52 protein-coding genes and 1 riboswitch (1 of these 53 cut by a window edge) are annotated in these 57,375 nt (G+C 68.9%); of the genes, 30 read left to right on the top strand and 22 right to left on the bottom strand.

The genetic code is table 11. The features are described from left to right. Positions 1-282, top strand: partial view of a nitrite reductase small subunit NirD gene (gene nirD / locus G3I71_RS32390; RefSeq protein ID WP_164320202.1) — the 3' portion only. 93 nt of this gene lie to the left of the window's left edge; 282 of the gene's 375 nt are visible here — the last part of the coding sequence; the start codon falls outside the window, past its left edge; it ends in the stop codon at positions 280-282. 74 nt (positions 283-356) lie between these two features. Here the strand turns inward: nirD and G3I71_RS32385 are convergent, their stop codons facing one another. The 3 genes from G3I71_RS32385 to G3I71_RS32375 form a co-directional block, all read right to left on the bottom strand. Then, entirely contained in the window at positions 357-1,283 is a 927-nt protein-coding gene (locus G3I71_RS32385) for an oxidoreductase (protein ID WP_164320201.1), read from the bottom strand. A 143-nt stretch (positions 1,284-1,426) separates the two neighbouring features. Next, positions 1,427-2,281 (bottom strand): SAM-dependent methyltransferase, encoded by an 855-nt coding sequence (locus G3I71_RS32380; RefSeq protein WP_343243135.1) that lies wholly within the window; start codon positions 2,279-2,281, stop codon positions 1,427-1,429. Positions 2,282-2,430: 149 nt separating this feature from the next. Next, entirely contained in the window at positions 2,431-2,937 is a 507-nt protein-coding gene (locus tag G3I71_RS32375) for a MarR family winged helix-turn-helix transcriptional regulator (protein ID WP_164320199.1), read from the bottom strand. Between the two features lie 85 nt (positions 2,938-3,022). On the opposite strand from G3I71_RS32375, the gene G3I71_RS32370 reads away from it, so the two are divergent. From G3I71_RS32370 to G3I71_RS32360, 3 genes are all read left to right on the top strand, one after another. Beyond that, positions 3,023-3,997 (top strand): DMT family transporter, encoded by a 975-nt coding sequence (locus G3I71_RS32370; RefSeq protein WP_164320198.1) that lies wholly within the window; start codon positions 3,023-3,025, stop codon positions 3,995-3,997. A 79-nt stretch (positions 3,998-4,076) separates the two neighbouring features. Beyond that, entirely contained in the window at positions 4,077-5,237 is a 1,161-nt protein-coding gene (locus G3I71_RS32365; protein WP_164320238.1) for an alkaline phosphatase PhoX, read from the top strand. 222 nt (positions 5,238-5,459) lie between these two features. Continuing rightward, positions 5,460-6,665, top strand: a complete 1,206-nt coding sequence (locus G3I71_RS32360; RefSeq protein ID WP_343243134.1) for an RNA-guided endonuclease TnpB family protein — start codon at positions 5,460-5,462, stop codon at positions 6,663-6,665. A gap of 231 nt (positions 6,666-6,896) precedes the next feature. Here the strand turns inward: G3I71_RS32360 and G3I71_RS51505 are convergent, their stop codons facing one another. The 6 genes from G3I71_RS51505 to G3I71_RS32335 all read right to left on the bottom strand — a co-directional run bounded on the left by G3I71_RS51505 (position 6,897) and on the right by G3I71_RS32335 (position 10,125). Beyond that, positions 6,897-7,148: a hypothetical protein gene (locus G3I71_RS51505; protein WP_239149469.1), complete on the bottom strand. Its 252-nt coding sequence runs from the start codon at positions 7,146-7,148 to the stop codon at positions 6,897-6,899. Between the two features lie 69 nt (positions 7,149-7,217). Further along, complete coding sequence (locus G3I71_RS51500; protein ID WP_239149468.1) at positions 7,218-7,535, bottom strand: TMEM175 family protein; 318 nt, start codon at positions 7,533-7,535, stop codon at positions 7,218-7,220. Positions 7,536-7,641: 106 nt separating this feature from the next. After that, positions 7,642-8,472 carry a phosphotransferase family protein gene (locus G3I71_RS32350; RefSeq protein WP_164320195.1) on the bottom strand — a complete coding sequence of 277 codons (831 nt, stop codon included), beginning with the start codon at positions 8,470-8,472 and terminating at the stop codon, positions 7,642-7,644. An 89-nt stretch (positions 8,473-8,561) separates the two neighbouring features. Then, positions 8,562-9,023 (bottom strand): hypothetical protein, encoded by a 462-nt coding sequence (locus G3I71_RS32345; RefSeq protein WP_164320193.1) that lies wholly within the window; start codon positions 9,021-9,023, stop codon positions 8,562-8,564. 179 nt (positions 9,024-9,202) lie between these two features. Further along, on the bottom strand, positions 9,203-9,685 hold the full coding sequence (locus G3I71_RS32340; protein WP_164320192.1) for a hypothetical protein: 483 nt from the start codon (positions 9,683-9,685) through the stop codon (positions 9,203-9,205). Further along, positions 9,682-10,125, bottom strand: coding sequence for an ATP-binding protein (locus G3I71_RS32335; RefSeq protein ID WP_164320191.1), 444 nt, complete (start codon positions 10,123-10,125; stop codon positions 9,682-9,684). The genes G3I71_RS32340 and G3I71_RS32335 overlap by 4 nt, the downstream gene beginning before the upstream one ends. A 171-nt stretch (positions 10,126-10,296) precedes the next feature. Here G3I71_RS32335 and G3I71_RS32330 point away from each other — a divergent pair, with 171 nt between their 5' ends. The 4 genes from G3I71_RS32330 to G3I71_RS32315 all read left to right on the top strand — a co-directional run bounded on the left by G3I71_RS32330 (position 10,297) and on the right by G3I71_RS32315 (position 14,319). Beyond that, entirely contained in the window at positions 10,297-11,655 is a 1,359-nt protein-coding gene (locus tag G3I71_RS32330; protein ID WP_164320190.1) for a transcriptional regulator, read from the top strand. Positions 11,656-12,911: 1,256 nt separating this feature from the next. Then, on the top strand, positions 12,912-13,328 hold the full coding sequence (locus G3I71_RS32325; RefSeq protein WP_164320189.1) for a prevent-host-death protein: 417 nt from the start codon (positions 12,912-12,914) through the stop codon (positions 13,326-13,328). Then, positions 13,325-13,750 carry a cytotoxic translational repressor of toxin-antitoxin stability system gene (locus G3I71_RS32320; RefSeq protein ID WP_164320188.1) on the top strand — a complete coding sequence of 142 codons (426 nt, stop codon included), beginning with the start codon at positions 13,325-13,327 and terminating at the stop codon, positions 13,748-13,750. Before G3I71_RS32325 ends, G3I71_RS32320 begins: the two co-directional genes overlap by 4 nt. A gap of 41 nt (positions 13,751-13,791) precedes the next feature. After that, on the top strand, positions 13,792-14,319 hold the full coding sequence (locus G3I71_RS32315; protein WP_164320187.1) for a hypothetical protein: 528 nt from the start codon (positions 13,792-13,794) through the stop codon (positions 14,317-14,319). Positions 14,320-14,525: 206 nt separating this feature from the next. On the opposite strand, the gene ppdK is transcribed toward G3I71_RS32315, so the two are convergent. After that, positions 14,526-17,273: a pyruvate, phosphate dikinase gene (gene ppdK, locus G3I71_RS32310; RefSeq protein WP_164320186.1), complete on the bottom strand. Its 2,748-nt coding sequence runs from the start codon at positions 17,271-17,273 to the stop codon at positions 14,526-14,528. Positions 17,274-17,685: 412 nt separating this feature from the next. Further along, a complete protein-coding gene (locus G3I71_RS32305) occupies positions 17,686-18,897 on the bottom strand; it encodes an ROK family protein (RefSeq protein ID WP_164320184.1) in 1,212 nt (403 codons plus the stop codon). Positions 18,898-19,016: 119 nt separating this feature from the next. Here G3I71_RS32305 and G3I71_RS32300 point away from each other — a divergent pair, with 119 nt between their 5' ends. From G3I71_RS32300 to G3I71_RS32290, 3 genes are all read left to right on the top strand, one after another. Beyond that, positions 19,017-20,501: a trehalase family glycosidase gene (locus G3I71_RS32300; protein ID WP_164320183.1), complete on the top strand. Its 1,485-nt coding sequence runs from the start codon at positions 19,017-19,019 to the stop codon at positions 20,499-20,501. Next, complete coding sequence (locus tag G3I71_RS32295; RefSeq protein WP_164320181.1) at positions 20,498-22,435, top strand: glycogen debranching N-terminal domain-containing protein; 1,938 nt, start codon at positions 20,498-20,500, stop codon at positions 22,433-22,435. Before G3I71_RS32300 ends, G3I71_RS32295 begins: the two co-directional genes overlap by 4 nt. Positions 22,436-22,618: 183 nt before the next feature. Then, positions 22,619-24,610, top strand: a complete 1,992-nt coding sequence (locus G3I71_RS32290) for a CDP-alcohol phosphatidyltransferase (protein ID WP_164320180.1) — start codon at positions 22,619-22,621, stop codon at positions 24,608-24,610. Between the two features lie 75 nt (positions 24,611-24,685). Here G3I71_RS32290 and dusB read toward each other — a convergent pair whose 3' ends face one another. After that, entirely contained in the window at positions 24,686-25,840 is a 1,155-nt protein-coding gene (gene dusB / locus G3I71_RS32285; protein ID WP_164320179.1) for a tRNA dihydrouridine synthase DusB, read from the bottom strand. A gap of 65 nt (positions 25,841-25,905) precedes the next feature. Here dusB and G3I71_RS32280 point away from each other — a divergent pair, with 65 nt between their 5' ends. Continuing rightward, positions 25,906-27,387, top strand: coding sequence for an MFS transporter (locus G3I71_RS32280; protein ID WP_239149467.1), 1,482 nt, complete (start codon positions 25,906-25,908; stop codon positions 27,385-27,387). A 235-nt stretch (positions 27,388-27,622) separates the two neighbouring features. Here the strand turns inward: G3I71_RS32280 and G3I71_RS32275 are convergent, their stop codons facing one another. Both G3I71_RS32275 and G3I71_RS32270 read right to left on the bottom strand, forming a co-directional pair. After that, positions 27,623-30,001, bottom strand: coding sequence for an FtsX-like permease family protein (locus tag G3I71_RS32275; RefSeq protein ID WP_164320176.1), 2,379 nt, complete (start codon positions 29,999-30,001; stop codon positions 27,623-27,625). 23 nt (positions 30,002-30,024) lie between these two features. Beyond that, positions 30,025-30,717 (bottom strand): ABC transporter ATP-binding protein, encoded by a 693-nt coding sequence (locus G3I71_RS32270; RefSeq protein WP_164320174.1) that lies wholly within the window; start codon positions 30,715-30,717, stop codon positions 30,025-30,027. Between the two features lie 224 nt (positions 30,718-30,941). Here G3I71_RS32270 and G3I71_RS32265 point away from each other — a divergent pair, with 224 nt between their 5' ends. From G3I71_RS32265 to G3I71_RS32255, 3 genes are all read left to right on the top strand, one after another. Further along, complete coding sequence (locus G3I71_RS32265; protein ID WP_239149466.1) at positions 30,942-32,387, top strand: sensor histidine kinase; 1,446 nt, start codon at positions 30,942-30,944, stop codon at positions 32,385-32,387. Next, positions 32,384-33,106 carry a response regulator transcription factor gene (locus G3I71_RS32260; RefSeq protein WP_164320172.1) on the top strand — a complete coding sequence of 241 codons (723 nt, stop codon included), beginning with the start codon at positions 32,384-32,386 and terminating at the stop codon, positions 33,104-33,106. The genes G3I71_RS32265 and G3I71_RS32260 overlap by 4 nt, the downstream gene beginning before the upstream one ends. A gap of 116 nt (positions 33,107-33,222) precedes the next feature. Beyond that, positions 33,223-33,429 carry a hypothetical protein gene (locus tag G3I71_RS32255; protein ID WP_164320171.1) on the top strand — a complete coding sequence of 69 codons (207 nt, stop codon included), beginning with the start codon at positions 33,223-33,225 and terminating at the stop codon, positions 33,427-33,429. Between the two features lie 136 nt (positions 33,430-33,565). On the opposite strand, the gene G3I71_RS32250 is transcribed toward G3I71_RS32255, so the two are convergent. Beyond that, positions 33,566-34,948 (bottom strand): glycine--tRNA ligase, encoded by a 1,383-nt coding sequence (locus G3I71_RS32250; protein ID WP_164320170.1) that lies wholly within the window; start codon positions 34,946-34,948, stop codon positions 33,566-33,568. A gap of 241 nt (positions 34,949-35,189) precedes the next feature. On the opposite strand from G3I71_RS32250, the gene G3I71_RS32245 reads away from it, so the two are divergent. From G3I71_RS32245 to G3I71_RS32210, 8 genes are all read left to right on the top strand, one after another. After that, the gene (locus G3I71_RS32245) at positions 35,190-36,149 is read left to right on the top strand and encodes a metal ABC transporter substrate-binding protein (RefSeq protein ID WP_164320168.1); all 960 of its coding nucleotides are present in this window, start codon (positions 35,190-35,192) and stop codon (positions 36,147-36,149) included. A 56-nt stretch (positions 36,150-36,205) separates the two neighbouring features. After that, on the top strand, positions 36,206-36,973 hold the full coding sequence (locus G3I71_RS32240; RefSeq protein WP_164320167.1) for a metal ABC transporter ATP-binding protein: 768 nt from the start codon (positions 36,206-36,208) through the stop codon (positions 36,971-36,973). Then, entirely contained in the window at positions 36,973-37,875 is a 903-nt protein-coding gene (locus tag G3I71_RS32235; RefSeq protein ID WP_164320166.1) for a metal ABC transporter permease, read from the top strand. The genes G3I71_RS32240 and G3I71_RS32235 overlap by 1 nt, the downstream gene beginning before the upstream one ends. Positions 37,876-37,934: 59 nt before the next feature. Continuing rightward, complete coding sequence (locus G3I71_RS32230; protein ID WP_164320164.1) at positions 37,935-38,351, top strand: transcriptional repressor; 417 nt, start codon at positions 37,935-37,937, stop codon at positions 38,349-38,351. 104 nt (positions 38,352-38,455) lie between these two features. Beyond that, positions 38,456-39,691 carry an MFS transporter gene (locus tag G3I71_RS32225; RefSeq protein ID WP_164320163.1) on the top strand — a complete coding sequence of 412 codons (1,236 nt, stop codon included), beginning with the start codon at positions 38,456-38,458 and terminating at the stop codon, positions 39,689-39,691. A gap of 281 nt (positions 39,692-39,972) precedes the next feature. Then, positions 39,973-42,399 (top strand): M4 family metallopeptidase, encoded by a 2,427-nt coding sequence (locus G3I71_RS32220; RefSeq protein ID WP_343243133.1) that lies wholly within the window; start codon positions 39,973-39,975, stop codon positions 42,397-42,399. Between the two features lie 312 nt (positions 42,400-42,711). Next, on the top strand, positions 42,712-43,110 hold the full coding sequence (locus tag G3I71_RS32215) for a nuclear transport factor 2 family protein (RefSeq protein ID WP_164320162.1): 399 nt from the start codon (positions 42,712-42,714) through the stop codon (positions 43,108-43,110). Between the two features lie 206 nt (positions 43,111-43,316). Continuing rightward, a complete protein-coding gene (locus G3I71_RS32210; protein ID WP_164320160.1) occupies positions 43,317-43,703 on the top strand; it encodes a hypothetical protein in 387 nt (128 codons plus the stop codon). Positions 43,704-43,737: 34 nt separating this feature from the next. Here the strand turns inward: G3I71_RS32210 and G3I71_RS32205 are convergent, their stop codons facing one another. The 4 genes from G3I71_RS32205 to G3I71_RS32190 all read right to left on the bottom strand — a co-directional run bounded on the left by G3I71_RS32205 (position 43,738) and on the right by G3I71_RS32190 (position 45,992). Further along, positions 43,738-44,586, bottom strand: coding sequence for an isoprenyl transferase (locus G3I71_RS32205; RefSeq protein ID WP_164320159.1), 849 nt, complete (start codon positions 44,584-44,586; stop codon positions 43,738-43,740). A 130-nt stretch (positions 44,587-44,716) separates the two neighbouring features. Further along, positions 44,717-45,466, bottom strand: coding sequence for a DNA repair protein RecO (gene recO / locus G3I71_RS32200; RefSeq protein ID WP_164320157.1), 750 nt, complete (start codon positions 45,464-45,466; stop codon positions 44,717-44,719). Positions 45,467-45,528: 62 nt separating this feature from the next. Continuing rightward, positions 45,529-45,780, bottom strand: coding sequence for a hypothetical protein (locus G3I71_RS32195; RefSeq protein ID WP_164320155.1), 252 nt, complete (start codon positions 45,778-45,780; stop codon positions 45,529-45,531). Continuing rightward, a complete protein-coding gene (locus tag G3I71_RS32190) occupies positions 45,777-45,992 on the bottom strand; it encodes a hypothetical protein (protein WP_164320152.1) in 216 nt (71 codons plus the stop codon). The genes G3I71_RS32195 and G3I71_RS32190 overlap by 4 nt, the downstream gene beginning before the upstream one ends. A 120-nt stretch (positions 45,993-46,112) precedes the next feature. Between G3I71_RS32190 and G3I71_RS32185 the strand changes: the two genes are divergently transcribed. Continuing rightward, positions 46,113-46,958, top strand: coding sequence for a helix-turn-helix transcriptional regulator (locus tag G3I71_RS32185; protein WP_164320149.1), 846 nt, complete (start codon positions 46,113-46,115; stop codon positions 46,956-46,958). Further along, positions 46,940-47,209, top strand: coding sequence for a DUF397 domain-containing protein (locus tag G3I71_RS32180; RefSeq protein WP_164320147.1), 270 nt, complete (start codon positions 46,940-46,942; stop codon positions 47,207-47,209). The genes G3I71_RS32185 and G3I71_RS32180 overlap by 19 nt, the downstream gene beginning before the upstream one ends. Positions 47,210-47,271: 62 nt before the next feature. Here the strand turns inward: G3I71_RS32180 and G3I71_RS32175 are convergent, their stop codons facing one another. Continuing rightward, positions 47,272-49,545, bottom strand: a complete 2,274-nt coding sequence (locus G3I71_RS32175) for a M4 family metallopeptidase (protein ID WP_164320145.1) — start codon at positions 49,543-49,545, stop codon at positions 47,272-47,274. Positions 49,546-50,268: 723 nt separating this feature from the next. Between G3I71_RS32175 and G3I71_RS32170 the strand changes: the two genes are divergently transcribed. Continuing rightward, positions 50,269-50,922: a DUF6215 domain-containing protein gene (locus tag G3I71_RS32170; protein WP_164320142.1), complete on the top strand. Its 654-nt coding sequence runs from the start codon at positions 50,269-50,271 to the stop codon at positions 50,920-50,922. 2 nt (positions 50,923-50,924) lie between these two features. Here G3I71_RS32170 and G3I71_RS32165 read toward each other — a convergent pair whose 3' ends face one another. Then, positions 50,925-51,860 carry a LysR family transcriptional regulator gene (locus G3I71_RS32165; protein WP_164320140.1) on the bottom strand — a complete coding sequence of 312 codons (936 nt, stop codon included), beginning with the start codon at positions 51,858-51,860 and terminating at the stop codon, positions 50,925-50,927. A gap of 178 nt (positions 51,861-52,038) precedes the next feature. Between G3I71_RS32165 and G3I71_RS32160 the strand changes: the two genes are divergently transcribed. The 4 genes from G3I71_RS32160 to G3I71_RS32145 all read left to right on the top strand — a co-directional run bounded on the left by G3I71_RS32160 (position 52,039) and on the right by G3I71_RS32145 (position 56,220). Then, a complete protein-coding gene (locus tag G3I71_RS32160; RefSeq protein WP_164320138.1) occupies positions 52,039-52,962 on the top strand; it encodes an SDR family oxidoreductase in 924 nt (307 codons plus the stop codon). Between the two features lie 219 nt (positions 52,963-53,181). Further along, positions 53,182-53,296, top strand: a riboswitch (cobalamin riboswitch). A gap of 64 nt (positions 53,297-53,360) precedes the next feature. Further along, entirely contained in the window at positions 53,361-54,401 is a 1,041-nt protein-coding gene (locus tag G3I71_RS32155) for an iron ABC transporter permease (protein ID WP_164320136.1), read from the top strand. A 4-nt stretch (positions 54,402-54,405) separates the two neighbouring features. After that, positions 54,406-55,179 (top strand): ABC transporter ATP-binding protein, encoded by a 774-nt coding sequence (locus G3I71_RS32150; protein ID WP_164320135.1) that lies wholly within the window; start codon positions 54,406-54,408, stop codon positions 55,177-55,179. Between the two features lie 12 nt (positions 55,180-55,191). Continuing rightward, positions 55,192-56,220 (top strand): ABC transporter substrate-binding protein, encoded by a 1,029-nt coding sequence (locus G3I71_RS32145; RefSeq protein WP_164320133.1) that lies wholly within the window; start codon positions 55,192-55,194, stop codon positions 56,218-56,220. A gap of 122 nt (positions 56,221-56,342) precedes the next feature. Here G3I71_RS32145 and G3I71_RS32140 read toward each other — a convergent pair whose 3' ends face one another. Continuing rightward, positions 56,343-57,350, bottom strand: a complete 1,008-nt coding sequence (locus G3I71_RS32140) for a hypothetical protein (protein ID WP_164320131.1) — start codon at positions 57,348-57,350, stop codon at positions 56,343-56,345. Positions 57,351-57,375 lie beyond the last annotated feature (25 nt).

Below are 57,375 nucleotides of genomic sequence, written 5' to 3'. Positions count from 1 at the left end.
GACCTGAGCCTCCTGCTGCCGGGCCGCGGCGTGGCGGCCCTGCTGCCGGACGGCCGGCAGGCGGCCGTCTTCCGCGACCGCGCGGGCACCCTGTACGCCATCGACAACCGCGACCCGTTCGGCGGCGCGGCGGTCCTCTCCCGCGGCCTGACCGGCACCCACCAGGGCCGCCCGTACGTCGCCTCCCCGCTCCTGAAGCAGCGCTTCGACCTGGAGTCGGGCCGCTGCCTGGACGACGACACGGTGGCGGTGACGGCGTACGAGGTACGCACCGCCGCCTGACGCGTCTGAGCAATGATCGTGAGTGGCACCCCGGCCTCCGCCTTGCGTTCTGGCGGCCGGGGTGCCACTCACGTTCACGACTTGAGGCCCTCGTACGTCACCCCGGTGAGCTGCTCGGAGGCGGCCCAAAGCCGTTCCCCCGCATGGTCGTTGAGCGTCCAGGAAGCCCGCCATGACTTGGTGGGCGAGCCACGCCAGCCCAGGAAGGACGGCCCGACGAACGCGTCGGGCCGTACGTCCGGTGCGGTGGCCGCGTACAGCGTGGGCAGGGCGCCCGCCTCGGCGGACTGGGCGAAGACCCGGTTGCCGAACTCCATGAACCGCTCGGCGCCCTTGCGGCCCTGCATCTTGGGCGCGGCCGTCTGGAGGTTGGTGGCGGCGTACCCGGGGTGCGCGGCGGCGACCACGACACCGGAGCCGATCGCGGCCAGCCTGCGCGCCAGCTCGTGCGTGAAGAGCAGGTTGGCCGTCTTGGAACGCCCGTACGCGGTCCAACGCCGGTATTTGCGCTCGCTGTTGAGGTCGTCGATGTCGATGTTGCCGAGCGCGTGGGCACCGCTGGAGAGGTTCACGATCCGGGCGCCGGGCGAGCCGAGCAAGGTCGGGAACAGCAGGCCGGTGAGCGCGAAGTGCCCGAGGTGGTTGACCCCGAACTGCGTCTCGAACCCGTCCGTCGTCGTCCCGTACGGCAGCGCCATCACGCCCGCGTTGTTGACGAGGAGGTCGAGCCTCTCGTACGGAAGCTCGTCCGCGAACTCCCTTACGGAGCCAAGGTCTCCGAGGTCGAGCGGCCAGAACTCGGCGATGGCGTCCGGCACTTCGGCCAGCAGCCGCCCCACCGCCTCGTTCCCGCGCGCCTCGCTCCGGCACGCGAGCACCACCCGCGCCCCCTTGTGCGCCAACTCCCGCGCGGTGACGTACCCGAGACCACTGTTGGCACCGGTGACGACGACGATGCGACCGCTCTGGTCGGGGATGTCCTGCGTGTTCCAGCCCGGCATGTTCGGGTGACCTCCATGAGCGACGAGTCCGGCGGTTCCGGCGGACACAGATACGTGTCCGGATACGTGTCCGGATACGGATACGTGTCCCAGACTGCGCCGGATCGACCCCCATGGCCAGTTCCAGGCTCCGCATCTGCCCGTCAGGGCTTGCGGCCCACCCCGCAGTAGGCGTCGACGGCTGCCGCGGGAGCGGCCGGGCCCCGGAGGTCGGGGCGCCACTCGGGTACCTGGACCACGCCCGGCTCCACCAGGTCGAGGCCGTCGAAGAACCCGGCGATCTCCGCGACGCTCCGCACGTAGTACGGCACGGCGCCGCTCGCGTTGTAGGCCTCCGACGCGGCGATCATGCCCTCGCTGGTGGCGGTGCTGTCGCTGACCACCAGATGGCTGCCCGACGGCAGGCCCGCCATCAGCCGGTTCACCAGGTCGCGCGCCTGGTCGTGGTCGGCGACGTGGCCGAGCGTGTTGAGGATCATCAGGGCGACCGGCCGGGAGAGGTCGAGGGTGTCGGCCGCCGCTTCGAGGATGGTCTCGGGGGCGTACAGGTCGGCGTTCAGATAGACGGTCCGGCCCTCGGGGGTGCTGCCGAGCAGGGCGTCCGCGTGGGCCAGCACGACGGGGTCGTTGTCGACGTACACGATCCGGGCGTCCGGGGCGGCGCGCTGCGCGACCTCGTGGGTGTTGTCGGCGGTCGGCAGCCCGGTGCCGACGTCCAGGAACTGACGTACGCCCTGCTCGTCGGCCAGGTAGCGGACGGCGCGTCCCAGGAAGTGCCGACTGGTGACGGCGACATCGACGAGACCGGGGAAGATCCCTTTGATCTGGTCCCCGATCTCACGGTCGACCTCGTAGTTGTCCTTGCCGCCGACGAAGTAGTTCCAGAACCGGGCCGAGTGCGGCTTGGAGGTGTCGATGTGCGCCCGTGCCCGTGCGCCGGTGCCGGTGTTGACCGAGGGGGTGGAGTCGACCGAGGGGGTGGGGTCGTCGTCTAACACGGCAGAGCCTCCTGTGTCGTGATGGTGATCATCAGACACCAACGTAGGTGAACTCGCCTTCCCCGCAACGGAGTTGTGAAGATCCGCGCCCACGCACCGTAGGGTTCCGGCCATCCGGCGCCGACTGCTCGCAGGCATGCGCATCGGGGTCAGTCGCCACCGGTCGGGCCCGGATACTCCATGCGGGAGAGCCATGTCGTCAGCAGTGTTTCGAGCGCCGAAGCCTCGGTGGGCGGCAGGAGATCCAGCAGCCGCCGCTCGTTGCGCATGTGGTCGGTGAACGCCCGGTCGATGAGTTCCCGTCCGGGTTCGGTGAGGGCGACGATCCGGCCCCGCTGGTCGTCGTCGGCCCGGCGGCGGGTGACGAGTCCGGCCTGCTCCAGGCGGTCGATTCGCTTCGTCATCGCGCCGGTGGTGACCATCGTGTGCGCGGCGAGCTCACCGGGCGCCCGTTCGTACGGCTCGCCCGCGCGTCGCAGGGCGCACAGGACGTCGAACTCCCCCTCGCTCAGGCCGTAGCGGCCGTAGACGAGGCGGAGTTCCTCGCCGAGACGGTCCGCCAGCCGGTGCAGCCGGCCGATCACTCCTTGCGGCGTGATGTCGAGCTCGGGCCGCTCGCGGCGCCATTCGTCCTGGATGCGGGCTACGCGATCCATCCCCTGCCGGTCTCCCTCGTCCCCCATGACTTCCCTGACTCCCATGACTCCCATATTAGCTTCCCGAGAAGCTATAGTATCTTCCATGGAAGCTAATGCACGCTGGGTGGCGCTGCCCGCGGTCGCTCCCGTGGCCTGGGGGGCCAACTACTACGTCACCCGCGAGTTCCTCCCGGCGGATCGCCCGCTGTACGGGGCCGCCCTGCGAGCACTGCCCGCCGGACTCGCCCTGCTGGCTCTGCGCAGGCGCCGGCCCCGGGGTGCCTGGTGGTGGCGATCCGCCGTGCTCGGCCTGGTCAACGTGAGCGTGTTCTTCGTCCTCGTCTACGTCTCCTCCAAGCTGCTGCCGACGAGCGTCGCCTCGACCGTCATGGCGGTGTCCCCGCTGACGATGATGTTCATCGCCTGGCCCCTGGTGTCCGAGCGGCCCCGGCCCGCGCACCTGGCCGGGGCCGTGGTCGGCCTCGCGGGCGTAAGCCTCATGCTGCTCACCGGGGCGGGCGCGACAAGCATGCCGGGAATCCTCGCCGCGGCGGCGGCCGTACTCGTGTCGTCCTTCGGTCACATCCTGACCAAGCGGTGGAGCGGCGACACCGACATGATCGCCACGACCGCCTGGCAGCTCACCGCCGGAGGCCTGCTCCTGCTGCCGGTCGCCGTAGTCGTGGAGGGCAGCCCGCCCGCGCTCCCCCCGCCCACACTCCTGGCCTTCTGCTACGTCGCCCTGGTGGCCACCGCGCTGGCCTTCACCGTCTGGTTCACCGGACTGCGACACCTGCCCGCGGGCACCGTGGGACTGATCGGACTTCTCAACCCGGTCACGGGCGTGCTGCTCGGCACAGCGCTCGCCGGAGAGGTACTGACGATCCAGCAACTGTGCGGACTGGCCCTGGTATTGGCGGGCGTCACCCTCGGGCGCCCCAGGCGCACCGGCCGGCGTGTCGGCCGGCACATCAACCACCACGTCAACGACCAGGCGCCCGACCGTCTCGCGGTACAGCAGCGAACGACCGCCAAGGCGACATCGCGCGTACATGACAATTCCACCCCACCGCCCTAGGGTCCCTGACGTCACCGCACGTCACGCCACCCCCCTTTGGACTCTTGGAGCGAGAGTGGACGCACGAGTGAACGCACACATAGAACGCCGTACCCTCCTGCGCGCCGCCGTCATCGGCGGCTCGGCTGCCGTCTTCGGCGGCACCCTGTGGCGCGGCGCCGCCCACGCGGCCCCCGCCCAGCCGGGCACCGGCCCGTACGGAGCCCTCGCCGCGCCCGACGCCAACGGCATCAGGCTCCCCGCCGGCTTCACCAGCCGGGTCGTCGCCCGCTCGGGCCAGACGGTCACCGGAACGTCGTACACCTGGCACAACGCCCCTGACGGCGGCGCCTGTTACGCCGACGGAACGGGCTGGATCTACGTCTCCAACTCGGAGATCAACCCGTCGGGCGGTACGAGCGCGGTGAGGTTCTCGTCAACGGGCGCCATCACCTCCGCGTACCGCATCCTGTCGGGCACGCGCCAGAACTGCGCGGGCGGACGGACGCCTTGGAACACGTGGCTGTCCTGCGAGGAGGTGTCGCTGGGGTACGTCTACGAGACCGACCCGTGGGGCACGAACGCGGCGACGCAGCGCCCCGCGATGGGCCGCTTCAAGCACGAGGCGGCGGCAGCGGACCCGATCCGCAAGGTCGTCTACCTGACGGAGGACGAGACGAACGGCCGCCTCTACCGCTTCGTTCCCACCACTTGGGGCGACCTGTCGGCCGGCACCCTCCAGGTCCTGGTGGCCGGCACGGCGACCTCGGGCTCCTACACCTGGACGACGATCCCCGACCCGGACGGCTCCCCGACCACCACACGCACCCAGGTCTCCGGCTCCAAGTCCTTCAACGGCGGCGAGGGTTGCTACTACGCCGACGACAAGGTCTGGTTCACGACCAAGGGCGACAACAGGGTCTGGCAGCTCAACCTGCTGACGAACACATATGAGTTGGCGTACGACGACTCCCTGGTCACGTCAGGCACCGCTCCCTTGACCGGCGTCGACAACATCACCGGCACCTCCTCCGGCGACCTGTTCGTGGCGGAGGACGGCGGCAACATGGAGATCTGCCTGATCACTCCGGACGACGTGATCGCCCCGTTCCTGCGCATCGACGGCCAGTCGGGCTCGGAGATCACGGGCCCGGCATTCTCCCCCAACGGCAGCCGCCTGTACTTCTCCAGCCAGCGCGGCACCAGCGGCAGTTCCTCGGGCGGAATCACGTACGAGGTGACAGGCCCGTTCCGCTCGTAGGCACCGCCCCTGTACACCCCGCCCGTACTGCGCACCGGCGTCGATGTCAGTGGTGCGCAGTACGTTGCGGTCATCAGATCTCCTTCGTGGATACCCCCGGCTTCAGCCGGGGGAGGAAACGAAGCTCCTGCGGAGCAAGGCAGCGGGCTGGGATTCACCGCCAGGGCGGATCGCGGTGCTCCGACCCGCAGATTTGATCTTAAGTCGCATGGCCGCTAGTTTGTGAGCGTGACCGTGAAGCATGTGAAGCGGGCGTTCAAGTACCGCTTCTATCCGACCGATGCGCAGGCAGCCGAGCTGTCGCGCACGTTCGGCTGTGTGCGGAAGGTCTACAACCTGGCGCTCGCAGCCCGTAGTGAGGCGTGGGCGCAGCGTCAGGAGCGGGTCAACTACAACGCCACGTCGGTGTTGCTGACCGCGTGGAAGAAGACCGAGGAGCTGGCCTACCTCTCCGAGGTGTCGTCGGTTCCGTTGCAGCAGACGCTCCGGCACTTGCAGGGGGCGTTCACCAACTTTTTCGGCAAGCGGGCGAAGTACCCGACGTTCAAGAGCCGGAAGAAGTCGCGGAAGTCCGCCGAGTACACCACCAGCGGCTTCCGTTTCCGTGACGGCAGGCTGACTCTCGCGAAGATGGCCGATCCGCTGGACATCGTGTGGTCCCGGCCCCTTCCCGAGGGTGCGGCACCGTCCACCGTGACCGTGTCCCAGGACGCGGCCGGACGCTGGTTCGTCTCGATGCTGTGCGACGACAGGCCAACCATGCCCGCGCCGGTCAACACGGCCGTTGGCATCGACGCCGGAATCACCAGCCTGGTGACACTCTCCACCGGGGAGAAGATCACCAACCCGAAGTTCGAGCGCAAGGACCGCGCCCGGCTCGCCAAGGCTCAGCGCGAGCTTGCCCGTAAGGCCAAGGGTGACGGGACCAACCGGGCGAAGGCCCGGCGCAAGGCCGCCAAGGTCCATGCCCGGATCTCCGACCGGCGCCGGGACTTCCTGCACAAGCTGACCACCCGACTCGTTCGTGAGAACCAAACGATCGTGATCGAGGACCTGACCGTACGCAACATGGTCAAGAACCACTCGCTCGCCCGAGCCGTCTCGGACGCGAGCTGGACCGAGATGCGGTCCATGCTGGAGTACAAGGCAGGCTGGTACGGGCGTGAGGTGATCGCCGTGGACCGGTGGTTCCCCTCGTCCAAGCTGTGCTCCCACTGCGGCACCTTGCAGGGCAGGATGCCGTTGAACGTCCGTACCTGGACGTGCGACAACTGCGGGACGACCCACGACCGGGACGTGAACGCGGCGAAGAACATTCTGGCCGAGGGGCTCTCGGTGTCTGTCTGTGGAGCCGGTGTAAGACCTCAACGGAGCACTCCGGGCGGGCAGTCGGCGACGAAGCAGAAAACCCCACGGCGCGAGCCGTAGGAATCCCCCTCCTTCAGGAGGGGGAGGATGTCAAGGGCGTATACCTGGTCGATATGTCGGTGCGGAGGAGTGGTTCGGCGAGGACGAGGGTGGGCGTGCGCAGATCGCCGCAGGCCTGAACACCTGGTGCGACGGGGCCTGCCCCGGCGTAGCCGTACGCACGGGCGCGGCAGCGCGATCCACCGCCTCGCGAGATCAGCGGGACCGTCGGCGATGCCCGGACCAGGCGATTCACTGTTGCGGAAGCCGGCAGAGGTGGTGGCCGAGGATGAGGTGGGCGGGGATGAGCGTGAGCCAGAACCACATGGCCGCATCCGTGCTGACGAAGGCCAGGGGAATGGACAGGCCGAAGATCAGAACGCTGGAACCGAGTTGGGCGGTGAAGCGGCGGCGGGCCGCCGCGCCGGAGGACGCGGGCGAGGGGTGTACTTCGCGTTGCGTGAGCAGCAGCAGGGTCGCGTGCACCGCGTGGATCGCGGCCATGGCACCCGCGTAGAGGGCGACGGCTTCGGGCTGGGAGGCGTACTCGGCCAGGAGCGCGGTGGGGAAGGGCTACAGGGCGACCAGGCCCAGGCCGAGGAGGATCAGGCGGGTGACCAGGGCCGTCTCGATGGGCAGTGCGGTGAGAATGCGGCGGTGATCACGCCAGAACCCGGCGATGAGGGTGAAGCTGAGAGCGAAGGCACCGAGGTTGGGAAGCGCATCGCCCAGGGCACGATGGAACGCGGCGTCTTCCAGATGCGCGGGAACGGCCACGTTGATGACCAGCAGTGTCATCGCGATGGCGTAGACGCCGTCGGACAGAACGATCAGGCGTGCCGTGCCCGGGTCGTTCTCGTGCGAGTGCGTCTCTGCCACTGGCTTCGTCATGTCGACGACAGTAGGGCGCTCACTGGACGGTCGGTGCGAGTCACGCCCCACCTCTGCGGTAACGGGGGGCAGGAACAGCGCGGCCTGATTGGTCTGATTGGTCTGATCAAGGGGAAAGCTCGCGAGCACCTGCTTGCCGTCCTGTGTCGCGGTGAGCGGCCCAGGTCCGGGCGGCGGCGGTAAGGGCAGCCCGGTGAGGCAGCGGGCGGGTCCGCTCCCAGTCTTCCCAGGCTGCGTAAAGGGTGCGCGCGAAGGTGGTGACGGCGGTCTGGCCGGCCGTGCTGTACGCGGGAACCTGCTGTGCGATCGCCTCAGCCTGCTCGGGTGTGTGGCCGGCGGAGATGAGCCGGGGGATCGTCAGCGCGGTGTCTGCCCATGCGGGGGCGGGACAGGAAAGGGCCCAGTCCAGCAGCAGCAGTTCACCGGCGGGGGTCACCAGCATGTTGTGCGGGGACATGTCGGTGTGGGCGAGCGCGCGGCCCTGCAGCCCGGGCGGCACGTCCTCGGGCAGGAATTCGGCCCACCGTGAGTACAGAGGCTTCTTGCGCAGGTCCTCGGGCCATGCCACCTCGGACAGGACTGTGAGAGTTCGCATGAGGGGGCCGAGATCGTCGGACCCCGGAGTCAGGTCAGGATGCCGACCATCGACGTACTCGTACCCGTACAGCTGCCACTCACCGGCGTCGACCTCCCACAGCACGTGGGGCGCGAGTGGCGCGTTTCCGGTGACCTGTGCCTCATGGCGATACACCCACGCCTGCGGGTCGTCGTGCCGGGTGCCTTTGACGAAGACTCGGCCGAACCGGGTGCGGATAGTGCAGGCGAGCCGGGACATGACACCGTGCGGCGCAGTCTCGGCTGCCTCCACGGGGCCGGTGTGCCTCTCGACGGCGGCCCGCGTCGCCGCCGGTAGGTCGTGCCAGTCGATACGGTCCACCCTCGTACTCCAGAGTCGGTCGCCCAGAAGAGGGCCGGCCCCCGGCCCGGCCACAGCGTGGCACAGGCCGAGCGCCGACAGGGGAACGGTCAGAGGTGGTTGGGGCTGTCCGAGCAGTTCGCGTGGCACTGCGAGCAGTCGGCGAGGTCCAGCTCGGGCCAGAACTCCATGTCGATCTCGTACCCGGCGAGGGTGATCGCGTCGACGGTCCGGGCGCGCAACGCCTTGCCCCCGCCGTGCTCCTCCCTGTCGAGGAATCCGGGTTGGTGGTGCAGGTACCTGCCGAACCGCTGCTCGCAGAACTCCTGATACGCCTGGGTGTGGAGCAGGAAGGCGTGCCAGAAGTCGTCGACGAGCGGCGAGGGGCTGAGCGGCCTTCCGGCGTGGTCGCACGCGGCGAGGAAGGCGAGCATCTGACCGACGCCTCGGTCTGTCTTCTCCTCGGTGAGCTGCGGGAACTTGGCGCGCATGTTGGACATGAGGGTTGCCCGCATGTCTGCGTCGAGCAGGGTGCGCGCGTCGGTTACGGGGCGTTCCTGAGTTGTGGTCACGTGCTTGCCTCCATGAATTGGGCGACGGTTGCCTGCACTTGCTGACCGCGCCGTCCGCTTTCGGCCTTGCGCCTACTACACGAGCGGGACGGGTTCGTTAGCCGGTTACGCTCGACCTTTGGCGGGTCGGCCCGGGGTCTATCCCACCTCGGGGCGGCCCGTTCTTCGTGTGGTGAGGCTCAGAGCCGGCGGCGGACGTACGTGGTACCCCACACAACCGAGCCGCGCTCGAAGCTGTCGCGCAGGTGTGCGTCGGTCTCGGCCTGGTCGGCGGTGAGAGCGAGTGGCGCGAACACGAGGCAGACGCGGCACGCGGCGCCTCTCTCGACCAGTGCCAGCCAGTCCTGTGACGGCGAGGGGATCGTCATCATGTACTCGGCATGGCCGTAGTCCAACGCGGCGAATCCTTGACAGACCAGAAGGCGCCCGCCGATCACCGGGGGTTGCCGGTCGCCTGGACCGAGGTTCAGCGCATCGGCGAGCCGTCGCATTCCGTCCTCGACACCCTCGACCGTCTCGCTGTCCCGGCGGGGGCCGGGGTGCGTGAGTAGCAGTTGGGCGGTCGCGTACGCAGGGGTGCGGCGAATGCCGGTTGCGGCGGCGACGCCGATGACGAACCCGGGACCGGGCGGAATGCTGGTACTCGGCGAGGACAAGGTCATGATGCCGTCACCTCCCCGAACACGACCTTGCCGAATACGACGTCGATCACACCCCAGCGCTCAGGGCACAGCGCATCCAGGATGACCAGGCCACGCCCTCGGTCGCGCTCGTGGGATTCCGGCCGAACACGAGGATGGCGTCTCACAGGATCGTGCACCTCTACTCGTGTACAGGCGTCGTTGGCGTCGAGCACGAGCCGGATCTGGTCTCCGGGCTCTGTGCCGTACCGGATCGAGTTGGTCACCAGCTCACACGCCACAAGCACGACGTTCTCGACGTAGTCCTCGGACGCGTCCGGCGCGTGGTGGCCCATGTGCTCGCGCACGAACTCGCGTGCTGCTCTTGCTGATTCAGCCTTGCCTGGCAGTAACAGGATCGGTGCGGGGCTGGTGGGCAGGGCGCAACGCACAGGCACCGCACCCCTTCGTCGTTCGATCATGCGTGTCCCCCTACGTGCGAGTCGCAGCAGTTGGTCGCTCTGCTGCGCTTCGCGTCGCGGACGGTTTGGTTCTGACGTCCAGACAACACGCGTGACGGAATCCGGGGTACCGGCAGAAGGGGTGTCGAAGGGTGTCGCTTCCACTACCCCCCGTCACAGAAGGTTGTGAGGATGAAGACTCCGAACGACAAGCTCGCCCACTGGCTGGACCGGTCGAGGATGAGCCGCGGGGAACTGGCGCGACGCGTGAAATCCAAGGCGCTGCAGTGGAGCCAGCCCCATATTTCGCCGGGCACGACCCGTATCCGCTTCTGGCTACAGGGCGAGACGCCACGGGCGCCCATCCCCGACGTACTCGCTGCCGTCTTCTCCGACCACTTCGGTTTCCGGGTCACTACATACGATCTCGGGCTCGGCGAGAGCGGTTCACCCGACGCCGCACTCGTGTACAACTCCTCCTACGCGGCTACGGTGGAAGTCGTCGCAGACCTGGGGAGAGCTGACGTGGACCGACGTAAGTTCCTTGCCGCCGCACCATTCGCGGCCGTGGCCGGGGTGGCTCCCTCGCGGGACTGGCTGCTCAACACGCTTGATCAGGAAGCGAATTCAGCACCAGGGCCGCGCGTGCGCCTTGAAGACGTGACCGCAGTGAAGAACATGTTCACGACGTTCCAGCGCATGGACATCTTCCAAGGCGGAGGCTCGGGCCGCCTGGTCCTGGCCGACTACATGAACGAGCATGTCTACCCCCTGCTCCGTCGTGCCCACAGCGAGGACGTACGGCGGGCGTTGTGCGAGGCCGCTGCCGAACAGACGTACCTGCTCGGCTGGATGGCCTACGACAACGGCGAACACAGCATCGCGCAGCGGTACTTGATCCAGTCCCTGCGCCTCGCCCAGGAATCACAGAACTCGCCGCTCGGCGCACATGTCCTCGCGGGCATGGCGGACCAGGCGACGCTGCTCGGCGACCCCACCGAGGGACGACGCCTCACCCAGGCAGGCCGCCAAGGCCTGTCGAAAGTGACCTCGCCAGCTTGCCTGGCGGACCTGTGGTGCCTGGAGGCACGGGCACTCGCGCTGCTCGGTGAGAAGTCGGCGGCAGCGCACGCGGTGACCCAATCCGAGAAGGCGTACGAGCAAGTCCGCCCGGCCAGCGAACCAGACTGGGCGGAGTTCATCGACCCCGCCTACCTGCACGGCGAACACGCGAACACCTTCCGGGACCTGGGCGACGCGGACATGGCCGAGGAACACGCGCGCCTGTCCATCGGCCATGCCACGAAGCAGAAGCGAGCCCGCCGAGGGGCGATGTCCCAGGCTGCGCTCGCTGCCGCCCACCTCCAGCGCAACGACCTTGAGGCGGCGTACTCGGCCGGCGTCCGGACGATCAAGTTGTCGCAGCGGGTGAAGTCGTCGCGGTGTGTGGAGGCGGTGCAGGATCTGCAGACACGGATGCAGCCGTTCGGTCGGCATCGACTCGTGGCGGACTTCAACGAACGGGCACGCGAGTTGGTTGCCGCCGCTTAGTTGTTGAAACGGACTACCCGACACATTGCACCTGGACAGAGCGATAGGCCCGCACCAGAGCGCCACCCTCTCAACTTGGGGCTCGCGCATCAAGCTTCACGAGCAGTTGCGTTGAAGGTCGTCGATGACGAACTCAACGAACACAGCGAGCCTTTGGAGGGTTGCGATGACTGGTCGACCCTCCGGTAGGAAGAATCGCGGAAAGGCGGCACCTACAGGCTCGATCTTGGGGGTGCTGCCCCACAAAGGCGCAAGAACACGCACAACCTCTGAGCCAGTCTCTACAGTGCGTGACAAATGCGAGAAATCCAAGTGATCTGCCCCTGGGTCGGGATCATTAATTCGCTCCGGAAGCAGCTCTGTGCCGGATTCTGTCCGCATCAACCACGGCGGCAGGTCCCCTCGGGTGGGCAACATCTGGAAATGACTTGGCACCAGCCCAACGTGCGCCAGCATCTTATGCTTGTCAGAATTTGAAAGCTCGGTCAACAGATCGAGCTGATGTATGTACGGACCACTCCAACTGTCAGAGCGCCCATTTATCCCCTGACACGGCTGGTAGGCATGCATCCGACACCACACCTGCGGGTCAAGAAAACCGGGACTCTTGTGCTGATGTCCCCCACTGGCCCCACAGAGGAGAAAGCTAACGTCCTTAGGCTTACGGGGAGCGCCATTCGCGAACGCGCAAGCATACTGCCACGCCAGGTGATCCAGGCTGCATCGGAGATTGTTGACTACGTCTCCCACACCAAGACTCACACTTTCCAGGAAAGGTTCACAGTCGGGGATCTTCCACACTCGAACCACATGGCGGCCACTACCAGAATCAAAGTCGGCTCTCAAAATAGCTCGAAATTCCGGATCTTTCTGGAATCCATCAATATGACCTTCCAGCTCCTCACATCGCTTAATGGCATGCCGAAGCTTCGCACGCGCCGACCTTAAGTCAACATTGAACATGGCATTCCAATCGATGTCGCCAGATCCATAATTCTAAGGCTATGAGATCGCTTCCCCAACGGAGTTTCCCGGGTCCCTGGCGCAAGGGGCTACGAGGCATCGAGGACGCCCGGCCAGCAGAACGACCGCGGCGCAGAGCTGCCACACCACGGGTGACCACGGCCCCGTAGCCCTCTGTAAATTTCGGCAGCCCGCAGACCAAGCACCCTTCACCTCAGATACGTACTTGACGTACTTGACGTACTTAGTCAAGCAAGGCACCCTGATCCCACGAGGCCCGGCAGGAGGTCACCATGTCCGCAGTGCATTTTGAGAGCTACACCGAAGCGCGTACGCACCTGAAAGAGCTTCTTGACGCCGCAGATGAGGGGCGGGTCGCGACCGTTCGTCGAGCCACCGGATGCGCTGCGGTCGTCGACGTCGAGCGACTGCGTCGGTATCTGTCCTCAGTGTGCTCGTCCAAGGCTGAGGTCATCGCGGAGGCGGGCGGCTGGTCGATCTTCATCCCCGGGCTCCCGGTCGCGGCTGACGGAGCAACCTTCGACGACGCCGTGACCGAGATGGTCGACGCCCTGCGGGAGTACGCCGACGACTGGCAGGAGCGGTTGCGACTGGCTCCCAATCATCAGGACAACTGGGGGCTGGTGCAGTTGATCGCCTTGAGCGATGACCGTCAGTTGGCGGACTGGCTGGTGGGAGTGCAGCGGTGAGCCGACCACAACCGGACCGTGAGCGCCATGAACGGTTCTGTGTCGTCGAGGACTGGAAGCGAGTCCGGGACGCTCGTGGGCGTACCGGCACGCATCACGTCACCTACGAGTTGACGCTGCACGACGGACGGATCCTGCGGACCCGTATCTCGCACCCTGTCGATCGCACGGTCTATGGCGCCGCGCTGTGGAGCCACATCCTTCGCGATCAGCTGACCGTCACCAAAAACGAGTTCTGGGACTGTGTCCTCGATGCAAAACTCCCCGACCGGGGAGCCCCCTCGGCACCCAAGGAGTCGCTGCCGGCGGATCTGGTCCATCTCTTGATCCACCGTGTGGGTCTCTCGGAGGGCGCGGTGGCCGAGCTGACCAAGGATGACGCGATGGCCCGTCTTCAGCGGTACTGGACGGACGGCACATAACCCACCTGCGTCAGGCAACCCCCCTCTGTCAGGATGCCGACATGGGGAACACCATCGCGTGGCCCGTGCTGCGGACCACGGACCTGGCCGAGGCACTGAACCTCGCGGAGAAACTGCTGTCCGTCGCCTCCTGGCACGATCCGGGCGGTTGCTACCTGGACGCCTGGGCATACGACGACGATGTCCTGCGGCGGCTGACGGAAGCCCTGCCGGATGTAAATGTCAGTTGGTACGGAAAGGGGGACATCGGTCTTCCCGCGAGCCTGAGCGTGAGGGCCGGCACGTTCGCCCAGGCGTCCGAAGCCCTCGGAATCTGGGCCCGCATCAGCAGGTGTTACGTGCTCTGGCACAACATGAAGTGGCCGGCTGTGCCAGAACTCGGGCTCGACGAGGAGTACAAGTACGCCGAGTTGCAGGTCGCGTGCAACAGTCACACCATCCACTGCGAGGAGTGGGCCGCCGAGCACACCGTGTTCGTCCATGCGCGCCCCGGGGACGACGAGCGGCCCGCCTGGCTGGCGGCACAGGTCGGCTCGCGGGTTGTCGGGCCCGCCGAGTTCGGGTGGTAGGGCGACAGGCGTACGGATCGCGCATCGGCCATCGGCCATCGGCCATCGGCATGAGCACGGACAGCGAGAAGGCGGCACTCCCCGCACAGGGGTGCCGCCTTCTCTCGTGCTCCGGAACCGCTGCCGTGTCGCTGAGGGTCGGGGTGACATGGCAGCGGTTCCGGCGTCTCTAGGGCCTCCTGGAGGCCCGGGTGGGCCCAGAGCCTCTACCGGTGGTCACTCCCCGCCGACGACGAAGCCGCCCGCCCCGCCTCCAGCCTCGCCACCGGGATCCGGAACGGTGAGCAGCTGACGTAGTCCAGGCCGACCTCGTGGAAGAAGTGGACCGACTCCGGGTCGCCGCCGTGTTCGCCGCACACGCCCAGTTTCAGGTCGGGGCGGGTCGCGCGGCCCGCCTCGACCGCCAGCTTGACCAGCGCGCCGACGCCGTCGCGGTCGATCGTCTCGAAGGGGGAGACCCCGAAGATGCCCTTCTCCAGGTACGCCGTGAAGAAGGAGGCCTCGACGTCGTCCCGGCTGAAGCCCCAGACCGTCTGCGTCAGGTCGTTCGTGCCGAAGCTGAAGAACTCCGCCGCCTCGGCGATCTGGCCGGCCGTGAGCGCGGCCCGCGGCAGCTCGATCATCGTGCCGATGGCGAGCTTCAACTGCATGCCTGTCGCCGCCTCGACCTCGGCGATGACCTGGTCGGCCTCCTCGCGCACGATCTCCAGCTCCTGGACCGTACCCACCAGCGGGATCATGATCTCGGCGCGCGGGTCGCCCTTGGCGTTCTTGCGCTCGGCAACCGCCTCCGCGATCGCCCGTACCTGCATGGTGAACAGCCCCGGAATCACCAGGCCCAGGCGCACACCCCTGAGCCCCAGCATCGGGTTCTGCTCGTGCAGCCGGTGCACCGCCTGGAGCAGGCGCAGGTCGTTCTCGTGCGGGTCCTTGCGGGACTCGGCGAGGGCCACCCGTACCGACAACTCCGTGATGTCCGGGAGGAACTCGTGCAGCGGCGGGTCGAGGAGACGGACCGTCACCGGCAGTCCGTCCATCGCCGAGAACAGTTCGACGAAGTCCTGCTTCTGGAGCGGGAGAAGCGCCTTCAGGGACTCCTCGCGCTCGACGTCCGTGTCAGCCAGGATCAGGCGTTCCACCAGCTCGCGCCGGTCGCCGAGGAACATGTGCTCCGTACGGCAGAGGCCGATGCCCTGTGCGCCGAACCGCCGCGCCCGCATCGCGTCCTCGGCGTTGTCCGCGTTGGCCCGGACCCGCAGGCGACGCTTCCGGTCCGCGAAGGCCATGATCCGGTGGACCGCCTCGACCAGTTCGTCGGCGTCGTGGGCGCCCGCGTGCATCCGGCCCTCGAAGTACTCCACCACCGGGGAGGGGACCACCGGGACCTCGCCCAGGTACACCTTGCCGCTCGAACCGTCGATGGAGATGAGGTCGCCCTCTTCCACGACGTGACCGCCGGGGACCGTCATCCGGCGGCGCTTGGTGTCGACCTCCAGCTCCTCCGCACCGCACACGCACGTCTTGCCCATGCCGCGCGCCACGACGGCCGCGTGGGACGTCTTGCCGCCACGGCTGGTCAGAATGCCCTCGGCCGCGATCATGCCGTCGAGGTCGTCGGGGTTGGTCTCCCGGCGGACCAGGATGACCTTCTCGCCCGAACGCGACCACTTCACCGCGGTGTACGAGTCGAACACCGCCTTGCCGACCGCCGCACCCGGCGACGCCGCGATGCCCCGGCCGACCGGCTTGACCTTCGCCTCGTCGTCGAAGCGCGGGAACATCAGCTGGGCCAACTGGGCGCCGGTGACGCGCTGGAGCGCCTCCGCCTCGTCGATGAGGCCCTGGTCGACGAGCTGCGTGGCGATACGGAAGGCGGCGCCCGCCGTGCGCTTGCCGACGCGCGTCTGGAGCATCCACAACTGGCCGCGCTCGATGGTGAACTCGATGTCGCAGAGATCCTTGTAGTGGTTCTCCAGGGTCCCCATGATCTGCATCAGCTGGTCGTACGACTTCTTGTCGATCTGCTCCAGCTCCGCGAGCGGGACCGTGTTGCGGATGCCCGCCACGACGTCCTCGCCCTGCGCGTTCTGCAGGTAGTCGCCGTACACGCCCGCGTGGCCGCTCGCCGGGTCGCGGGTGAACGCGACGCCGGTGCCCGAGTCGGGGCCCAGGTTGCCGAAGACCATCGAGCAGATGTTGACCGCCGTGCCGAGGTCGCCCGGGATGCGTTCCTGGCGGCGGTAGAGCTTCGCGCGGTCCGTGTTCCAGGAGTCGAAGACCGCGTGGATCGCGAGGTCCATCTGCTCGCGCGGGTTCTGCGGGAAGTCGCGGCCCGCCTCGGTCTTGACGATCTTCTTGAACTTGGTGACCAGCTTCTTGAGGTCCGCGGCCTCCAACTCGGTGTCGACCGCGACCTTCTTGGCCGTCTTCGCCGCGTCCAGCGCGTCCTCGAACAGCTCGCCCCCGACACCGAGGACCGTCTTGCCGAACATCTGGATGAGGCGGCGGTACGAGTCCCACGCGAAGCGCTCGTCGCCGGACTGCTTGACGAGGCCCTGGACCGACTTGTCGGACAGGCCGATGTTCAGCACCGTGTCCATCATGCCGGGCATCGAGAACTTCGCCCCGGAACGGACGGACACGAGGAGGGGGTCGTCGGCCTGGCCGAGCTTCTTGCCCATCGCCGCTTCGAGGGCCGCGAGGTGCTCGCTCACCTCGTCACGCAGTGCCGCCGGCTCGTCGCCGCTGTTGAGGTAGGTCTTGCAGGCCTCGGTGGTGATCGTGAATCCCGGCGGCACCGGGAGGCCCAGGTTGGTCATCTCGGCGAGGTTGGCACCTTTTCCGCCGAGAAGGTCCTTGAGGTCCCTGTTGCCCTCGGTGAAGTCGTAAACGAACTTCACGTCCTCAACGCTGTTGGCCGGCCGAGCTACGTGGGGATCTTTGTTTTCCGACACGGGTCCCAACTCCTTGAGGACGCGGTGGCTGCCCTGACGGCCAGGAACATACCCAGATCGAAGGCGTCTGGGTACGTCCACTTGCGCGTCATGTGCCTGTAACCAGCCGTCAGCCAGCAGATCCAAAGTCAAAGCTCGCAAGCCGCGGGGGCGGCATGTTTTCACTTCTTGAAGGCAGTCATGGCCTCATGCGCATTTTGTCGCTCAGGTGAGCGGCATGTGACACGTCTGAGTTCTATCGATGAACGATCAAAGGGTGGCACTCAGTGCCACCCTTTGAGAAGTGCAGTCGCCTACCATCCGCTCATCTGAGCGCAACCCCTATCAGGGGTGGCGAGAATCACGCACTCACGGGCGCCGGAATTTCACCATGCGGACGCCGACAAGAGAGGGAAACACCCTCGTCACAAGGTCACATCCCGAGCGCCGTCAACCGCTCCTCCACCCGCTCCGGCGCGTACAGGTACTCCACGACCATCGCCCCGGCCCCCACCAGCCCCGCCCGCTCCCCCAGCCTCGACGTCACCACGTCCAGATGAGCGGTCGAGCGCGGCAGCGCCCGCTGGTACAGCAGTTCCCGTACGCCGGTCAGGAACGGCGTGCCGGCCAGGTCGCCCGCGATCATCAGCACGCCGGGGTTGAGCAGCGTCACCACCGTCGCCAGTACGTCCCCCACGCTCCGGCCCGCCTCCCGCGCGAGCGCGAGCGCTCCCGGGTGCCCGGCGGCGAGCAGGTCCCGTACGTCCGAGCCCGACGCGGCCGGCACCCCGGTCTCGGTGAGCCGGCGGGCGACGGCGCCACCGCTCGCGATGGCGGCCAGGCAGCCGTACGACCCGCACCGGCAGAGCGCCTCGGCGCCCTGCGGGACGCGGATGTGCCCGATGTCCCCGGCGCCGCCGTCGATGCCCCGGAACACCGAACCACCGACCACCACGCCCGCGCCGATGCCCGTCGAGACCTTCACCAGGACGAAGGCCGAGCAGTCGGGGTACCCGGTGCGCTGTTCGCCGTACGCCATGAGGTTGGCGTCGTTGTCGACCAGTACCGGGACCCTCGCGGCGGCCGGCTCGTCCGCGTGTTCGGCGAAGGCGCGGGCCAGCCGGGCCCTTATGTCGTAGCCGTCCCAGCCGGGCATGATCGGCGGCTGGACGACGCGGCCGGTGTCCATGTCGACCGGGCCCGGTACCGCGAGGCCGATGCCGCAGACCTCGGACGGGCGATGGCCGGCCTTCGTCAGCAGTTCCACGAACCAGCGGCCGAGTTCGCCGAGTACGGCTTCGGGGCCGTCGTCGACGGCCAGCGTGCCCGAGTGTTCCGCGAGAAGTTCACCCGTGAGGGTGAGAACGGCGGCGCGGGCGTGACGGGTGTCGAGGTCTGCGGCGAGGACGACGGCGTGGGCGTCGTCGAACTCCAGAGTGATCGACGGGCGACCGCCGAGCGGTGAGTCGACCGGGCCCGAGGCGCCCTCGCGCAGCCAGCCCGCACGGAACAGCCGGTCCAGCCGGTGGCCGACCGTCGCGCGTGAGAGACCCGTCACCTGTTGCAGGGCACCGCGAGTCGTGGCGCGTCCACTGCGTACCAGTTCGAGCAGATCGCCGGCGCTCGCCTGAGCACGACCACTCATGCGCACCCCCTTGTGTTTCTCAAGCTTGCATTACATATTGAGTTATGCGTGTTAAATAGACGTAACTCTACGGTGGCCCAACCGAACCGGTCGGGCCGAACGTCTTCGGGGAGCCCCGAGTGGATCGCACTGCCCAGCTGACCTCCCGTGCCCGCAGCACGGGGCACTCCTTCGTATACGAAGCGGACGTTACGACACATGCCCCGCACACCCTGCACATCAGGGCGGCCGAGGTACTGGAGAGCAACTGGACCGGTACCTCGACGGTGCCCTCGCGCGGCCTGTATCCGCACCAGTGGTCCTGGGACTCGGCGTTCATCGCGATCGGCCTGCGTCATCTGTCGCCCCTGCGCGCGCAGACGGAGCTGGAGACGCTGCTCTCGGCCCAGTGGGGCGACGGGCGGATCCCGCACATCGTCTTCAACCCTTCCGTCCCGCTCGACGCGTACTTCCCGAGCCCCGACTTCTGGTGCTCCTCGACCGCGGGGCGCGCTGCGGGCGCCCCGCGCACCGTACAGACGTCCGGCATCGTGCAGCCACCGGTGCACGCGCTGGCCGTCTGGCTGGTGCACCAGGCCGACCCCGGGCTGTCCCGGTCGCGCGGCTTCCTCGCCCGCGCCTACCCGGCGCTCGCCGCCTGGCACCGCTATCTGCTGCACCGCCGCGACCTGGGCGGTGGCGGCCTCGCGTCGGTCGTGCACCCCTGGGAACAGGGTATGGACAACAGCCCTTGCTGGGACACCCCGTTGAGCCGCGTCACCCCGGCCCCGGCCCGCTCCTTCCGCCGCGCCGACCTCGACCACGGAGCCGCCGAGGACCGGCCGACCGACCTGGACTACGGGCGGTACGTGCGACTGGCCACGGACTACCGGGACGCCGGCTATGAGGACGGGGCGAACGAGTTCGCCGTCGAGGATCCCTCCTTCAACGCGCTGCTGATCGCCTCGGAGCACGCGCTGGCCCGTATCGCCCGCGAACTGGGCGCGACGGGGACGGCCCGCCACGCCCGCGCGGAACGCCTGACGGCGGCCCTGGTGGAGCGGCTGTGGGACCCGGCGGAGGGGATGTTCTTCTGCCGCGACGTGGTGGAGGGCGCCCTCATTCCCGAGCGAAGCGTCTCCGGGCTCATCCCGCTCCTGCTGCCCACGCTCCCCCGGGACATCGCCGACACCCTCGTGCGTACCGCGCGCGGGCCGCACTTCGAGGTCGGCGGCGCCGCCCGCCTCGTGCCGTCCTACGACCTGCTCGGCGAGGCCTTCGACCCGCACCGCTACTGGCGAGGGCCGGCCTGGTTCAACACGGGGTGGCTGGTGGAGCGCGGGCTGCGGCAGCACGGCGAGCAGACGCACGCCGACGCGCTGCGCACGGCGCTGCTGGAGACCGCCGACGCGACGGAGTTCGCGGAGTACGTGGACCCGTACACGGGAGAGGCCTGCGGGGCGCTCGGCTTCGGCTGGACCGCCGCGCTCACCCTCGACCTGCTCCACCAACAGCCCTTCGGCGACAGCGACATCAACACCGTATTCGGCACAAGTGGCATGAGTGACGTGAATGGCATGAGCGACATGAGCGACATGGATGACAAGGGAGGCGAACGGGCATGACGGACCGGCATCATCTGCTCGTGCACGGCGGGACGTTCGCGGCCGTCGGCGACGGCGGGGACATCAGCGGCGTACGCGGAAGCAGCCAGCCCGACGGGTTATTCGTACGCGACGCACGGCACTTGAGCCGCTGGCAGCTCACCGTCGACGGCGCCGTGCCCGAGACGCTCAGCCCGGTCGCCGACGGGGACACCGCGCGCTGTGTCCTCGTACCGCGCGGGGGCCGTCAGGAGCCGCCCGCCTACACGCTCTTCCGTGAACAGGCCGTCGCGGACGGCGCGTTCGTCGAGTCGCTGCGGGTGACCAGCAACCGGCCGGTGCCGGTGACGGTCCGGATCGCGGTCACCGCCGACGCCGACTTCACCGACCAGTTCGAGCTGCGCTCCGACTACCGGACGTACGTCAAGTCAGGCGCCGTCCGCAAACGCGAAGTGCTCGACGACGGCGTCGAGTTCAGCTACCGGCGTGGTGAGTGGCTGTCCCGTACGACGGTCACCGCCGAGCCCGCCCCCGACGGCGTCGAGGAGACCGGCACCGGCGCCCGGCGCCTCGTCTGGACCCTGGACCTGGAAGCGCACGGTTCGGCGGAACTGGCGCTGCGCGTCGCCGCCCGCCCGCACGGCGCGGCCAAGGAGCCGCTGGTCCCCGCCTCTCCATCCGCTGCCAATGACCAACTCCTCGCCCTGGAAGGGGAGTTCGTCGAGGGCGTTGCCTTCCCCACCGGCTGGCCGGAGTTGGCGGCGGCCTGCGCACGCGGTCTCTCCGACCTGGCGTCGATGCAGGTCCCCGCGACCGGACCCGACGGTGAGGAGCTGCGCGTACCGGCCGCCGGGGCGCCCTGGTTCCTCACCCTTCTCGGCCGCGACGCACTCCTCACCTCCCTCTTCGCACTCCCCTACCGCCCCCAACTCGCCGCCGCCACCCTCCCGGCGCTCGCCGCGACCCAGGCGACCGAGGTCGGCCCCGACTCCGTGGCCCAGCCGGGCAAGATCGTGCACGAGGTACGGCACGGCGAGCTGGCCCACTTCGGGCAGGTGCCGTACGGGCGTTACTACGGCTCGGTCGACGCCACCCCGCTCTTCCTGGTGCTCCTCGGGGCGTACGTCGAGCAGACCGGCGACACGGCTCTGGCCCGCCGCCTGGAGGCCAACGCCCGTGCGGCGATCGGCTGGATGCTGGACCACGGCGGCCTGACATCCCGTGGCTATCTGGTCTACCGGGCCGACCAGGGCGGCCTCGCCAACCAGAACTGGAAGGACTCCCCCGGCGCCATCTGCTCGGCCGACGGCACCCGCGCAAGCGGCCCGGTGATGGCGGCGGGGGCCCAGGGCTACGCGTACGACGCCCTGCGCCGTACCGCCCAACTCGCCCGCACGGTATGGGACGACGAGACGTACGCCGCTCTCCTCGAACAGGCCGCGGCCGACCTCCGGGACCGTTTCCAGCGGGACTTCTGGATGCCCCAGCACTCCTTCCCGGCTCTCGCGCTCGACGGCGAGGGCAAGCAGGTCGACGCGCTGGCCTCGGACGCGGGCCATCTGCTCTGGTCGGGGCTGCTCGACAAGGAGTTCGGCGAGAAGGTCGGCCGACGCCTGGTCGAACCGGACTTCTTCTCCGGCTGGGGCGTACGGACACTGGCGTCGGGCCAGGCCGCCTACCATCCCCTCTCCTACCACCGGGGCTCGGTCTGGCCGCACGACAACGCCCTGATCACCCTGGGCCTCGCCCGGTACGGCCTGCACGACGAGGCCCGTACGGTCGCCCACGCCCTCGTCGACGCGGCGACCGCCACCGGCCACCGCCTCCCCGAGGTCCTCGCCGGTTACGGCCGCGACACCCACGGCGAACCGGTGCCCTACCCGCACGCGTGCGTACGGGAGTCCCGGTCGGCGGCGGCCCCGTTGGCGCTGCTCACGGCGGTCGGGGGCGCCTGAGGGGACGTACTGCGAGGTGTGTGGCCGGTCGGCTTGGTGAGGCGTTTGCCCGGTGTTTGCCGGGTGCTTGGGCGCGGAGGCTGAACGGAGGCTGAGGGCCCGCCGTACGGGATGGTGGCGGACCTCGGCTCCCGCGCCGGGTCCGCCGCCTCCTGCACGGCTTCACACGGAAGGACCTCCGGGGTGCCTCAGTTCACTCGCACCAACCCATCGACGGACGCCATCCCCGAGGGCCCTTCCGAGGCACCGTCCGAGGTGCCTTCGAGTCAGCCGGTCACTGAAGCAACCGATGCCGCCGATACGGCGGTTGAGGGGCCGGAGGCAACCGCGACGGCTGAACCGGCCTCGGAGACGGAGACGAAGGCGGAGGCTGAACCGGCGGCCGAGAAGCCGACCGCGACCGCCGTAGTAGAACCCGACAAGCCCGCCGACGAGGCAGACACGGCCGCCGCAGCGCCCGGCAAGGCCACCACTGAGACCACCGAGGCGACCGAGGCCGAGCAGACGGCGCCCAGGACAGCCCCCAAGCCCGACTGGCGCACCCGGCACCCCATCGCCGCCCGCAACCTCGGCTGGGCGGTGACCGCCCTCTCCGGGCTTCTCGTTCTCGTCTCGCTGCAGATGCCGAACACCTTCGGCAACCTGCGGATCACGGAGTTCCTGCGGCTTCCGGCCGAGGCGATCGTCGGGGCCGTCGTGCTGCTCGCGATGCCACGTCGGCCGCGCGTGATCACGGCGGCGTGCATCGGGGTCTTCCTCGGTGCGGTCACCGTGGTGAACCTGCTGGACATGGGGTTCGTCGAGTTCCTCGGCCGGCACTTCAACGTGCTGCTCGACTGGACGCTGCTGAGCGACGCGCAGGCGTACCTCACCGACTCCTTCGGCGCGGTGGGGTCGATCGCGGCCACCATCGGGGTGTTCCTGCTCGTGCTGTTCCTGCTCGTCGGGACGGCCTTCGCGACCTTGCGGCTCAGCAACCAGCTGGCCCGCCACAACGCCGTCGCCACCAAGGGCGCGCTCATCGCCGGCACCGTCTGGATCACCTGCATGTCCCTCGGCCTCACGGTCGGCGGGGTGCCGATCGCTTCGGACCACACCGCGGGGGTCGTCAAAGTGCACGCGCGGCGGGTGAGCGACACTCTGCACGACGAGGCGGAGTTCAAGGAGCTGGCGAAGAACGACCCGTTCGCCAAGACGCCCGGTGATCAGCTGGTGCCGGACCTGCGCGGCAAGGACGTCATCTTCACGTTCATCGAGAGCTACGGCCGCAGCGCGATCGAGGACCCGATCATGTCGCCCGGCGTCGACCAGACGCTCGCCGACCAGACCCAGGCCCTGACGAACGCCGGGTTCGCCGCGAAGAGCGGCTGGCTGACGTCGGCGACGTACGGCGGCAGCAGCTGGCTCGGCCACTCCACGTTCCTGTCGGGCCTGTGGATCAACAACCAGCAGCGTTACCGCACCCTCGTCAACAGCGACCGCCTCACCCTCCCCGAGGTGTTCCGGCGCACCGGCGACTGGCGGACGGTCGGCGTGATGCCGGGCGTGCAGAAGAGCTGGCCGGAGGCGAAGTTCTACGGCCTGGAGAAGAACTACGCGGCGAAGGATCTCGGTTACAAGGGACCGAAGTTCAGCTGGTCGACCATGCCTGACCAGTACACGCTGGAGGCCTACCAGCGCCTGGAGCACGGCAGGAAGCAGGCCAAGCCGCTGATGTCGGAGATCATCCTGACGTCGAGCCACCAGCCCTGGGCGCCGCTTCCCAAGACGGTCCCGCAGGACGAACTCGGCGACGGCACGGTGTTCAACGCGATCCAGAAGGCCGGCAAGAACCCGAAGGACGTCCTCTACAACGGCCCCGAGGCCAAGGCGGAGTACGGCAAGTCGATCCAGTACTCGGTCACCAGCCTCATCGACTGGCTGACCCGGTACGGCACCGACAACACCGTCCTCGTCTTCCTCGGCGACCACCAGCCCATGTCCCGGGTCAGCGGCAGCAACGCCAGTCGTGACGTGCCCGTGTCGGTCGTGGCCAAGGACCCGAAGATCCTCGACAAGATCGCCGACTGGAACTGGTCGGACGGCCTGCGCCCCGCCCACAACGCCCCGGTCTGGAAGATGAGCGAGTTCCGCGACAAGTTCCTGACGGCATACGGCTCGACGCCGCACCCGTAAGCGCCCGAAGGGGCGCGGGGAACTGCGCGACCAGCCACAACGGACCCGCAGACGACGACGCTACCGAAGGGAACCTCACCCCCCGGACGTGTCCAACTCCGCATCCTCGCTCACGCCCGCGCAGTCGTACGGGTCCTTCAGCCAGCCCTCCGGCAGCACCACCCGGTTGTTGCCCGACGTACGGCCGCGGGGCCCGTCGGCGCCGAGCGGCCAGGCCTGGTCGAGGTCCAACTCGTCGAGGCCGGAACGGAGTTCGGCCAGGGACGACGTGATCGCGAGACGCTTGCGCATCTCGGAGCCGACCGCGAACCCCTTCAGGTACCAGGCGACGTGCTTGCGGAAGTCGATGACCCCGCGCGGCTCGTCCCCGATCCACTCACCGAGCAGCGTGGCGTGCCGGACCATGATGTCGGCGACCTCGCGGAGGGACGGACGCGCGATGGCCTCCGTACGGCCCTCGAAGGCGGCCACCAGGTCCGCGAACAGCCACGGCCGACCGAGGCAGCCGCGCCCGACCACGACCCCGTCGCACCCGGTCTCCCGGACCATCCGCAGCGCGTCCTCGGCCGACCAGATGTCGCCGTTGCCGAGTACGGGGATCTCCGGCACGTGCTCCTTGAGGCGGGCGATCGCGTCCCAGTCCGCCGTGCCGCCGTAGTGCTGGGCGGCGGTGCGGCCGTGCAGCGCGATGGCCGTCACACCCTCCTCCACCGCGATACGGCCGGCGTCGAGGTAGGTGATGTGGTCGTCGTCGATGCCCTTGCGCATCTTCATCGTGACGGGGATGTCCCCGGCGCCGGACACCGCCTCGCGCAGGATCGCGCGCAGCAGGTGCCGCTTGTACGGGAGAGCCGAGCCGCCACCCTTCCTCGTCACCTTCGGGACGGGGCACCCGAAGTTGAGGTCGATGTGGTCGGCGCGGTCCTCCTCCGCGATCATGCGGACGGCCTTGCCGACGGTCGCCGGGTCGACGCCGTACAGCTGGATCGAGCGCGGCTTCTCGGTCGCGTCGAAGTGGATCAGCTGCATGGTCTTCTCGTTGCGCTCGACCAGCGCCCGAGTCGTGATCATCTCGCTGACGAACAGGCCCTTACCTCCGCTGAACTCCCTGCACAGGGTGCGGAAGGGTGCGTTCGTGATCCCGGCCATGGGCGCGAGGACGACGGGCGGCTGCACGGTGTGCGGGCCGATCCGGAGGAGGCTTGCGGGGGCGGTCACGGGCGTGGACATCAGGCCATTCTCGCGCACCGAACGGAGTACAGCCAAAGTCGTTAGTTAGCCGTACTATGGACCGCATGTCCGAGCTGAGTCCCCGCCGCCGCATGCTGGTGCTCGCGATCTGCTGCATGAGCCTGCTGATCGTGAGCCTCGACGTCACCGTGCTCAACGTCGCGCTGCCCTCCATGGAGAGGGACCTGGGCGCGAGTGTGGCCGGTATGCAGTGGGCGCTCGACGCGTACACGCTGGTGCTGGCCTCGCTGCTGATGCTGGCGGGCTCGACCGCCGACCGGATCGGCCGCCGCCGGGTCTTCCTGACCGGGCTGGTGCTGTTCACGCTCGGCTCGGTGCTCTGCTCGCTCGCCCCGAGCCTCAACTGGCTGATCGTGTTCCGCATGGTCCAGGCGATCGGCGGCTCGATGCTCAATCCGGTCGCCATGTCGATCATCACCAACACCTTCACCGACCCGCGCGAGCGGGCCCGGGCGATCGGGGTGTGGGGCGGGGTGGTCGGCATCTCCATGGCCGCCGGGCCGATCATCGGCGGCCTGCTCGTGGACACCGTCGGCTGGCGCTCGATCTTCTGGATCAACCTGCCGGTGGGCCTCGCCGCGCTCCTGCTGACCCTGCGGTACGTCCCCGAGTCCCGGGCGCCGAAGGCCCGCCGCCCGGACCCGGTCGGCCAGGTCCTGGTCATCGCGCTGCTCGGCTCGCTGACGTACGCGATCATCGAGGCGCCCGGTTCGCCGGTCACGCACACGCTCGCCTTCGGGGCGGTCACCCTGGCCGCACTGCTCGGGCTGCTGTACTACGAGCGCCGGCGCACCGAACCCCTCATCGACCTGCGGTTCTTCCGGTCGGTGCCGTTCAGCGGGGCGACCGTGATCGCGGTCAGCGCGTTCGCGGCGCTGAGCGGGTTCCTGTTCCTGTCGACGCTGTACCTGCAGAACGTGCGGGGGCTGTCCGCGCTGCACGCCGGTCTGTGGATGCTGCCGATGGCGGTGATGTGCTTCGTGTGCGCGCCGATCTCGGGGCGGCTGGTCGGCAGTCGGGGTCCACGGTTCTCGCTGCTCATGGCCGGGGTCTGGATGACGGTGAGCGGGGTCCTGTTCGCCGCCTTCGACGCGGAGTCGTCGAACGTGACGCTGGTCATCGGGTACTTCGTGTTCGGCCTCGGCTTCGGCTTCGTCAACGCGCCCATCACCAACACGGCGGTCTCGGGCATGCCCCGCTCCCAGGCCGGGGTGGCCGCCGCGGTCGCCTCCACCAGCCGCCAGACCGGCGGCACGCTGGGGGTCGCGGTGATCGGCGCGGTGCTGGCGTCGGGCATCGGGGCGGGCCCGTACAAGGAGGTGTTCGCAGACGCGGCGCGGCCCGGCTGGTGGATCATCGCGGGCTGCGGTCTGGCCGTACTGATCCTGGGCGCCGTCACGACCGGCGGCTGGGCCCGGCGGACGGCGGAGCGGGCGGCCGGGCGGCTGGAGGACGGAGAGGGCGCTTCGCGTGAAGGCGGGGATGCGGGTGTGCGGGGCTCTGCGGGGGCGCGCACCGCGGGGTGAGTCGCTTTGGCCTCCGGCCCGGTGCGATTGAGAGCTCGGGGCAGGTGGTTTCGTTGTCGGGTGCGGGTGCGCTGTGGCTGGTCGCGCAGTTCCCCGCGCCCCTGGCGGGAGCGCCCCTGCGGGGCTGCTCCCTGCCCCGTCACCGCCCTGCCCCGTCACCGCGCCGCCCCATCACCACCCCGCCTCCGCTCCCCAGCCCGTGCCCACCCCCAGCCCTCCTCTCAGCGGCGCCCCCTCACTCCGTGCGCAGGGCCGTTGCCGTACGCACTTTCGCTGCCCAGCCCGCCGGGAGGAGGGCGCCCAGCAGCGCGATGGCGATGCCTGCCAGGCCCAGGAGCAGTAGCTGCCAGGGGTCGTACACGTCGAGGATGGACGGTGGTAGCTCGGTGCCGGCGGCATGGCCCATCACCGGCAGTACGAAGCCGTGGAGGGCGAAGCCGGCGGGTACGCCGATCAGACCGCCGAGCACGCCGATTCCGGCCACCGAGGCGAGTACGAGGCTCACGGTCTGGCGTGGTGACATCCCGAGCGCCTTGCAGACGCCGAGGTCGTGGACGCGTTCCCGGGTGTCCAGGACGACGGAGTTGAGGACGCCGAGGCCGGCCACGGAGACCAGCATGAGGGTGAGGAGTGCCGCCATCGACTCCAGGATGATGATGAAGTTGTCGTTCGCCGAGGGGGCGTTGGCCATGGCGTCGCCGCCCAGCGGCTGCACCACCGCGGCGAGCTTCGTGGCGTACTCGACGGGAGAGACGCCCGGCTTCACCTCGACGAGGAACGTCCGGGGCTGGGCCGCGGGGAAGTCGGCGATGTTCCCGTGGATCTGCAGGCCGCCGTCCGACGTGTCGAAGGCCTCGCCGACGATCCGCAGGGTCCGGGTGTCCCCCTCGTAGGTCACCCGGACCGTGTCACCGAGCTCGGTGCCCGTCCGTTCCAGGAAGCCTGAGCCCACCACGACCTGGCCGGCCCCGTCGAGCCAGTGCCCGGAGATCATCTCGTAGCTGCCGGCCCGGGAGTCCCCCTGGTAGAGGACGACCGGTACCGAGCCGGTGACCCCGGCCACGGCGCCGTCGTTCCGGGTCATGGCGTAGTACGAGGCGGTGCCTTCCTGCGCCTTGATGGCCGCGCGGATGCGTGCCGGGGCGGCGGCCGGGGCCTCGGACTTGCCCTCTACCCGCTGGGATCCACCGGGGGCGGCGTCTCCCGGTCCGCCGCCGCCGAACACGGTGACCGCGGCGCTCTCCTCGGGATCGGCCGCCGCACCCACCGCCGTCAGGGACGCGGTCAGCCCCACCGCGAAGGTCGCCGCGACGGTACCGAAGGCCACCGCGAGCAGCATCGCGACGGTGCGGACCGGGTGCGCGAAGGGGCTCGCGAGGCCGTACGTCACCGCCCTGGGCAGCGGTAGCCGTCCCGCCACCCGGTGCGCCCACTGGCCGCGTCCGGGGCGCGGGGCCCGGCCCACGGCGATGGCCTCGACCGTACTCAGCCGCCCGGCGCGCAGCGCGGGCACCAGCGCGGCGAGCCCGACGACCAGCAGCGCGGCGGCCGGCACCACGACGTCCACCCACCACGTCACGCCCAGCGTGGCGGTGCCGTACGCCTGCTCGGTGTCGTCGAGGAGGGGTACGGCCAGCAGGTTGCCGAGGACGACGCCGAACCCGATGCCGACGGCGGCCGGGATCAACGCCTGGGCCACATAGGCGCGTACGACCTCGCGCGGGGTGAAGCCGATGGCCTTGAGGATGCCGATCCTGCGCAGGCTCGAGCCGACCGCGCCGCTGGTCACACTGCCGACGATGATCACCGACATCACGATGCCGAGGACTCCGAAGGCGACGAGGAAGGGGATGGTCGGCGCCGCGCCCTGGTCGGCGTCACGCTTGGTCTGCAGATAGGACTGGCTGCCCAGCAGCGCGCCGGACGGCACGGCCGCGGCCAGCTGTTTCCGGTCGGCGGTGAGCTGTTTCTCCGTCCCGGCCGAGTCGAAGCGGTACAGCATCTGGCTGGTGAGCGGCGTCTCCTTCGACGCCAGCGCCCTGGCCTGGGCCGGGGTCGCCCAGACGTCGGCGGTCCTGCTGACCGACAGGGCGAAGCCGACGATCGTCAGGGTGGGACTGCCGGCGGCGGCCGAGGCCTGGAGTGTGGAGCCGAGCCCGAGGTCGGGTCCTACGAGCGACGAGTTCAGCACGATCTCGCCCGGCTTCGCCGTCCACCGGCCGGATTTGAGGTCCAGATCGTCCACGTCGGCCCGCGGATCGGACCGTCCGACGAGCGTCAGCGTCGGCAGGTGGCCGCCCCTCGAGTCCACCGGCTTGATCGTCGTGGCGGGGTACGGTCCCGCGCTCGCGGTGACGCCCGTCTCCTCCCCGGTGGCCGCGAGCTGCGCCGTACTCGCTCTGCCCGGATCGAACTGGACGGTCAGATGCGCGCCGTGCTGCTGCGCGAAGGCGTGGTCGAAGGGGGCGTTCGAGGCGACGATCAGCGACCCGGCGACCACCGCCGAGGCCACGGCCATCATCGTGGCGATGGCGATCACCACGGTCTGCACCCGGCGCCGCCCCACCCCGGACCGTACGACCCTGCCGAGCGCACCACCCAAGCCCAAGCCCATGCCCATACCGAAGCCGGAGGCGTTCAACGGGCCGCCCCCGCCCGGGTGTCGAGGGCGAGGTGGCCGTCGACGAGCTGGATGGTCCGGCTCGCACACGCCTCGGCGAGTGCCAGGTCGTGTGTGACCAGCACGATGGTCTGCCCACCTCGGTGCAGCTCGACCAGCAGCTCCCGTACGTCCTCGCCCGAGGCGGTGTCGAGGGCGCCGGTCGGCTCGTCGGCGAGCAGCAGGGCGGGGCGGTTGACCAGGGCCCTGGCCACCGCGACCCGCTGGCGTTCACCGCCGGAGAGCCGGCCCGGATAGGCGCGGGCGTGCTTCTGGATGCCGAGCACCTCCATGAGTTCCCCGGCGCGGGCCGCCGTCTCGCGCCGTGCGGTTCCGGTCAGTTGGGCGGGGAGCTGGATGTTGTCGGTGACGGTGAGATCGTCGAGCAGGTTGAAGAACTGGAAGACCATGCCGATCTGTTCGCGGCGGAACCGGGCCAGCGCGTGCTCGGTCAGGCCGCCGAGTTGCCGGCCGGCCACGGACACGGTGCCCTCGGTCGCCCGGTCCAGGCCCGCGACGAGGTTCAGCAGGGTGGACTTGCCGCTGCCGGAGGGGCCGGTCACGGCGAGTGCCTCACCCTGTTCGACGGTGAGCGTGAGGGGCCCGAGTGCGGGCCTGCCTGCGCTGTCGTAGCGCTTGGCCACATCCTCCAGTTGAATCACCTGAGTCATGAACTCGCCTGTCCCTACGGTCGGTTCGAGCGGAAAATTGTCGGACTCGGTGAAGGTAGGGGCGGGCGTCGTCGCGGCGCGTCGGCCTCGGCACCGACGTCCGGCCCTCCCCGCGGAGGACCCGGCCATGGGGTCATCCCTGCGAAGTAGGCCTGAGGAACGGCTTGTTGGGCCGTTCGGTGCGGAGGGGCGCGGGGCGGGGCGACCGGCCGCACAATGTGCCGATGGAGACGACGCCGATCGGCACGACGCCGTTGGAGACGCCGATGGGGGCGGAGGACCCGCACCGGCGCTCATGGCACTGGCGTCAGCAACTGCGGGACACGCTGCGGCCGGAGCCGAGACCCGCTCCGCTGTCGCGGCGGGCGGTGGGCGTCGATCTGGCGCTGGCGGTCGTCCTGACCGTCGTCGCGTTGATCGTCGCGGCGCGCTATCCCGGCGACGGCCCGGTGCGCTTCTTCCCGTCGACCGAGTACAGAGACAGCGTGAGCGTACGCGCGCCCGGCGCCGAGAACGTGCTGCCGAGCCCGCCGCCCGTTCCGCCCGTCCCGTCCCGGCGAGGGTTCGTCGAGGGCGAGGCACCCCTCGCGCCCTGGCCCCTGGTCGTCCTGTCGACGTTGCCGCTGCTGGCCAGGCGCCGGTATCCGCTCGCGGTGTTCGCGGTGGTGCTGGGCGCGGCCGTGGCCATCGGCGACGAAGCCTCCTGGATCACCGTGCTGACCTGCGTCATCGGCGCCTACAGCGCCGTCATGCACAGCCGTTACCGGGTGGGGGCCATCGCCGCGATGGTCGTCGGCGCCGTCCTGGCCGGCCTCGCGTTCCAGCGGGCGGAGCCCCTGCTCCCCGGCTGGTCGAGTCCCGGGGTCGTGCTGCTGATCGCCGGGGTGCTGGCCGGTCTGGTCCGTTTCTGGCGGCGGCGCGTCGCGGCCGGCCGGGACCGGTTCACGCGGTTGCAGCGGACCCAGGAGGAGGCCATGCGGCGGGCCGTGGCGGAGGAGCGCTCGCGGATCGCCGCCGAGCTGCACGACGTGGTGACCCACAATGTGAGCGTGATGGTGATCCAGGCCGGTGCGGCACGCAAGGTGATGGACACGGCGCCCGAGCGGTCGAAGGAGGCGCTGCTCGCCGTCGAGGCCGGGGGCCGGGCCGCGATGGCCGAACTCCGGCATGTGATGGGCCTGTTGGCCGCCCCGGACACCGGTGGCCCGCAGGAGACTCCGGCCGACGGACTGGAGCCGCAGCCCGGCCTGGACCGCCTCGACGCCCTGACGGAGCGGGTGCGCGGCGCCGGGACCCCGGTCGTCGTCGCGGTGTCGCTGCCGCCCGACCCCTTGCCGCCCGGGGTGGACCTGACGGCGTACCGCGTGGTGCAGGAGGCGCTGACCAACACGATCAGGCACGCACCCGGCGCCGAGGCCTCCGTCCTGATCGGCTGGACCGACGACTGCCTCCAGATCGAGGTCGGCAACACGCGCGGAACCACCGGACCCATCGGCACCATCGGCACCACGGGACCCATTGGAACCACGGGACCCACGGGAACCGGCAACGGCCGCGGTCTGATCGGGCTGCGTGAACGGCTGACGGTCTACGGCGGCGAGCTGACCGCCGGCCCGACCCTCGCCGGCGGCTACCGCATCACGGCCAGAGTCCCGTGGCGGACCCCGTGAACCAACCCCGTCCACAGCACCCGCAACACCCGCCCCACCCACCGCTGCGCGCCGTCATCGCCGACGACCAGGCGCTGGTGCGTACGGGCTTCGGGATGATCCTGGCCGCCGACGGCATCGAGGTGACCGCCGAGGCGGCCGACGGGGCCGAGGCGGTGGCCGCCGTGCGCCGTACCCGGCCCGATGTGGTGCTCATGGACATCCGGATGCCGGGCATGGACGGTATCGAGGCCACGCGGCGGATCCTCGCCGACGACGCCCCGGAGGCCGGGGGAACCCGCGTCGTCATCCTCACCACCTACGACCTCGACCACTACGTCTACGCCGCCCTCACCGCCGGCGCCTGCGGTTTCCTCCTCAAGGACGTCACCCCCGAGCATCTGGTCGCCTCCGTACGCCTGGTCCAGGCAGGCGACGCCCTGCTCGCCCCCGCGATCACCCGCCGCCTGATCGAACGCTTCGCCCACCGCCAGGAACCCCCGAAGGCGCCCGCCCGCCACGCCGACCTGTCTGGTCTGACACCCCGTGAGCTGGAGGTCCTGCGCCTGATGGCAACGGGCCTGAGCAACGCCGAGCTGGCGGAACGTCTGTTCCTCAGCCCGACCACGGTCAAGACGCACGTCGGCCGCATCCTGTCGAAACTGGAGCTGCGCGACCGGGTCCAGGCGGTCGTACTGGCCTACGAGACGGGCCTGATCGCTCCCGGTACCGAGCCCTGAGCGCCCATGACGTATCAGACGCATCAACTGTCAACTCTTCACACATACGACCCCTGTTGATGTTGCTCTTGCTGCACACTCACACCTGCACGCATCCCCTGGACAGCGGAGAGGTCATGTTGCAGACCAACACGAGCAAGGTGAGCCGCTGGGACCAGCACGGGCGGGAGCACATAGTCCACGTCACGCGCACCGGGGCACAGCGCCTCATGAGCTGCGACACGTGCGGCTGGCGCAAGAAGGTGCAGTTCCTGCCCTGGCTGAAGGCGGAGGAACACCTCGCCGAGGAGCATCAGGCAACGGTGGACCCGACGGCGGGCTAGAACGTCAAGTGGCCCCGGAGTCACAGGACTCCGGGGCCACTTATCAGCCCGTCCGGCGTTTGAGGACGAGGCCGTTCAGGCCGAAGCGGGGGTCTGGGGGCGGCAGCCCCCAGACCCCCGCCGCGTCGAGCAGGACCTAGCAGCCGACGAGACGCTGCGCCAGGTACCCCTCGATCTGGTCCAGCGACACGCGCTCCTGCTTCATCGTGTCCCGCTCACGAACCGTCACCGCGTTGTCGTCCAGCGTGTCGAAGTCGACCGTGACGCAGAACGGCGTACCGATCTCGTCCTGGCGCCGGTAGCGGCGGCCGATCGCGCCCGCGTCGTCGAACTCGATGTTCCAGTTCTGGCGCAGGGCGGTGGCCAGGCCCTTGGCCTTCGGGGACAGCTCGGGGTTGCGGGACAGCGGCAGGACCGCGACCTTGACGGGCGCCAGACGCGGGTCGAGGCGCAGGACCACGCGCTTCTCCAGCTTGCCCTTGGCGTTGGGCGCCTCGTCCTCGTTGTACGCGTCGAGGAGGAACGCCAGCATCGCGCGGCCGACACCGGCGGCGGGCTCGATGACGTACGGCGTCCAGCGCTCGCCGGCCTCCTGGTCGAAGAAGGAGAGGTCCTGGCCGGAGGCCTTGGAGTGGGCGTTGAGGTCGTAGTCCGTGCGGTTGGCGACGCCCTCCAGCTCACCCCACTCGTTGCCGCCGAACTGGAAGCGGTACTCGATGTCGGCGGTGCGCTTGGAGTAGTGCGAGAGCTTCTCGGCCGGGTGGTCGTACCAGCGCATGTTCTCCTCGCGGAGGCCGAGGCCGGTGTACCAGTTCCAGCGCTCCTGCATCCAGTACTCCTGCCACTTCTCGTCCTCGCCCGGCTTGACGAAGAACTCCATCTCCATCTGCTCGAACTCGCGGGTGCGGAAGATGAAGTTGCCGGGCGTGATCTCGTTGCGGAACGACTTGCCCATCTGGGCGATGCCGAACGGCGGCTTGCGGCGCGAAGTGGTCTGCACCTGGGAGAAGTTGGTGAAGATGCCCTGGGCGGTCTCGGGGCGCAGGTAGGCGACCGAACCGGAGTCCTGGGTCGGGCCGAGGTGCGTGGACAGCAGACCCGAGAACTGCTTGGGCTCGGTGAACTGGCCCTTGTTGCCGCAGTTGGGGCAGTTGATGTCCGCGAGACCGTTCTCCGGGAGGCGGTGGTGCTTCGCCTCGTAGGACTCCTCCAGATGGTCGGCGCGGTAGCGCTTGTGACAGGAGGTGCACTCGGTGAGCGGGTCGGAGAAGGTGGCGACGTGACCGGACGCCACCCAGACCTCGGAGGCCAGGATGACGGACGAGTCGATACCGACGACGTCCTCGCGCGACGTCACCATGTAGCGCCACCACTGACGCTTGAGGTTCTCCTTGAGCTCGACACCCAGCGGTCCGTAGTCCCAGGCGGCGCGCTGACCGCCGTAGATCTCACTGCACGGGAATACGAAGCCACGGCGCTTGCTCAGGCTGACGATGGTGTCGATCTTGTCGGCGGCCACGGTGCTCTCTTCATTACGACGATTTACGACGACGGGCGATGAAGCGGACGCGTTCCAGGGGCGGAAGCGGACGCGCTTCAGAGCGAATGCTTCAGGTTACCGGCGGGGCCCGCCCCCCAATCAAATCGGTTTGGGCCACGAGCCTCGCGAGGGCCTCGCCCGCGCCCCGGACCATGCCCGGCACGCGCCCGAAAAACCCGCTTGTTGACAATCGTTTCCAGAATCATTGAAAATGACTGTCATGAACGTACGACGACTCATATCGGGCACCGCGATCGCGGCGGCCACCGCGCTCGGCCTCGGGGCCCTGTCCGCCTGTTCCTCGGATTCGAGCGCCGCCGACCGGGACATCAGCGGGAGGCTCGATGTCGTGGCGTCGTTCTATCCGATGCAGTACCTCGCCGAGCAGATAGGCGGCAGGCACGTCTCCATCAGCACGCTGACCGAGCCCGGTCAGGAGCCGCACGACCTGGAGATCAGCGCCAAGCAGACCGTGGACCTGCAGAAGGCCGACGCGGTCCTGTACCTCAAGGGCCTCCAGCCCGCCGTCGACGAGGCGGTGTCGCAGTCCGAGGCGAAGACGAAGATCGACGCGGCAACCCTCACCACCCTCGAGAAGCACGGCAGCACCGAGCACAGCCACGAGGGTGAGGAAGCGCCCTCCGACGAGGACGCCTCCGCCCTCGACCCGCACGTCTGGCTCGACCCGGTGAAGTACGCCGAGATCGCCGACGGTGTGAGCGCCGCCTTCCAGAAGGCCGACCCGACCAACGCGGCGGAATACAAGCTGAACACCGAGGCGTTGACCGCGAAGCTGACCTCGCTCAACACCTCGTTCGAGGACGGCCTGAAGAACACCAAGACGAAGGTGTTCTTCACCAACCACGCGGCCTTCGGCTACCTCGCCGAGCGCTACGGCCTGACCCAGGAGGCCATCACCGGTGTGGACCCGGACAGCGAGCCGAGTGCCGCGCGGATGAAGGAACTTCAGCAGGAGGCGAAGGCGGACGGAGTGACCACCGTCTTCTACGAGACACTGGTCTCCGACAAGACCGCGAAGACCCTCGCCGAGGACGCGAACCTCACAACGAACGTCCTGGATCCGCTCGAGGGCATCACCGAGAAGTCCCGGGGCGACGACTACATCGCGGTCATGAAGGCCAACCTCAAGGCGCTGCGGACGGCTCTGGGCGCCAAATGAGCGGTGAATGAGCTGTAAATGAGCGGTAGTTGATGATCGTTACGGAGGATGCAGGCATGGGCGAGCCCGTCATTTCGCTGCGCGGTGTACGCGCCGAACTGGGCTCGCGCCCGGTCCTGCGGGGCATCGACCTCACCGTGAACCGCGGTGAGGTCGTCGCGCTGCTCGGCGCCAACGGCTCGGGCAAGTCGACCGCGATCCGCACGGTCATCGGCCAGGTCCCGGTCAGCGCGGGCGAGATCGAGCTGTTCGGTGTCCCCCGCCGGCGCTTCACGGACTGGCGGCGCGTGGGCTACGTACCGCAGCGCACGACCGCGGCCGGTGGCGTACCCGCGACGATCACGGAGATCGTCGCGTCGGGCCGGCTCTCTCGCGCCCGCTTCGGTGTGCTGCGCAAGGCCGACCACGAGGCCGTTCAGCGGGCCATCGGCCTCGTCGGGCTGGCGGACCGCGCCAAGGACTCGGTGAACGCGTTGTCGGGCGGCCAGCACCAGCGCGTACTGATCGCCCGCGCCCTCGCCTCCGAACCCGAGCTGCTGATCATGGACGAGCCGATGGCGGGCGTCGACCTGGCGAGCCAGGAGGTCCTGGCCCGGACGCTGCGGGAGCAGGTCGCGGCCGGTACGACGGTGCTGCTCGTGCTGCACGAACTCGGGCCGCTGGAACCGCTGATCGACCGGGCGGTGGTGCTCCGCGACGGATGCGTGACGCACGACGGGCCGCCGCCGCACGCGGTCGGACAGCATGCCCTGCCCGGCCACGACCACGTACACCCGCACGCGGCTCACGACGCCGAACCGATCCGGACGGGACTGCTGAGCTGATGGACTTCCTCGACTACGCCTTCATGCAGCGGGCCCTGCTGGCCGCGGTACTCGTCGGCATCACGGCCCCCGCGATCGGCATCTACCTGGTCCAGCGCCGCCAAGCGCTGATGGGTGACGGAATCGGCCATGTCGCGATGACGGGCGTCGGCCTCGGCTTCCTGCTGAACACCTCACCGGTGTGGATGGCGACGGGCGTCGCCGTAGTCGGCGCGGTGATGATGGAACTCATCCGCTGGTACGGCAAGACGCGCGGCGACATCGCCCTCGCGATGCTGTTCTACGGCGGTATGGCCGGCGGCGTGATGTTCATCAACCTCGCGCCGACGGGCTCGAACGCCAACCTGACCTCGTATCTGTTCGGGTCGCTGTCGACGGTCAGCGAATCCGACGTGACGGCGATCTGCGTACTCGCGGCCTTCGTGGTCCTGGTCACCATCGGTCTGCGTCGGCAGCTCTTCGCGGTCAGCCAGGACGAGGAGTTCGCCCGGGTGACGGGCCTGCCGGTCCGGGCCCTCAACCTCCTCACCGCGATCACGGCGGCGATCACGGTGACGGTCGCGATGCGGGTGGTGGGGTTGCTGCTGGTCAGCGCCCTGATGGTGGTTCCGGTGGCGGCGGCCCAGCAGCTCAGCCGGAGCTTCGCGGCCACGTTCGCCATCGCGGTGGCGATCGGCGTGTCCGTGACGATCGGCGGGACGGTGACCTCGTACTACCAGGATGTGCCGCCCGGTGCGACGATCGTCCTGCTGACCATCGGCGCGTTCATCGCGCTCACCGCGCTGGCGACACCGGTGGCCCGCCGCCGGGCCCGTGCGGCGGCTACCGCGCAGACGGCCGGGGACCCGGCGGAGTGTGTGATTCCGGCCAGCCGGGAGGCCTCCGGCAAGGCGGGCGTCTGACCGCGCACAGTCCGGGCTGGCACAATGGCCCGGCAAGCGCAGACGTGAGGAGAACAACGGTGACGACGGCCGGTCCGCCCGTTAAGGGACGATCCACCCGCCAGCGTGCCGCTGTGGCGGCGGCGCTGGACGAGGTCGACGAGTTCCGCAGTGCCCAGGACCTCCACGACATGCTCAAGCACAAGGGCGACTCGGTGGGGCTGACGACCGTCTACCGCACACTGCAGTCCCTGGCGGACGCCGGTGAGGTGGATGTCCTTCGGACGTCCGACGGTGAGTCGGTCTACCGGCGCTGCTCGACCGGTGACCATCACCATCACCTTGTCTGCCGTGTGTGCGGCAAGGCGGTGGAGGTCGAGGGGCCTGCGGTGGAGACGTGGGCGGAGGCGATCGCCGTGGAGCACGGGTTTGTGAACGTGGCTCATACGGTGGAGATCTTCGGTACCTGTGCGGAGTGCTCTGCGGTTGGGCGGTAAGTGGTTCGGTTCCGTTCGGTGCGTTGTCGGGTGCGGGTTCGTTGTGGCTTGTCGCGCAGTTCCCCGCGCCCCTAAAAACCCGTCCCGTCCGATAGCTTCTCGCCGTGGGTGATGTCAGGGAACAGGACAGTCAGCTGAGCGGTGCCTCTTTGGGGGTGCCGTTTCGGTGGTTGTGGGCCGCCTACGCCAGCAGTCTGGCCGGGACCTGGCTCGCGTTCGACTCGTTTCCGTTGATCGCGGTTCTTGTGCTGCATGTGGGACCCGCCCAGGTGTCGTTGCTGGCGGCGGCCGGGCTGGCCGTCGGGGCGGTGGTGGCGGTGCCGCTCGGGCCCTGGGTGGAGTTCCGGCGCAAGCGGCCGGTGATGGTCGCCATGGATCTCGTGCGGTGCGGGGCACTGCTCAGCATCCCCGCCGCCTACGCGCTCGGCGCGCTCTCCTTCGGGCAGCTCGTGGTGGTGGCGATCGTCGTCGCCGCTGCCGACATCACCTTCACCGCCGCCAGCGGGTCCTACCTCAAGGGACTTCTGCCGCCGTCCCAACTCCTCGTCGCCAACGGTCGGTTCGAGTCCACGATGTGGACGGCCAGCGTGCTCGGGCCGCCGCTGGGCGGGGCCGCCATCGCACTGCTCGGGCCGGTGACCACCGTCGTCGCCAACGCGGTGAGCTTTCTGTTGTCGGCGGCCGGTATCCGGGCGATCGGAGGGCAGCCGGAGGCTCGTCCCGAAGGGAAACGGCAGGTACAGGTACGCGCCGGGGACCTGGTCGGCGGGTGGCGGTTCATCCTGGCCGATCCGGTACTGCGGCCCCTGTTCCTCAACACCGTGCTGGTCAGCGGGCTGATCATGGCGACGGCACCGCTCGTCGCCGTCCTCATGCTCGGCCGCTTCGGCTTCGCGCCCTGGCAGTACGCCCTCGCCTTCGCCGTGCCCTGCGCCGGCGGCCTCGTCGGTTCGCGTCTGTCCCGGCCGCTCGTGGCGCGGTACGGGCAGCGCGGGATCATGCTCACCTTCGGGACGCTGCGGGTGTGCTGGCCGGTCGGGATGGTGTTCCTGCACGGCGGCACGACAGGGCTCGTCCTCGTGATGGTCGTGCAGCTCGGGCTGATCACCAGCATGGGCGTGTTCAACCCGGTGTACGCCACCTACCGGCTCCAGCACACCCCGGCGGACCGGGTCGCCCGCACCCTCTCCGCCTGGTCGGTGTCCAGCAAGCTGACCGTCGCGGCACTGACCGCGCTGTGGGGGCTCCTGGCGGCCCTCACCACACCCCTGACCGCCGTCGGAGCCGCCGGAGTCCTGATCCTCGCGACTCCGCTGCTGCTGCCCCGCAACCAGGACTGAGGGCCTGTCGAAGCGCTGCTGAGGGGCCGTCGAGAGGCTACTGAGGAGTACGGGCGAGTGCCGAGGCGAGCGCTGAGGGGCTCCGTCGCGCGCACAGGGATAACCCTCGACCTCTTATTTTTTGCTGACATGCCCTCCTCAACAGTGCCACTCTTCCGGCAGTTACCCCCCACGTCTCAAGCACATCAGGCACTGCTCAGCTCATCCCGGGCCGCACACCCCCGTTCGCCCGGTTCTGTTTCCGGCCGTGGAAGGCGCGGCCGTCGCAGGAGGAGTTACGAGTGAGACGAAAGTCGAGCAACACCCCCCACAGATCCGGCCGCACCAACAAGGCCACCGCGGCCGGCGCCCTGCTCGCGACCGCCACTCTGCTGGCCGTCGGCGTGCAGACGGTTCCCGCCGCCGCAAAGCCCGCGCTCCCGGCACCCAGTCCGCTGCGCGCCGGCGCTCTCCAGACGAAGCTCACGCCGGCCCAGCGCACGGCGCTGATCAAGACCGCGACGCAGCGAACGACGCAGACCGCCGGCACCCTCGGCCTCGGCGCCAAGGAGAAGCTGGTCGTCAAGGACGTCAGCAAGGACGCCGACGGCACCCTGCACACCCGCTACGAGCGCACCTACGCCGGACTGCCGGTACTCGGCGGCGACCTCGTCGTGCACACCCCGCCCGCCTCCAAGGCCACGGGCACGGTGAGCAGCACGTTCAACACGCGGCGGGCCATCTCGGTCGCGTCCACGACCCCCACGTACGCCAAGTCCGCCGCCGAGACGAAGGCGCTCGGCGCGGCCAAGGCGCTGGACGCGGAGAAGGCCACCACCGACAGCGCCCGCAAGGTGATCTGGGCGGGCAACGGTACGCCGAAGCTGGCCTGGGAGACGGTGATCGGCGGCCTCCAGGACGACGGTACGCCGAGCCAGCTGCACGTCATCACGGACGCCCAGACCGGCGCGAAGCTGTACCAGTTCCAGGCGATCAAGACCGGTACCGGCAACAGCCAGTACAGCGGCACGGTCACCATCGGGACAACGCTGTCCGGTTCGACGTACCAGCTCAACGACACGACACGCGGCACCCACAAGACGTACAGCCTCAGCAACGGCACGTCGGGCACCGGCACCCTGATGACGGACGCCGACGACACGTGGGGCACCGGAGCCGGGTCCAACACCCAGACCGCCGGCGTCGACGCCCACTACGGCGCCCAGACGACGTGGGACTTCTACAAGAACACGTTCGGGCGCAGCGGCATCAAGAACGACGGTGTGGCCGCCTACTCGCGCGTGCACTACAGCACGGCATACGTGAACGCGTTCTGGGACGACTCCTGCTTCTGCATGACGTACGGCGACGGCGAGGGCAGCGTCAAGGCGCTGACCTCGCTCGACATCGCCGGGCACGAGATGACGCACGGCGTGACCTCCAACACCGCGGGCCTCAACTACACCGGTGAGTCAGGTGGGTTGAACGAAGCGACCTCCGACATCTTCGGCACCGGCGTCGAGTTCTACGCGGCCAACTCCACCGACGTCGGTGACTACCTCATCGGCGAAAAAGTCAACATCAACGGCGATGGTACGCCGCTGCGTTACATGGACGAGCCCGACAAGGACGGTGGCTCGGCCGACAGTTGGTACTCCGGCGTCGGCAACCTGGACGTGCACTACTCGTCCGGCCCGGCGAACCACATGTTCTACCTGCTCTCCGAGGGCAGCGGCTCCAAGACCATCAACGGCGTCACCTACAACAGCCCGACCTCCGACGGTGTCGCCGTCGCGGGCATCGGCCGGGCCGCCGCGCTGCAGATCTGGTACAAGGCGCTGACGACGTACATGACGTCCAGCACCACGTACGCCCAGGCCCGCACCGCCGCGCTGAACGCCGCCTCGTCGCTCTACGGCGCCAGCTCCACCCAGTACGCCGGGGTCGGCAACGCCTTCGCCGGTATCAACGTCGGCAGCCACATCACCGTGCCGACCTCGGGTGTCTCGGTCACCAACCCGGGCAGCCAGTCGTCGACCGTCGGTACGGCGGTGAGCCTGGCGATCACGGCCAGCAGCACCAACAGCGGCTCGCTGACCTACGCGGCGACCGGTCTGCCGACCGGCCTGTCGATCAGCAGCTCGACGGGCGCCATCTCCGGCACCCCGACCACCGCGGGCACCTACAGCTCGACGGTCACGGTGACCGACAGCACGGGCGCCACCGGTACGGCGTCCTTCACCTGGACGGTCAGCGCGACCGGCGGCGGCTCCTGCACCTCGGCTCAACTGCTGGGCAACCAGGGCTTCGAGTCCGGCAACACCACCTGGACGGCGTCCAGCGGTGTCATCACCACCTCCAGCAGCCAGGCGGCCCGCACCGGCTCCTACAAGGCCTGGCTCGACGGCTACGGCTCGACCCACACCGACACGCTGTCCCAGTCGGTGACGATCCCGAGCGGCTGCACGGGCACGACGTTCACGTTCTACCTCCACATCGACACGGCTGAGACCTCCACCAGCACCCAGTACGACAAGCTGACGGTCACCGCCGGTTCGACCACCCTGGCCACCTACTCCAACCTCAACGCGGCCAGCGGCTACGTCGCCAAGTCGCTGAGCCTGTCGGCCTACGCCGGTACGACGGTCTCGCTCAAGTTCACGGGCGTCGAGGACTCGTCACTCCAGACGAGCTTCGTGATCGACGACACGGCGGTCACGACCAGCTGACCAACGCCCACCAAGCAACCCCCCACGGGTATGACAGCGGCCCCCGGCGCCTTCTCGGCGCCGGGGGCCGCTCGGCAAGGTATTCCAACTCAACTCTGCACAGAGCTCGTAACACGGTCGTGTTGAAGGGCTGTTGAGTCGTCTCCAGCAGATCAGTCCGCAGGCCAGGGGACTATGGCGTTGTGGAGGTCGAGCCGTCTGTCGGCGGACTGCGAGGCGCTTGAACCGGCGCGCGACGGTCTGCCTCGGCGACATTCCGCACCCGGTCGAGACCGACGATGTCCGGCGCCCCCTCGCTGTTACTGTCGCGCCATGTCCAAGATCGAGATAGACGTCGTGACCGCCGAGTTCTTCGATGCCTTTGACAACCGGGGCGGCAAGGCTGCCGACGTGGCCCGGATCCGCAGGCTGGTTCTTCCGGGTGGCGTGATCGTCAAGACCGGCCCGGAGTTCACGGTCTACACCGTGGACGAGTTCATCGAGCCTCGCCGGCGGCTGCTGACCGACAGTCGGCTGGTCGAGTTCTCCGAGTGGGAGACCTCTGAACGGACAGAGATCGCGGGCGATATCGCGTCGCGGTTCGGCGAGTACCGCAAGTCCGGGATCTTGGATGGTGAGCCGTTCGAGGGAGACGGGACCAAGACCATCCAGTTCGTCCGCACCTCCGAGGGCTGGCGGATCGCAGCGTTTGCCTGGTACGACCAGCCCTGACCGCGGGGCGGTCCAACTGCGGCTTATCAGCTTGGGTTGATGTGGTGCAGCGCACCGGGCGAACCCTTGGCATGCCGTCATCGTCGTCAACCCCGCATCCCCCGGTGCCGACCAGGGCGAGGGCCAAGGGGGCTCGAATCCGTCCTGTGGAAGACGGTGGCCGTTGTCACAATGAGTGGCCCGTCGTCGTATCCGTGGAGCTGACCATGCGTAGACCTGGTGCCCTGCTGGCCGTTGCCGCCGCCCTCAGCATCCCGTTGACGGCGCCTGCCCCCACCGCCTCGGCCACCATCCCGACAACCGAGGTCATCTGCCAGGACTGGTCCATATTTCCGCAGTACATCCGCCACATCTTCCTCGGTCCGGACAACCCCACGGCTGTCAGGGACTTCGACGAGCACCCGGAGATCCTCAGCTGCTACGAGTGGTCGGGGTCGACTCCGGCCACGGTGTCGTACACCATCAGCTACTCCATGCACGGGGTGGACCATCCCGACGGGTACACGGGCACCCTCACCATGGGGCACGGCTTCTCGTGGGGCACCCCCACGCCGGGCCATGTCTACCGGGCGAGTTTCACGCTCGTTCCCTGACCCACCGAACCCGGCCATGCCCCCCCGGGGGCGTTCAGGCCTGGGTGTTGCCCCGCATGTCCCGCTGCATTTCCAGCAGTTGCTCATTCGGGACCGCGCCGCCGAACCGCCGGTCGCGGGAGGCGAATTCGACGCAGGCGCGCCACAGGTCGCGGCGGTCGAAGTCGGGCCAGAGAACGTCCTGGAACACCATCTCGGCATAACTCGACTGCCAGATGAGGTAGTTGGAGGTGCGCTGTTCACCACTGGGGCGAAGGAAAAGGTCGACGTCCGGCATGTCCGGGTAGTAGAGGTACTTCTGGATGGTCTTCTCGGAGACCTTGTCGGGGTCGAGCTTTCCGGCGGCGACATCGCGGGCCATCGCCTTCGCGGCGTCGGCGAGTTCGGCCCGGCCACCGTAATTGACGCAGAAGTAGAGCGTCATGGCGTCATTGGTCTTGGTCTGCTCCTGGGCGATCTGGAGTTCCTGTACGACGGACTTCCACATCTTGGGCATACGCCCGACCCACCGGATCCGGATACCGAGTTCGTTCATCTCGTCACGCCGGCGCCGGATGACGTCACGGTTGAAGTTCATGAGAAAGCGGACCTCTTCCGGTGACCGCTTCCAGTTCTCGGTGGAGAAGGCGTAGAGGGAGAGATTCTTGACGCCGAGTTCCAGGCATCCCTTGAGAACATCGAGGACGACGCCCTCGCCGACCTTGTGCCCTTCCGTACGCGGCAGCCCGCGCTCCTTGGCCCACCGCCCGTTGCCGTCCATGACGCAGGCCACATGGTTCGGTACGAGCTCGCCGGGAAGCTTCGGCGCGGTGGCGCCGGAGGGGTGCGGTTCCGGCGTCTTGTACTCGCGGCGCCGGCTCCCCAGGATTCCGCGTACGACCATGCGCTTCTCGTCTCCTTGTTACGTGCTTCTACTGCTTCGGCTTGCTTCGGCTTGCTTCTGCTGCTGCTGCTTCTTCTGCTGCTGCTGCTTCTACTACTGCTGCTGCTGCTTCTACTACTGCTGCCGCTTGCTAGTTCTTCTCTACGTAGCGCAGGGAGCGCAGGCCGCGCTCCAGGTGCCAGTGCAGGTAGGCGGACACGAGTCCGCTCCCCTCCCTGACGTGACGCGGCTCACACGCGTCCGCGGTCGCCCAGTCGCCGGTCAGCAGCGCGGCAAGCAGTTCGAGGGCCTGGGGAGAGGGTACGACGCTGCCGGCCACCCGGCAGTCGACGCAGACGGAGCCTCCGGCGGACACCGAGAAGAACCGGTTCGGGCCCGCCATCCCGCACCGCGCGCAGTCGCTGAAGGTGGGCGCGTACCCGTTGACGGCGAGGGAGCGCAGCAGGAACGCGTCCAGGATGAGGTGGGGCTCGTGCTCGGCGCGGGCGAGGGTGCGTAGGCCGCCGACGAGCAGCAGGTACTGCTGCACGGCGGGCTCGCCCTCGTGGTCGGTGAACCGTTCCGCCGTCTCCAGCATGGCCGTCCCGGCGGTGTACCGGGCGTAGTCGGTGACGATTCCGCTGCCGTACGGAGCGATGGTCTCGCTCTGCGTGCACAGCGGCAGCCCGCGCCCGACCAGCTCGCTCCCCCGCGAGAAGAACTGCACGTCGACGTGGGAGAACGGTTCGAGCCGGGCCCCGAACTTCGACTTGGTCCGCCGCACCCCCCGGGCCACGGCCCGCACCCGCCCGTGACCGCGCGTGAGCAGCGTGATGATCCGGTCGGCCTCGCCCAGCTTCTGGGTACGCAGCACGACACCGTCGTCACGGAACAGGCTCATGGGGTCATTGTCGCCTACGTACGAGTGATCGATCCCCTCCGCCAAGGCCTCACAGGGGACCCTCAAGGAACCTCACCGCGGCTGCGGGCGTTCGCGTACGCCGTGGCCGCGCTGAGGCGTTCCGCCGGGGTGGCGGGCCGGAGGGCGTCCGGGGCCGCGTCCCATTCCCTGCCGCCGCCGTACGACCTCAGCTGGACGTAGGGCCCCTCGTGCCCCATGACGATGCCCACCTTCGCGGTGCGGGTGTCCATGACGTACGCACCGACCTCCGGCCGCCCCGGCCTTCCCGACTTCGCCGGCCTCACGTCGTTCATCGCAGCGCCGCCGCGATCCGGGCCGCCGTCTCGACGTTGCAGCGCCCCAATTCGATGAGCGGACAGGGCGCTTCCCGGGCCACACTCGCCGCGTCCAATCGGAGCGACGGCAGAGTAATCCCGGCGTTTTTCAACGCCATCCGCAATTCCTTCACAATTTCCTCCGCATCTTCGACACAGGCCGTCGAGTGTGCCGTCTTTCGTGCCGCCACCGTGCTCCCCTGATCAATCGAGTTTCACTCTTCGCACTTCTACGATGACGTGCCGTGCCTACACTCGGAAGGCTCTGGGCGCAGCAACGGCGGTGCAGTCGAAGGGGGTTCGGTTCAGTTATGGCCAATGGTTCACATGGGTCACAGCGGCAGGCGGCGTGGGAGTTCTTCGGAACGGAGTTGAAGCGGCGCCGGGAGGAGGCCGGATTAACCCAGGTGGAGTTGGGGGCGATGGTCTTCGTCTCCGGGGGCTACATCGGACAGTTCGAACAGGCAATTCGGAAGCCGCAGTTGGATGTGGCGGTACGGATTGACGAGGTACTACAAACCGCTGGTTTTTTCGAGCGGACCTGGCGCAAGCTCATCGACGACAAGCGGTACGCGGATTACTTCGCGGAGGTTGTCGAGCTTGAGCGGACGGCGACGAAGATCTGTGAGTTCGCGCCGACGGTGATCCCGGGCCTGCTGCAGACGGCCGCGTACGCACAGGCGGTCACGCTCGCGGCCAACCCGTTCGTCACGGACGACTACGTAGCCGAAAAGGTCGCCGCCCGACTGGAACGGGCTCGCATCCTCAAGGACGCTACAAGGCCCGAGTATTGGGCGATCCTGCACGAGTGCACCCTGCGCACACCCGTCGGTGGGGCGGCGGCCATGGCCGAGCAACTGGACCACATTGCCACGCTCGCCCGGGAGCGAAAGGTACTGGTCTTGGTGGTTCCGTACTCGGCGGGAGCGTTCGCCTCCATGCTCGGGATGCTGAAGCTCATGGAGTTCGAGGACGCGCCGCCAACCCTCTATACAGAGACCTCGTTTTCGGGCGACCTACTCGACAACCCGGCAGTGGTGAAGCGGGCGCAGCGCGCATACGATCTGCTCAGGGGCGCCGCAATGTCGCCGGAGGCATCCCTCGCCCTGATCGAGTCGGCGGCTGAGGACCACAGACGATGCGCGAGTACGACCTGAGCAACGCCCGCTGGCGCAAGAGCGGTTACAGCAACGGCGAGGGCGGCAACTGCATCGAGGTCGCGTACGACTTCATCGGGGCCGCCCGCTGGCGTAAGAGCACGTACAGCAACGGCGAAGGCGGCGACTGCGTCGAAGTAGCCGACGGAGTCCCCGGCATCGTGCCCGTCCGCGACAGCAAGGTCTCGGACGGGCCCGTGCTGCTCCTCGGGGCCGACGCCTGGGCGGAGTTCGTCGGTTCCGTGGTCTGAAGTCAGCAGACCGGTACCGGTACCAATAACCGGTACCGGTCTGCTGTCAGGCAGTGATCCGGTCAGGGACTGAGCTGCCAGCGCTGGATGTACCCGACGTCGATCGACGCGCGGTCCTGGACTCGCAGCTTCCACGTGCCGTTGAGGGGCTGGGCCGAGGCGTCGATCGTGAAGGTCTGGTCGACGTTGTCGGCGGAGCCGCCGGTGCGGTTGAGAAGCGAGTAGACGGTGCCGTTGGGGCCGACCAGGTCGACGGTCAGGTCACCGCGGTAGGTGTGGACGATGTTGACGTAGACCGAGGTGGTGGCGGAGGCGTTGCCGTCGCGGCCCTCGATGGTGATCGGGGACTCCACGGCGGCACCGTTGTCGGGGATGTCGACGCGGGTGGCGGTGGCGTAGATGTACGCGATCCGCCAGGTGAAGGTGTCCGTGACGGACGCGCCCGTGCCGTCGGTGACCTTGATGGCGACGTCGCTGGTGCCGAGGGTGGTCGGCGTCCCGGAGATCAGACCGCTCGGGCTGAGGGTCAGTCCGTCGGGCAGGCCGGTGGCCTCGTAGGTCAGCTCCGAACCGGAGTTGGTGGTGTACGCGTCCACCTGAAGGCCGACCGCCTGGCCGACGCCGCTGGTCTGGTCGGCGATCGGGGCGACGTTGACGCCGAGGGCTATCCGGCCGCCGACGTTGATGGCGGCCCAGGTGTCGGCGACGGCGAGGTAGGTGGGGCTGTAGGCGCCGAACAGGTCACCCGCCGCCTGGAGGGTGGCGGTGCGGGCACCCGCGTAGTTGGTCGACGAGGTCATGTACGTCGTCAGCGCCCGGTACCAGACGGCGGCGGCGTTGTCGATGCCGATGCCGGTGACGGCCTGACCGTCGTAGGTCGGGCTGTCGTAGGCGACGCCGTTGACGGTCTTGGCGCCGCTGCCCTCGGAGAGCAGGTAGAAGAAGTGGTTCGCGGGGCCCGAGGAGTAGTGGACATCGACGCTGCCCAGGGTGGAGCTCCAACTGTCGCGGGAGGAGCCGTCCTTGGAGGGCTTGTCCATGTAACGCAGCGGAGTGCCGTTGCCGTTGATGTCGATCTTCTCGCCGACGAGGTAGTCACCGGGGTCGGCGGCGAGGTTCGCGTGGAACTCGACGGCCGCGGCGAAGATGTCGGAGGTCGCCTCGTTGAGACCGCCGGACTCACCCGAGTAGGTCAGGTTGGCGGTGGCGGCGGTGACACCGTGGCTCATCTCGTGGGCGGCCACGTCGAGGGAGGTCAGCGGGTGCGTGTTGCCCGAGCCGTCGCCGTAGGTCATGCAGAAGCAGCTGTCCTGCCAGAAGGCGTTGACGTAGCTGCTCCCGTAGTGGGCCCGGCTGTAGGCGGCGACACCGTCGTTGCGGATGCCGTTGCGGCCGTACACGTCCTTGTAGTAGTCCCAGGTGGCTGCGGCGCCGAAGGCCACGTCGACACCGGCGGTCTGGCGGTTGGACGGCAGACCGTTGCCCCAGACATCGTTGTCGTCCGTGAAGAGGGTGCCGGTGCCGGAGGTGCCCTGGTTCAGGTCGTACGTCTTGTGCCCGGCGCGGGCGCCGTCGGTGAGCTGGTACGTCGATCCCGAGAGGGTGCTGCCGAGGGGAACCGTGCCGACGTACTGGCCGGTGCCTTCGCCGGTGTGCACCTTCTCGGCGGCAAGGATCTGCTTGCCCGTACTCGCGTCGGTGACCACCTGCAGTTCGCTGGGCGTGCCGTCCGGCTGGACGCCCTCGACCAGCGTCTCCCAGGCCAGGACGGGCTTGGACGCGCCGGACCAGACGACGAGGCGGGGCGCGCGCTCGGTCTCGGTACCGGTGACGTCGGCGCCCTTCGCCGCCGCGAGAGCCTTGCCGGTGGCGTTGGCCGCGGAGAGCTTCGGGGTGAGGGACGGCAGCGCGAGGGTCGCCCCGCTCGCCTTGGAAACGGTGGTGCGGTTGCTCTTGAGGTGGACGACCAGGTCACCGCCGAGGACGGGCAGTCCGGCGTAGGTGCGTTCGTAGCGGGTGTGGGTGGTGCCGTCGGCGTCCTGGACGACGTCCTTGACGACGAGCTTCTCCTGCGCACCGAGGGCGAGTTGACGGGCCGTCGAGCCGGACGCGGTCTGCGCGCTCTTGATCAGTGAGGCGCGGCGGGCCGCCGACAGGGGCGCCGCTGCGGCTCCCGCGCGAGGCACGGCGGTGATCCGGGCCGGGCTCGGGTCGGCCGGGGCCGCCGTCGCGGTGCCGGTGGGAGCTCCCAGCGCGAGCAGGGTTCCGATGGTCGTCATCGCGAGGGCGGCGGTGGCGCGTCTGCGCCGGAGGGTGGGGCGGTGTCGCCGGGGCAACGGGTTCTCCTTCTGTGCGACGGCCGGCCCGTGGTGGGGACCGACGTGGGGACGGACCGACGGGATGGGGCCGGTCCGGAGCGCTGCACGGCAGGCGGGTGCAAGGAGGTGGGGGGTGAGGGGACGATGCCCCGCAGCTGATGCGGGTGTGAAGGAATGGTGAACTTCGGCAGAAGCGTGGCACTGCGTGCCGCGCTTTGTCATGAGAATGCCAAAACAACGGCTTGAAATGACCATGCCCAGCTGGGGATCCGTCCTGCTGGGCACACTTTTCAGCCGTGGAACGGCCCTCCTTACCGAAAGGGGTGAAAGCGGGCGCCTTCGCGGTGTGTCGCGGCATAGCCGGTCCGCCCGGCGCCCTGACAGCCGCCGACCGCGCGACGGACGCCGCCCCCGAAGCCCCCTCGACCACGGACGCGCACTTTCGGAGCTTCCAAAAGCAGCTTCCAAAAGCGGAGATCGCGCGGTTAGGCTCCCCCGGCGCGCGCAACGGGCGCGACGTGTGGGGTGGGGGACATTCAGGTGGGGGACATGATCAACGACACCGGCATACCCAGATCCGCCGAGTCGGCCGAAGTGGCCGGATCGGCAGGTTCGGCGGGTTCGGCGGGTTCGGCGGGTTCGGCGGGTTCGGCTGAATCGACCAGTTCAGCCGGATCGGCAGGAGCCGCTGGATCGACTGGAACGACGGGAGTGGCAGGACCGGCCAGATCCGAGAAAGGCATGAGCGAGGGTGCGCAGGTCGCATCGGCGCTGATAGTGGTCGCATGCCTCGCGGTGGGCTTCTGGGTGATGGCGAAGTTCGAGCCCGACCCCAAGGACAGCCCACCCGCCTCGTGTTCCCGCTCGGACGACGACGTGCCGCTGTCGAAGCCCGTCTCCGGTGTGCAACTGTGCGAGGCGCTGAACCGCCCGGACCTGGCGACGCTCCTCGGCACGCCCGACGACCGCGTGTGGAGCGCCTCCAGCAACGAAGCCACGTCCAGCGACAAGCAGGACGTCATGTCGACCGACCCCGAGGCCACCATCCAACTGGAGGGCTACTCGGTGAAGCTCTCGGAGGCCGTGGACATCACGGTCGCCGACATCGCCGACTCCGAGTACCTGTCCGTGCCGGGAGAGCGGAAAACGGTCCTGGGCCACAAGGCGTTCCTCTACTCGGGCCAGACCATCGGCATCATCTTCAAGGACGGAAAGGGCTCCTCCGGCCCCGGCGGCATCTCCCGCAACCTCCTGGTCGCCAAGGACCCCAAGGACGGGGGCGGTACGTACGAGATCTCCATCTGGCGCCAGGACGACCTGCCCCCCGACGCCACGGCACTGCTCCGGGTCGCCGAGCGGGTACTGCCGACGGTACCTGGCTGGCCGGCGGCCTGAGTTCAGGTGGTGGTGCCGCCTGTCAGCAGAGCCCGCGCCACTTTGCGGAACCCGGCGAGCAGGCGGCTGCGGTCGTCCGCCCGGGTGGCGAGGACGACATGGCTCGGGTCGATGCCGTGCAGGGGGATCGTGGTGAGGTCGGGGCGGAGCCGTTCCATGCCCAGACCACCCGGAACGATGGCCACCGCCTGTCCGGCGGCGATGAGTTCGAACTTGTCCTCCAGCGCCCTGACCAGCGGACCGTCCGGTGCCTGGCTGCCGTCCGGACGCGGATCGATACGCCAGAAGGCGTTCCAGTCCGCGTCCTCCCGCACCCTCGGCAACGGCTCGTCGGCGATGTCGTCGAGGGTGACGAACTCCTTGCCGACGAGACGGTGATCGAGGGGCACGACCAGGACCCGGGCTTCCTCGTAAAGGACGGTCACCTCCAACTCCTGCGTAGCCAGCGGGAGTCGGGCGATCACGGCGTCGACCCGGTGGTCGAGCAGCGCGGTGCGGGGTTCGTCCCAGTTCAGGTGCAGGGCTCGTACGTCGGCGTCCGGATGCCGGCGCCGCAGCTCCCGTACGGCCGGGGTGACGATCAGGTTCGACGTGTAGCCGACGACCAGACGGCTGGGCTCCGCGGCGGCGCGGGTCTGGGAGGCGGCCCGGGTGGCCGTACGGAGCAACGCCCTGGCATGCGGCAGGAAGACCTCACCGGCGTCGGTGAGACGGCTGCCCTGCGGGGTGCGGTCCAGCAGACGAGCCCCCAACTCCTTCTCCAGACGCCGGATCTGCCGACTCAGGGACGGCTGGGCAATGCGCAGGGTCTCGGCGGCACGGCCGAAGTGCAGGTGCTCGGCGACCACGGTGAAGTACCGCACGAGCCGCAGATCGAGATCGGGGCCACCTGGATCACCCGAGTCGGCCGGCGGCGGTGAGGACGGCAAGTCGGTCATGTGGCCAGCGTAATCGTGCGGTTGGGGACATGACCCTCGTACAAACATCCTGAGCTGCTGTGATGCCTGATCCGCATTGCCCGTTACGGAACAGGTCTTGGACGCGGAGCGGACCCCGCACGCACGCTGAAAGCACACCGGCCGGCATCAACAGGCCGATACCCAAGGGGATTTCATCATGCGTGTGTTCGTCACCGGAGCGAGCGGGTTCGTCGGGTCCGCCGTCGTACGGGAGTTGCTCAGCGCTGGTCACGAGGTGGTCGGGATGGCCCGCTCCGACGGGTCCGCCGTGTCACTGAAGGAGGCCGGTGCCGAGGTCCACCGGGGTGACCTGGACGACCTGGACAGTCTGCGGGCGGGAGCGGCAGCCTCGGAGGGCGTGATCCACACCGCGTACATCCATGACTTCCGCGACTTCGCGGAGGCCGCGCGTACCGACCTGCGGGCGGTGGAGACGCTGGGCGAGGCGCTGGTGGACTCCGGACGGCCACTCCTCATCTGCTCCGGCACCGCGTTCTCGCCGGGTGTGATGGCGACGGAGGACAACCCCGGCGACCCCAATAGGTCCCATATGTACCGGCTCGCCTCCGAGGCGGCGGTGATGCGGTTCGCAGAGCGCGGGGTGCGGGCGTCGGTCGTACGGCTGCCGCCGTCCGTCCACGGCGAGGGGGACCACGGTTTCGTACCGCGGCTCGTCGACATCGCCCGCGCCAAGGGTGTCTCCGCCTACCCGGGTGACGGCGCCAACCGCTGGGCCGCCGCCCACCGCTTCGACGTCGCCCGGCTGTTCCGGCTGGCGTTGGAGTCGGCGCCGGCGGGGACCAGGCTGCACGCGGTCGCCGAGGAGGGCGTCCCGGTGCGCGGGATCGCCGAGGCCATCGGGCGGGGGCTGGGGGTGCCGGTGACATCGGTTCCGCACGCGGAGACGAACGACCACTTCGGGTGGCTGGGCAACTTCTTCGCCCTCGACCTTCCGGCATCGAGCGCGGCGACCCGGGAGCGGCTGGGGTGGCGCCCTGTGGAGGGCGAGCTGCTGACGGACCTGACGGCGGGTCACTACTTCGGCTCCGCCGAGCACATCTCCAGCCCGTCCGGCGCTTGAGGACAAGGCCCGTTCAGGGCTGTAGGGGGTCTGGGCCGTAGGGGGTCTGGGCGCGCAGCCCCCCAGTGGAGGTCTCCCCTCTGGGAGAGGGATGGGACGGGTAGGGGCGGCGGGGCCGCGCCGATTCGAACCCGTACACCACTTCCCTGGACGCAACCCTTCCGGTAGCCCCGAAATGACCGGTCCGACGCGTTTGCTACGCTCGCGGCGCGTCCCCTGGGGGAAGTCCGGTGAGACTCCGGCGCTGACCCGCAACGGTATGCACGCCTTCCTGCCCGGCCGTTCAGCCACTCGGCTGTTCGGCCAGGACTTCGGCGTGCGAGCCCGATCACCCACGGTGCGCGTGCCCCTGTGACTGCTCGCCGCGGACTGCGAGCCGAGGCGAAGGATCGCCGACCGTGCGCCGTATACCCGTCCTGCCGCTGGCCGCCTGGCTGGTTCTGCTGCTGTTCCTCTCCCTGCTGTGCGGGGTCGGGCTGGGGGCGTCCGGAATCGGCTGGGGGCAGGTGTGCCGGTTCCTGTGGGACGGCGTCACCGGAGGCACCATCCGCGCCGACGACCTCGCCTCCTACACCATCGTCTGGGAGCTGCGGCTGCCCCGGGTGGTGCTCGCCGCCGTGGTCGGGGCGGGGCTCGCGGCCGTCGGGGTGGCCGTGCAGGCCATGGTGCGCAACGCGCTCGCCGATCCGTTCGTGCTGGGGATCTCGTCCGGCGCTGCCGTGGGGGCCAACGCCGTGATTCTGCTGGGGGCGTTCGCCGGGCTCGGGGTGTGGGCGCTGTCCGCGTCCGCCTTCGTGTCCGCGCTCGCCGCCATGGTGCTCGTCTACGCCGTTGCCCGGTCCGCCGCGCACGGGCTGACCCCGCTGCGACTGATCCTCACCGGGACCGCGCTGGCGTACGGCTTCGAGGCCGTCACCACCGTGATGGTGTTCGGGGCCGCCCGGGGCGAGGCGGCCAGGTCGGCGATGATGTGGCTGCTCGGGAGTCTGGGCGGGGCCACCTGGGCGCAGGTGCCGATCGCCGCCGTGACCGTCCTCGCCGGGTGGGCGTGGCTCGCCCGGCGCGCCGAGTCGCTCAACGCGCTCGCCATGGGGGACGAGACAGCCGCCGCACTCGGGGTCCAACCGGCCCGGCTGCGGCGGGAGTTGTTCCTCGTGACCGCCGCCGTGACCGGCACCGTCGTCGCCGTCAGCGGGGCCATCGGCTTCGTCGGGCTCATGGTCCCGCATGTCGTACGGATGCTCGTGGGCGCCGATCACCGGCGGGTGCTGGCCGTCGCGCCGCTCGCCGGGGCCGTGCTGCTGGTGTGGGCCGACGTACTGTCCCGGCTGCTGCTCGCGCCGGCCGAACTGCCCGTCGGGGTGATCACCGCCGTGGTGGGTGTACCGGCGTTCCTGCTGCTGATGCGGCGCGGCGGTTACGCGTTCGGGGGGCGGTGAAGGCATGCGGCTCGATGTGGAGGGTGTGTCGGTCGACGCGGGGGCGGTCCGGCTCGTCGAGGACATCACGATGCGGGTGGACAGCGGGGCCTTCGTGGGGCTCGTCGGGCCCAACGGGAGTGGGAAGTCCACCCTGTTGCGATGCGTGTACCGGGCGCTGCGGCCGACGGGGGGTGCGGTGCGGCTGGACGACGTCGACGTGCACGGCATGGAACCCCGGGCCGCCGCCCGGGTGCTCGCCGCACTGCCCCAGGAGTCGTCCGCCGAGTTCGACTTCACCGTAGCCGAGGTGATCGCGATGGGGCGGCTGCCGCATCGGGGGCGTACGGCGGCCGGGGACCGGGACATCTGCGCCGCCGCCATGGAGCGCACCGGCGTCGCGCACCTCGCCGACCGCGGGTTCCTCGCTCTGTCCGGCGGCGAGAAGCAACGCGTGCTCATCTCGCGGGCGTTGGCCCAGCAGCCCCGCGTCCTCGTACTCGACGAACCCACCAACCACCTGGACATCGCCCACCAGTTGGACGTCCTGTCCCTGGTCCGGGCCAGCGGCCTGACCGCACTGGCCGCCCTGCACGACCTCAACCTCGCCGCCGCCCACTGCGATCTGCTGTACGTCATCGCCGGGGGCCGGGTCGTCGCGTCGGGCCCGCCGCACGATGTGCTCCAACCCGGGTTGCTGGCCGAGGTGTTCGGGGTGCGCGCCCATCCCGTACGGCATCCGGAGACGGGTGCCGTCCAGCTGCTCTTCGATCTGCTTCCCAAGCCCCCCTCCTTGTAAGGAACCACCCCCATGCGCAAGCCAGTTGCGGCAGCTGCCCTCTTCTCCGGCCTCTTCTCCCTCCTCGCCACCGGATGCGGGGCGACCGTGGAGAAGCCCTCGGCGAAGGCAGCCGCGTCCTCGTCCTCGTCCGCCGTCACTCTCACCAACTGCGGCCGGCGGGTGACGTACGACAGGGTTCCTGAGCGGGTCGTCACGAACGACGTCGGGATCACCGAGCTGATGTTCGCGCTCGGCCTGGAGGACCGGACGGCCGGGTTCGCGATGCCCGACGACAAGGGCGATCTGACCGGCGTGCCCTGGAAGGACGGCTACGACAAGGTGAAATGGCTGTCCAAGCAGCAGCTCACCAAGGAGAACGTCCTCGACGCCCGCGGCGACTGGGTCTTCGCCGGCTGGAACTACGGTTTCCGCGACGACAACGGCTTCACCCCGGACGCGTTGAAGAAGCTCGGCATCCCCTCGTACATCCTCACCGAGTCCTGCCGCAACGGCCGTACGAAGACCTCGCGCGGCATCATGCCGCCCCTGGACGCCCTCTACACCGACCTCACCAACCTCGGAAGGCTCTTCGGCGTCGAGCAGCGTGCGGCCACCCTCATCGCGGGCTTCAAGAAGCAGGTCGCGGCGGTGCGGGCCAAGGCGCCCGCGAAGAGCCCCAAGGTGTTCCTGTACGACAGTGGCACGGACTCGCCCTTCACCTCCGGGCGGTACGCCGCTCCCGAGGAGGTCATCAGCAAGGCAGGCGGCGTCAACGTCATGCACGACCTCGCCGACTCCTGGACGACGGTGGGCTGGGAGACGGTCGTCGAACGCGACCCCGACGTCATCGTCATCTGCGACTACGGAGACGTCAGCGCGGAGCAGAAGCGCAGGTTCCTGCTGTCGTACGCCCCGCTGAAGAACGTCTCCGCCGTCAAGCACAAGCGCATCTTCGTCCTCGACTACGTGGACCTCGTCGAGAGCCCGCGCAACCCGTCGGCGATCGCACGGCTGGGAGCCTACCTGCGGACGGTGGCGGCCGACGGGTCCGCCTCGTAGGCGATGACCACGAGTCTCGCCTCCCTGCACGCATACCGCCGGGCCGGCCCGCGGAACACCTCCCGTACGTAATCAGCACTGTTGGGGTAGTGGGCTGAGGACCGTACAAGGGGTCCGCGCGGTCACCGCCCGTTGCCGAAACCCGGGAGGTTCTGCGTCGCGCCCCACAGTTCGTTGAACCGCTTGAGGCAGCGGCTGACATGTTCCGCACGGGCGTCGAGAGTCGTCTTGGCGTTGACGTCGAGCGTGTCCTGGCCGGTCTCGTAGGACAGCACCTCGTCGAACACGATGAAGTCGCTCGTCGTACCCAGTTGCACCCGGTGCGGCAGCTCCGACAGCGCGACGATGCACGCGTCGATGTTGAGGAGTTTCTGGTTCTCGCAGATCTCCTCCAACTCGGTGTCGATGTCTCCGGGAGTGTTCACCACGAACAGCCGCCGCACCTTCACCCCGCGCCCGATCGCGTCGCTCTGTGCCTCCAGATAGCGTTTCGCGGGCTCACTGTTCCAAAAGCCCCGGTCCACGGAGGTGCTGGTGGCGACGAGACTGGTCTGGACGCACTTGGTGAGGTCGATGAGCCAGTCGTGGTTCTCTCCGAGACAGTCGGCCCGTCGGCTGCTGAGGTCCTCCATCAGTGTCGCGAGCTTGTCGATCGCCGTGTCCGCGAACTTCTCCACCAGCGGGTTGGCCAACTGCCCCACCATCGTGGCGCTGCGGGCGAGTTTGGTCACCCCGTCGGAACGCAGCACGGAGCGGTCGACCTGGCTGAAGAGTTCAGTGGCCTCGCTGATGCGGGCGAAACGGTCGTCGACCAGTTCTGTCATCGCGGTGTGATGAGCGGCGAGGCTCTCCTTCATATCGCGGATGCGGTTGATCTGGCCCGTCTCGATATCCGTCAGCCGCCGCTCGAAGTCGACCAGGTACTGGACGATCAGCGCGGCGCCGCCTATGACGATCGAGACGGTCAGCTTCCACACCTCGCCCTGCTTCTGCTCGACCAGGTCGGTCAGGACGTAGGCGAAGATGGCCACCAGTGCGGTGATCAGTATCTTCATCAGCAACGGCGGGACCCGCAGCCCTTCCGGTCGCCCGTCGTTCCTTGTCGTCGTTCCCGGTGCGGCTCCACTCATTTCGCTCTCCCCCGTCGGGTTTCTT

The organism is Streptomyces sp. SID12501, assembly GCF_010550245.1.
In the GTDB taxonomy this organism is placed as follows: Bacteria; Actinomycetota; Actinomycetes; order Streptomycetales; family Streptomycetaceae; genus Streptomyces.
The sequence above is the reverse complement of the archived record's forward strand: the minus strand, read 5'-3'. Positions and strand labels throughout refer to the sequence as shown.

Coding starts and splice junctions, on each gene's coding strand:
- G3I71_RS32385 (WP_164320201.1), bottom strand. CDS start 1,283: ATGCCGGGCTGGAACACGCAGGACATCCCCGACCAGAGCGGTCGCATC.
- G3I71_RS32375 (WP_164320199.1), bottom strand. CDS start 2,937: ATGGATCGCGTAGCCCGCATCCAGGACGAATGGCGCCGCGAGCGGCCC.
- G3I71_RS32370 (WP_164320198.1), top strand. CDS start 3,023: ATGGAAGCTAATGCACGCTGGGTGGCGCTGCCCGCGGTCGCTCCCGTG.
- G3I71_RS51505 (WP_239149469.1), bottom strand. CDS start 7,148: ATGGCCGCGATCCACGCGGTGCACGCGACCCTGCTGCTGCTCACGCAA.
- G3I71_RS51500 (WP_239149468.1), bottom strand. CDS start 7,535: ATGACGAAGCCAGTGGCAGAGACGCACTCGCACGAGAACGACCCGGGC.
- G3I71_RS32340 (WP_164320192.1), bottom strand. CDS start 9,685: ATGACCTTGTCCTCGCCGAGTACCAGCATTCCGCCCGGTCCCGGGTTC.
- G3I71_RS32335 (WP_164320191.1), bottom strand. CDS start 10,125: ATGATCGAACGACGAAGGGGTGCGGTGCCTGTGCGTTGCGCCCTGCCC.
- G3I71_RS32330 (WP_164320190.1), top strand. CDS start 10,297: ATGAAGACTCCGAACGACAAGCTCGCCCACTGGCTGGACCGGTCGAGG.
- G3I71_RS32325 (WP_164320189.1), top strand. CDS start 12,912: ATGTCCGCAGTGCATTTTGAGAGCTACACCGAAGCGCGTACGCACCTG.
- G3I71_RS32315 (WP_164320187.1), top strand. CDS start 13,792: ATGGGGAACACCATCGCGTGGCCCGTGCTGCGGACCACGGACCTGGCC.
- G3I71_RS32305 (WP_164320184.1), bottom strand. CDS start 18,897: ATGAGTGGTCGTGCTCAGGCGAGCGCCGGCGATCTGCTCGAACTGGTA.
- G3I71_RS32295 (WP_164320181.1), top strand. CDS start 20,498: ATGACGGACCGGCATCATCTGCTCGTGCACGGCGGGACGTTCGCGGCC.
- dusB (WP_164320179.1), bottom strand. CDS start 25,840: ATGTCCACGCCCGTGACCGCCCCCGCAAGCCTCCTCCGGATCGGCCCG.
- G3I71_RS32280 (WP_239149467.1), top strand. CDS start 25,906: ATGTCCGAGCTGAGTCCCCGCCGCCGCATGCTGGTGCTCGCGATCTGC.
- G3I71_RS32275 (WP_164320176.1), bottom strand. CDS start 30,001: ATGGGCTTGGGCTTGGGTGGTGCGCTCGGCAGGGTCGTACGGTCCGGG.
- G3I71_RS32270 (WP_164320174.1), bottom strand. CDS start 30,717: ATGACTCAGGTGATTCAACTGGAGGATGTGGCCAAGCGCTACGACAGC.
- G3I71_RS32265 (WP_239149466.1), top strand. CDS start 30,942: ATGGAGACGACGCCGATCGGCACGACGCCGTTGGAGACGCCGATGGGG.
- G3I71_RS32255 (WP_164320171.1), top strand. CDS start 33,223: ATGTTGCAGACCAACACGAGCAAGGTGAGCCGCTGGGACCAGCACGGG.
- G3I71_RS32245 (WP_164320168.1), top strand. CDS start 35,190: ATGAACGTACGACGACTCATATCGGGCACCGCGATCGCGGCGGCCACC.
- G3I71_RS32240 (WP_164320167.1), top strand. CDS start 36,206: ATGGGCGAGCCCGTCATTTCGCTGCGCGGTGTACGCGCCGAACTGGGC.
- G3I71_RS32235 (WP_164320166.1), top strand. CDS start 36,973: ATGGACTTCCTCGACTACGCCTTCATGCAGCGGGCCCTGCTGGCCGCG.
- G3I71_RS32215 (WP_164320162.1), top strand. CDS start 42,712: ATGTCCAAGATCGAGATAGACGTCGTGACCGCCGAGTTCTTCGATGCC.
- G3I71_RS32210 (WP_164320160.1), top strand. CDS start 43,317: ATGCGTAGACCTGGTGCCCTGCTGGCCGTTGCCGCCGCCCTCAGCATC.
- G3I71_RS32205 (WP_164320159.1), bottom strand. CDS start 44,586: ATGGTCGTACGCGGAATCCTGGGGAGCCGGCGCCGCGAGTACAAGACG.
- recO (WP_164320157.1), bottom strand. CDS start 45,466: ATGAGCCTGTTCCGTGACGACGGTGTCGTGCTGCGTACCCAGAAGCTG.
- G3I71_RS32195 (WP_164320155.1), bottom strand. CDS start 45,780: ATGAACGACGTGAGGCCGGCGAAGTCGGGAAGGCCGGGGCGGCCGGAG.
- G3I71_RS32185 (WP_164320149.1), top strand. CDS start 46,113: ATGGCCAATGGTTCACATGGGTCACAGCGGCAGGCGGCGTGGGAGTTC.
- G3I71_RS32180 (WP_164320147.1), top strand. CDS start 46,940: ATGCGCGAGTACGACCTGAGCAACGCCCGCTGGCGCAAGAGCGGTTAC.
- G3I71_RS32170 (WP_164320142.1), top strand. CDS start 50,269: ATGAGCGAGGGTGCGCAGGTCGCATCGGCGCTGATAGTGGTCGCATGC.
- G3I71_RS32165 (WP_164320140.1), bottom strand. CDS start 51,860: ATGACCGACTTGCCGTCCTCACCGCCGCCGGCCGACTCGGGTGATCCA.
- G3I71_RS32160 (WP_164320138.1), top strand. CDS start 52,039: ATGCGTGTGTTCGTCACCGGAGCGAGCGGGTTCGTCGGGTCCGCCGTC.
- G3I71_RS32150 (WP_164320135.1), top strand. CDS start 54,406: ATGCGGCTCGATGTGGAGGGTGTGTCGGTCGACGCGGGGGCGGTCCGG.
- G3I71_RS32145 (WP_164320133.1), top strand. CDS start 55,192: ATGCGCAAGCCAGTTGCGGCAGCTGCCCTCTTCTCCGGCCTCTTCTCC.
- G3I71_RS32140 (WP_164320131.1), bottom strand. CDS start 57,350: ATGAGTGGAGCCGCACCGGGAACGACGACAAGGAACGACGGGCGACCG.